General features: G+C 41.9%; 50 protein-coding genes, 2 tRNA genes and 3 pseudogenes (1 of these 55 running past the window's edge). 19 read left to right on the top strand and 36 right to left on the bottom strand.

Annotated elements, in window-relative coordinates; translation table 11 throughout:
• The 3 genes from AC07E5_RS09240 to tpiA form a co-directional block, all read right to left on the bottom strand.
• A tRNA-Leu gene (locus AC07E5_RS09240) sits at nucleotides 1-61 on the bottom strand; it reaches 24 nt to the left of the window's first position.
• A 53-nt stretch (nucleotides 62-114) separates the two neighbouring features.
• The gene (secG, locus tag AC07E5_RS09235) at nucleotides 115-444 is read right to left on the bottom strand and encodes a preprotein translocase subunit SecG (RefSeq protein WP_004975868.1); all 330 of its coding nucleotides are present in this window, start codon (nucleotides 442-444) and stop codon (nucleotides 115-117) included.
• 13 nt (nucleotides 445-457) lie between these two features.
• On the bottom strand, nucleotides 458-1,249 hold the full coding sequence (tpiA, locus tag AC07E5_RS09230; protein WP_498625295.1) for a triose-phosphate isomerase: 792 nt from the start codon (nucleotides 1,247-1,249) through the stop codon (nucleotides 458-460).
• Nucleotides 1,250-1,526: 277 nt separating this feature from the next.
• On the opposite strand from tpiA, the gene pilB reads away from it, so the two are divergent.
• From pilB to coaE, 4 genes are read left to right on the top strand one after another with little or no spacing between them, the layout of a single operon-like run.
• Entirely contained in the window at nucleotides 1,527-3,239 is a 1,713-nt protein-coding gene (gene pilB, locus AC07E5_RS09225; protein WP_180060576.1) for a type IV-A pilus assembly ATPase PilB, read from the top strand.
• A gap of 30 nt (nucleotides 3,240-3,269) precedes the next feature.
• Complete coding sequence (locus AC07E5_RS09220) at nucleotides 3,270-4,496, top strand: type II secretion system F family protein (protein WP_004975864.1); 1,227 nt, start codon at nucleotides 3,270-3,272, stop codon at nucleotides 4,494-4,496.
• Complete coding sequence (locus tag AC07E5_RS09215; protein WP_096901344.1) at nucleotides 4,496-5,356, top strand: prepilin peptidase; 861 nt, start codon at nucleotides 4,496-4,498, stop codon at nucleotides 5,354-5,356. Before AC07E5_RS09220 ends, AC07E5_RS09215 begins: the two co-directional genes overlap by 1 nt.
• Nucleotides 5,357-5,365: 9 nt before the next feature.
• On the top strand, nucleotides 5,366-5,965 hold the full coding sequence (gene coaE, locus AC07E5_RS09210; RefSeq protein ID WP_004975860.1) for a dephospho-CoA kinase: 600 nt from the start codon (nucleotides 5,366-5,368) through the stop codon (nucleotides 5,963-5,965).
• 5 nt (nucleotides 5,966-5,970) lie between these two features.
• Here the strand turns inward: coaE and AC07E5_RS09205 are convergent, their stop codons facing one another.
• The 3 genes from AC07E5_RS09205 to ppnP form a co-directional block, all read right to left on the bottom strand.
• Nucleotides 5,971-6,861, bottom strand: coding sequence for a DMT family transporter (locus tag AC07E5_RS09205; protein ID WP_416652797.1), 891 nt, complete (start codon nucleotides 6,859-6,861; stop codon nucleotides 5,971-5,973).
• An 82-nt stretch (nucleotides 6,862-6,943) separates the two neighbouring features.
• Nucleotides 6,944-7,693 (bottom strand): 23S rRNA (guanosine(2251)-2'-O)-methyltransferase RlmB, encoded by a 750-nt coding sequence (rlmB, locus tag AC07E5_RS09200; protein ID WP_004975856.1) that lies wholly within the window; start codon nucleotides 7,691-7,693, stop codon nucleotides 6,944-6,946.
• Between the two features lie 188 nt (nucleotides 7,694-7,881).
• Complete coding sequence (gene ppnP / locus AC07E5_RS09195) at nucleotides 7,882-8,205, bottom strand: pyrimidine/purine nucleoside phosphorylase (protein ID WP_004975854.1); 324 nt, start codon at nucleotides 8,203-8,205, stop codon at nucleotides 7,882-7,884.
• Between the two features lie 493 nt (nucleotides 8,206-8,698).
• On the opposite strand from ppnP, the gene recN reads away from it, so the two are divergent.
• On the top strand, nucleotides 8,699-10,360 hold the full coding sequence (recN, locus tag AC07E5_RS09190; protein ID WP_180111240.1) for a DNA repair protein RecN: 1,662 nt from the start codon (nucleotides 8,699-8,701) through the stop codon (nucleotides 10,358-10,360).
• Between the two features lie 61 nt (nucleotides 10,361-10,421).
• Here the strand turns inward: recN and AC07E5_RS09185 are convergent, their stop codons facing one another.
• The 4 genes from AC07E5_RS09185 to AC07E5_RS09170 are packed head-to-tail and all read right to left on the bottom strand — an operon-like array spanning nucleotide 10,422 to nucleotide 13,863.
• Nucleotides 10,422-11,408 carry a CsgG/HfaB family protein gene (locus AC07E5_RS09185; RefSeq protein WP_004975851.1) on the bottom strand — a complete coding sequence of 329 codons (987 nt, stop codon included), beginning with the start codon at nucleotides 11,406-11,408 and terminating at the stop codon, nucleotides 10,422-10,424.
• A gap of 56 nt (nucleotides 11,409-11,464) precedes the next feature.
• Nucleotides 11,465-12,067 carry a penicillin-binding protein activator LpoB gene (lpoB, locus tag AC07E5_RS09180; protein ID WP_004975849.1) on the bottom strand — a complete coding sequence of 201 codons (603 nt, stop codon included), beginning with the start codon at nucleotides 12,065-12,067 and terminating at the stop codon, nucleotides 11,465-11,467.
• Nucleotides 12,068-12,080: 13 nt separating this feature from the next.
• Complete coding sequence (locus tag AC07E5_RS09175) at nucleotides 12,081-12,482, bottom strand: DUF1425 domain-containing protein (protein ID WP_004975847.1); 402 nt, start codon at nucleotides 12,480-12,482, stop codon at nucleotides 12,081-12,083.
• Between the two features lie 16 nt (nucleotides 12,483-12,498).
• Entirely contained in the window at nucleotides 12,499-13,863 is a 1,365-nt protein-coding gene (locus tag AC07E5_RS09170; protein WP_154321119.1) for a COG3014 family protein, read from the bottom strand.
• 621 nt (nucleotides 13,864-14,484) lie between these two features.
• On the opposite strand from AC07E5_RS09170, the gene AC07E5_RS09165 reads away from it, so the two are divergent.
• The 3 genes from AC07E5_RS09165 (at nucleotide 14,485) to AC07E5_RS09155 (ending at nucleotide 16,410) form a co-directional block, all read left to right on the top strand.
• Nucleotides 14,485-15,039: a YqgE/AlgH family protein gene (locus AC07E5_RS09165; RefSeq protein ID WP_004975844.1), complete on the top strand. Its 555-nt coding sequence runs from the start codon at nucleotides 14,485-14,487 to the stop codon at nucleotides 15,037-15,039.
• On the top strand, nucleotides 15,032-15,475 hold the full coding sequence (gene ruvX / locus AC07E5_RS09160; RefSeq protein ID WP_104852952.1) for a Holliday junction resolvase RuvX: 444 nt from the start codon (nucleotides 15,032-15,034) through the stop codon (nucleotides 15,473-15,475). Before AC07E5_RS09165 ends, ruvX begins: the two co-directional genes overlap by 8 nt.
• A 152-nt stretch (nucleotides 15,476-15,627) precedes the next feature.
• Complete coding sequence (locus tag AC07E5_RS09155) at nucleotides 15,628-16,410, top strand: IclR family transcriptional regulator (protein WP_180060574.1); 783 nt, start codon at nucleotides 15,628-15,630, stop codon at nucleotides 16,408-16,410.
• A gap of 89 nt (nucleotides 16,411-16,499) precedes the next feature.
• On the opposite strand, the gene AC07E5_RS09150 is transcribed toward AC07E5_RS09155, so the two are convergent.
• The gene (locus AC07E5_RS09150; RefSeq protein ID WP_179989689.1) at nucleotides 16,500-17,117 is read right to left on the bottom strand and encodes an alpha-ketoglutarate-dependent dioxygenase AlkB family protein; all 618 of its coding nucleotides are present in this window, start codon (nucleotides 17,115-17,117) and stop codon (nucleotides 16,500-16,502) included.
• A 142-nt stretch (nucleotides 17,118-17,259) separates the two neighbouring features.
• On the opposite strand from AC07E5_RS09150, the pseudogene AC07E5_RS09145 reads away from it, so the two are divergent.
• A pseudogene (locus tag AC07E5_RS09145) lies at nucleotides 17,260-19,063 on the top strand (ABC transporter ATP-binding protein).
• A gap of 49 nt (nucleotides 19,064-19,112) precedes the next feature.
• Here AC07E5_RS09145 and pgsA read toward each other — a convergent pair.
• The 3 genes from pgsA to uvrC all read right to left on the bottom strand — a co-directional run bounded on the left by pgsA (nucleotide 19,113) and on the right by uvrC (nucleotide 22,624).
• The gene (pgsA, locus tag AC07E5_RS09140) at nucleotides 19,113-19,700 is read right to left on the bottom strand and encodes a CDP-diacylglycerol--glycerol-3-phosphate 3-phosphatidyltransferase (protein WP_004975835.1); all 588 of its coding nucleotides are present in this window, start codon (nucleotides 19,698-19,700) and stop codon (nucleotides 19,113-19,115) included.
• 105 nt (nucleotides 19,701-19,805) lie between these two features.
• The gene (locus tag AC07E5_RS09135; protein ID WP_096901351.1) at nucleotides 19,806-20,600 is read right to left on the bottom strand and encodes a thioesterase family protein; all 795 of its coding nucleotides are present in this window, start codon (nucleotides 20,598-20,600) and stop codon (nucleotides 19,806-19,808) included.
• Between the two features lie 224 nt (nucleotides 20,601-20,824).
• On the bottom strand, nucleotides 20,825-22,624 hold the full coding sequence (gene uvrC, locus AC07E5_RS09130; protein ID WP_498625289.1) for an excinuclease ABC subunit UvrC: 1,800 nt from the start codon (nucleotides 22,622-22,624) through the stop codon (nucleotides 20,825-20,827).
• A 185-nt stretch (nucleotides 22,625-22,809) separates the two neighbouring features.
• Here uvrC and AC07E5_RS09125 point away from each other — a divergent pair.
• A pseudogene (locus AC07E5_RS09125) lies at nucleotides 22,810-23,848 on the top strand (AAA family ATPase).
• Nucleotides 23,849-24,222: 374 nt separating this feature from the next.
• On the opposite strand, the gene AC07E5_RS09120 reads toward AC07E5_RS09125, so the two are convergent.
• Both AC07E5_RS09120 and lpxO read right to left on the bottom strand, forming a co-directional pair.
• Nucleotides 24,223-24,639: a PH domain-containing protein gene (locus AC07E5_RS09120; RefSeq protein WP_004975829.1), complete on the bottom strand. Its 417-nt coding sequence runs from the start codon at nucleotides 24,637-24,639 to the stop codon at nucleotides 24,223-24,225.
• 114 nt (nucleotides 24,640-24,753) lie between these two features.
• A pseudogene (gene lpxO, locus AC07E5_RS09115) lies at nucleotides 24,754-25,676 on the bottom strand (lipid A hydroxylase LpxO).
• Between the two features lie 485 nt (nucleotides 25,677-26,161).
• Here lpxO and fadB point away from each other — a divergent pair.
• Together fadB and fadA are read left to right on the top strand one after the other, a co-directional pair.
• Complete coding sequence (gene fadB, locus AC07E5_RS09110) at nucleotides 26,162-28,315, top strand: fatty acid oxidation complex subunit alpha FadB (protein WP_498625287.1); 2,154 nt, start codon at nucleotides 26,162-26,164, stop codon at nucleotides 28,313-28,315.
• Between the two features lie 12 nt (nucleotides 28,316-28,327).
• The gene (gene fadA, locus AC07E5_RS09105; RefSeq protein ID WP_004975824.1) at nucleotides 28,328-29,500 is read left to right on the top strand and encodes an acetyl-CoA C-acyltransferase FadA; all 1,173 of its coding nucleotides are present in this window, start codon (nucleotides 28,328-28,330) and stop codon (nucleotides 29,498-29,500) included.
• A 145-nt stretch (nucleotides 29,501-29,645) separates the two neighbouring features.
• On the opposite strand, the gene AC07E5_RS09100 is transcribed toward fadA, so the two are convergent.
• Both AC07E5_RS09100 and AC07E5_RS09095 read right to left on the bottom strand, forming a co-directional pair.
• A complete protein-coding gene (locus AC07E5_RS09100; RefSeq protein ID WP_004975814.1) occupies nucleotides 29,646-29,918 on the bottom strand; it encodes a hypothetical protein in 273 nt (90 codons plus the stop codon).
• Nucleotides 29,919-30,026: 108 nt separating this feature from the next.
• On the bottom strand, nucleotides 30,027-30,776 hold the full coding sequence (locus tag AC07E5_RS09095) for a hypothetical protein (protein ID WP_104852942.1): 750 nt from the start codon (nucleotides 30,774-30,776) through the stop codon (nucleotides 30,027-30,029).
• Nucleotides 30,777-31,029: 253 nt separating this feature from the next.
• On the opposite strand from AC07E5_RS09095, the gene AC07E5_RS09090 reads away from it, so the two are divergent.
• Nucleotides 31,030-31,731 (top strand): DsbA family oxidoreductase, encoded by a 702-nt coding sequence (locus tag AC07E5_RS09090; RefSeq protein WP_004975810.1) that lies wholly within the window; start codon nucleotides 31,030-31,032, stop codon nucleotides 31,729-31,731.
• Between the two features lie 171 nt (nucleotides 31,732-31,902).
• Here the strand turns inward: AC07E5_RS09090 and AC07E5_RS09085 are convergent, their stop codons facing one another.
• Nucleotides 31,903-32,103 carry a dodecin family protein gene (locus tag AC07E5_RS09085; RefSeq protein ID WP_004975809.1) on the bottom strand — a complete coding sequence of 67 codons (201 nt, stop codon included), beginning with the start codon at nucleotides 32,101-32,103 and terminating at the stop codon, nucleotides 31,903-31,905.
• A gap of 391 nt (nucleotides 32,104-32,494) precedes the next feature.
• Here AC07E5_RS09085 and AC07E5_RS09080 point away from each other — a divergent pair, with 391 nt between their 5' ends.
• The 4 genes from AC07E5_RS09080 (at nucleotide 32,495) to AC07E5_RS09065 (ending at nucleotide 35,937) form a co-directional block, all read left to right on the top strand.
• Nucleotides 32,495-32,659, top strand: a complete 165-nt coding sequence (locus AC07E5_RS09080) for a hypothetical protein (protein ID WP_019836107.1) — start codon at nucleotides 32,495-32,497, stop codon at nucleotides 32,657-32,659.
• Nucleotides 32,660-32,986: 327 nt separating this feature from the next.
• The gene (locus AC07E5_RS09075) at nucleotides 32,987-33,166 is read left to right on the top strand and encodes a hypothetical protein (protein WP_104852940.1); all 180 of its coding nucleotides are present in this window, start codon (nucleotides 32,987-32,989) and stop codon (nucleotides 33,164-33,166) included.
• Between the two features lie 10 nt (nucleotides 33,167-33,176).
• Nucleotides 33,177-34,697, top strand: a complete 1,521-nt coding sequence (locus AC07E5_RS09070) for a hypothetical protein (RefSeq protein WP_498625283.1) — start codon at nucleotides 33,177-33,179, stop codon at nucleotides 34,695-34,697.
• A gap of 94 nt (nucleotides 34,698-34,791) precedes the next feature.
• A complete protein-coding gene (locus AC07E5_RS09065; protein ID WP_104852938.1) occupies nucleotides 34,792-35,937 on the top strand; it encodes a hypothetical protein in 1,146 nt (381 codons plus the stop codon).
• A 140-nt stretch (nucleotides 35,938-36,077) separates the two neighbouring features.
• On the opposite strand, the gene htpG is transcribed toward AC07E5_RS09065, so the two are convergent.
• The 5 genes from htpG to AC07E5_RS09040 form a co-directional block, all read right to left on the bottom strand.
• A complete protein-coding gene (htpG, locus tag AC07E5_RS09060; RefSeq protein ID WP_004975801.1) occupies nucleotides 36,078-37,994 on the bottom strand; it encodes a molecular chaperone HtpG in 1,917 nt (638 codons plus the stop codon).
• Nucleotides 37,995-38,088: 94 nt separating this feature from the next.
• Nucleotides 38,089-38,433: a lysozyme inhibitor LprI family protein gene (locus AC07E5_RS09055; protein ID WP_178865975.1), complete on the bottom strand. Its 345-nt coding sequence runs from the start codon at nucleotides 38,431-38,433 to the stop codon at nucleotides 38,089-38,091.
• Between the two features lie 172 nt (nucleotides 38,434-38,605).
• On the bottom strand, nucleotides 38,606-39,208 hold the full coding sequence (locus AC07E5_RS09050) for an OmpW/AlkL family protein (protein ID WP_096902325.1): 603 nt from the start codon (nucleotides 39,206-39,208) through the stop codon (nucleotides 38,606-38,608).
• A 572-nt stretch (nucleotides 39,209-39,780) separates the two neighbouring features.
• The gene (locus AC07E5_RS09045; protein WP_278517289.1) at nucleotides 39,781-41,157 is read right to left on the bottom strand and encodes a Na+/H+ antiporter family protein; all 1,377 of its coding nucleotides are present in this window, start codon (nucleotides 41,155-41,157) and stop codon (nucleotides 39,781-39,783) included.
• Nucleotides 41,158-41,264: 107 nt separating this feature from the next.
• Nucleotides 41,265-42,140, bottom strand: coding sequence for an alpha/beta fold hydrolase (locus tag AC07E5_RS09040; protein WP_498625280.1), 876 nt, complete (start codon nucleotides 42,138-42,140; stop codon nucleotides 41,265-41,267).
• 121 nt (nucleotides 42,141-42,261) lie between these two features.
• Here AC07E5_RS09040 and AC07E5_RS09035 point away from each other — a divergent pair, with 121 nt between their 5' ends.
• Nucleotides 42,262-42,747 carry a DUF4442 domain-containing protein gene (locus AC07E5_RS09035; protein ID WP_131260963.1) on the top strand — a complete coding sequence of 162 codons (486 nt, stop codon included), beginning with the start codon at nucleotides 42,262-42,264 and terminating at the stop codon, nucleotides 42,745-42,747.
• A gap of 208 nt (nucleotides 42,748-42,955) precedes the next feature.
• Nucleotides 42,956-43,807: an alpha/beta hydrolase gene (locus tag AC07E5_RS09030; RefSeq protein WP_096902328.1), complete on the top strand. Its 852-nt coding sequence runs from the start codon at nucleotides 42,956-42,958 to the stop codon at nucleotides 43,805-43,807.
• Nucleotides 43,808-43,909: 102 nt separating this feature from the next.
• On the opposite strand, the gene AC07E5_RS09025 is transcribed toward AC07E5_RS09030, so the two are convergent.
• The 12 genes from AC07E5_RS09025 to AC07E5_RS08970 all read right to left on the bottom strand — a co-directional run.
• On the bottom strand, nucleotides 43,910-44,266 hold the full coding sequence (locus tag AC07E5_RS09025; RefSeq protein ID WP_004975789.1) for a YMGG-like glycine zipper-containing protein: 357 nt from the start codon (nucleotides 44,264-44,266) through the stop codon (nucleotides 43,910-43,912).
• A 111-nt stretch (nucleotides 44,267-44,377) separates the two neighbouring features.
• Nucleotides 44,378-44,938: a hypothetical protein gene (locus AC07E5_RS09020; protein WP_096902330.1), complete on the bottom strand. Its 561-nt coding sequence runs from the start codon at nucleotides 44,936-44,938 to the stop codon at nucleotides 44,378-44,380.
• Nucleotides 44,939-45,089: 151 nt separating this feature from the next.
• Entirely contained in the window at nucleotides 45,090-49,289 is a 4,200-nt protein-coding gene (gene rpoC, locus AC07E5_RS09015) for a DNA-directed RNA polymerase subunit beta' (protein ID WP_096902331.1), read from the bottom strand.
• A 157-nt stretch (nucleotides 49,290-49,446) separates the two neighbouring features.
• Nucleotides 49,447-53,535 carry a DNA-directed RNA polymerase subunit beta gene (gene rpoB, locus AC07E5_RS09010; RefSeq protein ID WP_131260966.1) on the bottom strand — a complete coding sequence of 1,363 codons (4,089 nt, stop codon included), beginning with the start codon at nucleotides 53,533-53,535 and terminating at the stop codon, nucleotides 49,447-49,449.
• A 307-nt stretch (nucleotides 53,536-53,842) separates the two neighbouring features.
• Complete coding sequence (gene rplL, locus AC07E5_RS09005) at nucleotides 53,843-54,214, bottom strand: 50S ribosomal protein L7/L12 (RefSeq protein ID WP_004975779.1); 372 nt, start codon at nucleotides 54,212-54,214, stop codon at nucleotides 53,843-53,845.
• Between the two features lie 48 nt (nucleotides 54,215-54,262).
• Nucleotides 54,263-54,769: a 50S ribosomal protein L10 gene (gene rplJ / locus AC07E5_RS09000; RefSeq protein ID WP_096902333.1), complete on the bottom strand. Its 507-nt coding sequence runs from the start codon at nucleotides 54,767-54,769 to the stop codon at nucleotides 54,263-54,265.
• 321 nt (nucleotides 54,770-55,090) lie between these two features.
• A complete protein-coding gene (gene rplA, locus AC07E5_RS08995; RefSeq protein ID WP_004975774.1) occupies nucleotides 55,091-55,786 on the bottom strand; it encodes a 50S ribosomal protein L1 in 696 nt (231 codons plus the stop codon).
• A 3-nt stretch (nucleotides 55,787-55,789) separates the two neighbouring features.
• Nucleotides 55,790-56,218: a 50S ribosomal protein L11 gene (gene rplK, locus AC07E5_RS08990; protein WP_004975771.1), complete on the bottom strand. Its 429-nt coding sequence runs from the start codon at nucleotides 56,216-56,218 to the stop codon at nucleotides 55,790-55,792.
• A 116-nt stretch (nucleotides 56,219-56,334) separates the two neighbouring features.
• Nucleotides 56,335-56,868 carry a transcription termination/antitermination protein NusG gene (gene nusG / locus AC07E5_RS08985; protein ID WP_004975770.1) on the bottom strand — a complete coding sequence of 178 codons (534 nt, stop codon included), beginning with the start codon at nucleotides 56,866-56,868 and terminating at the stop codon, nucleotides 56,335-56,337.
• Between the two features lie 7 nt (nucleotides 56,869-56,875).
• Entirely contained in the window at nucleotides 56,876-57,316 is a 441-nt protein-coding gene (secE, locus tag AC07E5_RS08980) for a preprotein translocase subunit SecE (protein WP_004975769.1), read from the bottom strand.
• A gap of 73 nt (nucleotides 57,317-57,389) precedes the next feature.
• A tRNA-Trp gene (locus AC07E5_RS08975) sits at nucleotides 57,390-57,465 on the bottom strand.
• Nucleotides 57,466-57,516: 51 nt separating this feature from the next.
• A partial coding sequence (locus AC07E5_RS08970) for an EF-Tu C-terminal domain-related protein (protein WP_447270508.1) occupies nucleotides 57,517-57,671 on the bottom strand: 155 nt, incomplete at its 5' end.

Raw genomic sequence — 57,671 nt, 5'->3', positions numbered from 1 at the left:
CCCCACGCCCGAAAGCACTACCACCTCAAGGTAGCGTGTCTACCAATTCCACCACCACCGCAGCTGTGACGCATTCTAGTCGCATCATGCGAAAAAAGAAAGTGCTAAATAAAATTATTCAGCGCTTTTAGGCGCAGTTGGTGAAGTTTCAGGCGATACTGGCTGTGCAGGTGCAGTCGTTTGTACAGTCTGCAAACTATATGCACCTGTGGTTTGTTTCTTGGCAAACACCGCTAAAGTTAAACTGGTTGCAAAAAACAATGCTGTTAAAATTGCCGTTAAACGGGTTAAAAAGTTACCTGAGCCTGACGCACCAAATACGGTTGCCGCACCACCGCCACCAAAAGAAGCGCCTGCATCTGCACCTTTACCATGCTGAACCAAAATTAGTCCAATCATTAAAATGGCTAAGATAATATGTACTACCAGCACAAATGTTTGCATGCTGAACTCCTCATTATTGTGTATTTGCAAAGGCTTGCGCAATTTGATGGAACGATGCCGCATTTAAAGATGCACCACCGACCAAAGCACCATTAATGTCTGGGCAGGCTGCTAACTCTACGGCATTTTCTGGTTTTACACTACCACCATATAAAATCGGTAGAGTCACAGCATAAGCGGTGATTTGGCTTAAACCTTCACGGATTTTTGCATGCATGCTTTGCGCATCTTCAGGTGATGCGGTCTTGCCTGTGCCAATTGCCCAAATAGGTTCATAGGCAATCACAATCTGTTGCCATTGCTCAGCCTCAACCACGGCAGCAATATCACAAATTTGTTGCAAAACAACTTGCTCTGCCTGACCACTTTCACGTTGTTGCAGACTTTCACCCACACAATAAATAACTGTCAAACCTGCCTGCAAGGCATTTTTAACTTTTTCTTTCAAAATGCTTGGTGTGTCTGCAAAAAGTTCACGACGTTCTGAATGCCCAACCAATACATAATCAATTTGACTGTCTTTTAGCAATTCTGCACTGACTTCGCCTGTATATGCACCCAAACCCGCAATACGGGAAAGGTCTTGTGCAACGGTATAGACAGGACGTACTGCTTCGCTCAATGCAGCTTGAATTTGAGTTAAAGCCAAAGTGACAGGTGCAATCCCCAAATGACACTTTTCAGCCTCTACAGGGCTGTCTTGTAATAATGTTTTAAATTCAGAAATAAGTTGCTGAGCATCGGCATGTATTGGATTCATCTTCCAATTGCCAACCACCCAAGGCTTAATCGTCGTAGCCGACATAGAATAACCTGCAAAAACAATTCATTTAATCGCGCACATTCTACACGCAAATCACATTTCTGCTGAGTTTTTTGTACAAGCTTTGCATCAAACTGCTGCATGAAGTATCTTTTCATGGCAGGACTTACAATTTTTTTAGCAGATTAATGTAACTGGTTCATGCTTTTAGGCGATACTTAGGTGGTGACAGCACTTTCAGATATGGTATTTTTGTGCAACAAAAGTATAATTTTAAGATACCAATTATAAACAATCTTGATTTTGAGGACGTTGGGGAATGTCAGTACAACAAGCTACACCTAGATTTACAGGTTTTATTCGACGCTTGGTCGAAGATGGGCTCGTTTCTGCTGAAAATATGCAAACCGCCATTATGGCTGCTCATAAAGAAAAAGTAGATATTGTTCCCTACCTGATTCAACAGCATAAGATTGCCCCTGCACAAATTGCAGAGAAAATTTCCAGCGAATTTGGCGAACCTATTTTTGATTTAAGCGTATATGACTCTGCGCTCATCGTGCGTGAAGGCATTGATGAAAAGCTTTTCAGCAAATATAACCTTTTACCTATTTTTAAGCGTAATCACCTGCTTTACGTTGCGACCAGTAACCCGACCAATATCGAAGCAATGGATGCCATTCGTTTCAACAGTAAAATGAATATTGAAGCCATTGTGGTCGAACACGATAAATTGGTAAAACTGATTGAACAAAACTTTGCGAGTGAGTCTGCTTTTGAATTTGAAGATGATGACTTCGATCTCAACTTTGAAGATGGTAACAGCGAACCAGAACAAGCTGCAGAAGATGAACCGCAGGGTGATGAATCCCCAATTGTTAAATACATCAACAAATTACTGATTGATGCAATTCGCATGGGTGCTTCGGACTTACACTTTGAACCGTATGAAAAAACCTATCGAGTGCGTTACCGTGTCGATGGTGTATTACGTCAAATTGCCACCCCACCCTTACAGTTAGCTAACCGCTTGGCATCACGTTTAAAAGTGATGTCCCAAATGGACATTTCTGAAAAGCGTGTCCCGCAAGATGGTCGTATTAAATTAAAACTATCTAAAAATAAATCCATCGACTTCCGTGTGAACTCGTTGCCAACATTGTTCGGTGAAAAAATCGTACTGCGTATTCTTGACCCATCTAGCGCGATGCTTGGGATTGACGCTTTGGGCTATGAACCAGAACAAAAAGAATTGTTCATGGAAGCCTTAGAAAAACCGCAAGGCATGTTACTGATTACAGGTCCAACGGGTTCGGGTAAAACGGTATCGCTATATACAGGCTTAAATATCTTAAACAGAGAAGATACCAACATTTCCACTGCCGAAGACCCTGTGGAAATTAACTTAGAAGGCATCAACCAGGTTAACGTCAACAATAAAGTGGGCTTAACCTTCGCTGCCGCTCTGAAATCTTTCTTACGTCAAGACCCTGATATTGTCATGGTGGGTGAGATTCGTGACCTTGAAACTGCAGAAATTGCAATTAAAGCAGCCCAAACAGGTCACATGGTTTTATCTACCCTCCACACCAACAGTGCGCCAGAAACTTTAACGCGTTTACGCAATATGGGCGTTCCTTCCTTTAACATCGCAACTTCGGTAAACCTCGTCATTGCACAGCGTTTGGCACGACGCCTATGCCCGCATTGCAAAGCTCCTTCCGATATTCCAAAACAAAGCTTATTGGAAATGGGCTTTACTGAAGCCGATTTGAGCAATCCAGAATTTCAGGTCTATCAACCTGTAGGCTGTTCTGAATGCCGTGAAGGTTATAAAGGACGTGTTGGTGTTTATGAAGTGATGAAAGTCACACCAGAAATTTCTAGAATTATTATGGAGGATGGTAATGCCATCCAAATTGCTGATGCGTCAGCAAAATCGGGGTTTAACAATCTGCGTCGTTCGGGGTTACTTAAGGTCATGCAGGGGGTGACTTCATTGCAAGAAGTCAATCGTGTGACCAGTGAATAGTTGTAAAATTTAAAATAAGGATAAATACGCATGGCTGTCAAAAAAGCACAGATGATGCCCACCTTCGTTTATGAAGGGATTGACCGCAAAGGGGCTAAGTTAAAAGGGGAAATTCCAGCGCGTAATATGGCCTTGGCAAAGGTCACATTGCGTAAACAAGGGATTACCATCAAGACGATTCGCCAAAAGAAAAAGAATATTCTTGAAGGCTTAATGAAAAAACGGGTGTCGACCTTAGACATCACTATTTTCACGCGTCAGCTTGCCACTATGATGAAAGCAGGTGTGCCTTTGGTACAAAGCTTTGAGATTGTTGCCGAAGGTCTTGAAAACCCCGCCATGCGTGAAGTGGTTTTAGGCATTAAAGGTGAAGTGGAAGGCGGGAATACCTTTGCTGGCGCATTGCGTAAATATCCTCAATATTTTGACAACCTATTTTGTTCTTTGGTCGAATCTGGTGAACAATCGGGTGCCCTAGAAACCATGCTAGATCGTGTCGCGATCTATAAAGAAAAGAGTGAGTTACTCAAACAAAAAATTAAAAAAGCCATGAAATACCCTGCAACGGTCATTGTGGTGGCCGTGATTGTGACCATTATTTTGATGGTGAAAGTCGTACCTGTGTTTGAAGAGTTGTTTAGCTCTTTTGGTGCGGACTTGCCTGCCTTCACTAAAATGGTGGTGAACATGTCACAATGGATGCAGAAATACTGGTTTATTCTGATTATTGTGATTGGGGTCATCATTGCAGGTTTCTTGGAAACTAAAAAACGCAGTAAAAAATTCCGTGACTTCTTAGACAAAGCGGCACTGAAAGCGCCTATTTTTGGTGACTTGGTCTATAAAGCGATTATTGCACGTTATAGCCGTACTTTAGCCACTACTTTTGCTGCTGGTGTACCCTTAATTGATGCCTTGGAATCTACCGCTGGGGCAACCAATAATGTGGTCTATGAAGAAGCCGTGATGAAAATTCGTGATGATGTTGCGACAGGTCAACAGCTACAATTCGCCATGCGTGTCACCAATAAATTCCCGTCTATGGCAGTGCAAATGGTAGCCATTGGTGAAGAATCAGGTGCGCTAGATGCCATGCTAGATAAAGTCGCAACCCACTATGAAAACGAAGTCGACAACGCAGTAGATGGCTTAACCTCAATGATGGAGCCGTTGATTATGTCTGTCTTGGGTATTTTAGTGGGTGGTTTAGTTGTCGCCATGTACCTTCCAATCTTCCAAATGGGTTCTGTGGTTTAATGCAAGAATTAATCGCGTACTTTATCCAAAATCCAACTGCGCTCTATATCGCAGTTGGACTTTTTAGTTTATGTATTGGCAGTTTTTTGAATGTGGTGATTTACCGCACCCCAAAAATGATGGAACAGGAGTGGCGTAATGACTGCCAAATGTTATTACATCCTGAACAAGCCATTATTGATGAAAGTAAAATCACCCTGAGCAAACCTGCATCGACCTGCCCCAAATGTCACAACCCAATTCGTTGGTATCAAAATATTCCTGTGCTGAGTTGGTTGGTATTACGCGGTAAATGTGGCAACTGCCAAAACCTGATCAGCGTACGTTATCCAATGATTGAAGTATTAACCGCTGTTTGCGCCCTGATTGTGCTTGCGGTATTTGGCCCAACTGTACAAATGCTGTTTGGTTTGCTGCTCACTTATACCTTGATTGCACTGACCTTCATTGATTTTGATACACAACTCTTGCCAGACCGTTACACCCTGCCTTTGGCTGCACTGGGTTTGGCAGTCAACAGCTATGCCATCTATACCTCACCGACATCGGCAATTTGGGGTTATGTAATTGGCTTCCTATGTCTATGGGTGGTGTATTACCTGTTTAAAATCGTCACAGGCAAAGAAGGCATGGGCTATGGTGACTTCAAGCTCCTTGCCGCTTTAGGTGCATGGATGGGGCCGATGATGTTACCCCTGATTGTGCTGCTATCGTCCTTAGTTGGGGCTATTATTGGCATTATTCTGTTAAAAGTGCGTAAAGAAAACCAACCCTTTGCATTTGGTCCGTATATCGCCATTGCGGGCTGGATTGCCTTTTTATGGGGCGAGCAAATCATGAAAGTATATTTGGGACAATAAGGACAGCACATGCGTTTTGTTTTGGGTCTAACAGGAGGAATTGGCAGTGGCAAGTCTGCAGCCAGTGCGTGGTTCGAGACCCAAGGCATTGTTGTGGTCGATGCGGATGTTGTTGCACGTGAAGTAGTTGAAAAAGGACAGCCTACCTTAAAGCAAATTCAACAACACTTTGGCGATTGGGTTTTACTTGAAAATGGCGAACTAGATCGTCGCGCATTACGTGAACACATTTTCAAAGAACCAAGTGCACGACAAGCACTTGAAAAAATCACCCACCCTGCAATTCGTGAATCGATTATTCAACAATTAGATACTGCCGACAGTCCCTATGTGGTTTTGGTTTCACCACTCTTGTTTGAAACCAATCAACATCAATTGACCCGACATACATTATTGATTGATGCTACTGAAGCCCTACAAATTCACCGTGCTTCACAACGTGATGGTCAAACGGTTGAGCAAATTCATAAAATTATTCAAGCACAAATGCCACGTGCTGAAAAACAACGCCTAGCCGATGACATTGTGCTAAATGATGGGCATTTAGATCATTTGTATAGCAAACTTGAAGTATTGCATCAGCAGTATTTAAAGCGAGCGATGCAGTAAGCAAATTAATCTGACTGTTGTTTTTGCTGTTCAAGTTGAGCTTTTAAGCTGTCAGGTCGGGCCCACCAACGCCAAGGTTGCAAAGCACCAATCCCCATACCCACCAAGCCACATAAAATTGCTAAACTCAAAGGTTCACCCAATAAAGGGACAGCAAGAATCGCAGCGATAAACGGCGCCAAGGTCACAATACTGCCAGTTTTGAATGCTCCCAAACGCTTAATTGCCTCGACATAGCTAAGTGTTGCGATGATCACCACAAACACTCCATGAAAAATAGTTTGCAGCAATAAATGAATCGGTTCAGGTGTGCTGAGTTGTTTCGGGAAAAACAGTACGTAAATCGGGACATAGACGATTGCCGACCAAATTGCGACACCCGCCATAGCATGCCAAGCGGAAAGCTTCCATTGTCTTAATAAAACCGTAAACACACCCCACCAAATAGCGCTGATAAAAAACAGTCCATCCCCAAGTCCAAAGGCAACACCTGTTTCTTGATACATCAGCGCACTCATACCCGCAATGGCGGTCAGCATAATTACAATACTGATCCATGTATGGCGGTCAAAAGGCACTCGAAATAACATCCAAGCAGCAATGGCGGTACAAACAGGAATACAGCCATTCAAAAAAATGGCAGCATGCGCAGCAGGTACATAATGAAAAGCACTATACGCAGTCAGGCAATAGCCCACTCCACCAATCATTGCCAAAATAAAAGGCTCTTTTTTCCATAAAAATGCCGTATCTTTTTTCCAGATAAGAATCGGCATTAAAATACAAAAAGCCAAAGCAAAGCGTAAGGCGGTAATATCCCAAGCACTGATCTGCCATTGTGCATTCAGCCGAGCAGTTAGGGTAAAACCACCCCAAATGCACATGGTAACAAGCATCAAAGCATAACCTTGCTTTTGGGGAGATAGACGAATCACGGTGTTGAAAGCATCAATAAAATAGCAAATACAAAATCAGCAATTAAGCCTGACGCTGACGACAAGCTTCATACAAGGCCATACCTGTTGCAACACTGACATTCAGACTTTGCAGATTTCCTGCCATTGGAATAAATACGGTTTGATCACATTGTGACTGGGTAATTGGGCGTAAACCTGTATCTTCTGCGCCCATCACCACGCATACTGCTGTGCCTGTAAAGTCAAATTGCTGAATTGGCAAAGCTTTTTCATCCAGCATCGTACCCACCACGCGCACATTAAACTCTTGTTTCAAATGCGCCAAAGTACGTGCCAAATTGGTCACTTGGATAAATTTGACTTTTTCTGCACCACCTGCAGCTACTTTGCGTGCAGTTGGGGTCAAACTTGCTGAACGATCACGCGGCACAATCACGGCAGTAACCCCCATCGCAGCGGCAGTACGGATACACGCACCCAAGTTATGCGGGTCGGTGACTTGGTCGAGCGCCAAAAGTAAAGGCTTGCTATCAGCCTGCAACAAGGCATCCAAGTCTTTTTCATTCAGAGTTGGATGTGGGCGTACTGCAGCCACCACTCCTTGGTGAAAAGGCAAACCTGCCAGTTTTTCCAAGCTGTCACGGCTGGCTTTTTGCACACTAATGCCAAATGGTTCGGCAAGTTCTAAAATCTTTTGTAAACGCTGATCATCACGCCCTTTTAAGGTAAAAAGAGTTAAGACGCGCTCTGGCTCAAGCTCCAATAATGACTCCACCGAGTGAACGCCATAATAATATTCAGGTTTTGCCATGAACGACCTCTAATTAATGCACCAATAAACCAGCGAAAACGAAAAATCCTGCAAAGCTGACTTTACAGGATTTCAATAAGATCTAGTTTAACCGATTCGGGTGAAAATTTCTTGATTCAATTCCGCTTGATTGGGTGCTCAAGCAGGAGAAAAATGAAATCTTAATTCAATACCCTATTATCGGCTGATTAGCCTTCTAAGTGGCACACGTAATCGAGCACTTCATCGGTTTCGATGCTGAAACGGCTATTGCCAGGCACATAGAACGATTGACCCGCGCGGAATAATTCACTTTCTTCGCTATCGGCAATTTTGACACGACATTCACCTGAAATAATTTCCATACGTTCAGGTACATGCGTTTCGAAAGTCAAGGCTTGTTCAGTCGGTAAAATTACCCCTAAGGTTTTTTTGGTACCGTCTTCAAATTGCACCGTGTGACTGATGCATTGCCCACCAAAATAGACATTCGACTTTTTCACAACTGATACATGATCAAACTGAGCTGACATGCGTATTCTCCAGGTAACGCGTTTTTATATTTTTGACTGATGTAGTTTAATTCTGTCCTCAGAACTAATCAATCTGTGTTTACAGTGGGCTTTGCGTAAATTGAACAATGTTTCAATACGCAGCATGCAACACGCTGACAGCACAGTCTAAGCCAATGCCAGAGGCATGCAAAGTACTCTGCTCTAGATTCTTCCCCACTAAAGTGCTAAATCTGAATGTGAAACAGATCACAAATAGTATGTGTATCATTTAAGTTTCACCCGATCAGGCAGCACCTAAAAACTTCCTAAGCGAATATACTGCAATTTGATGACTATCAAATGAAATGGTCAACGAGTCTTGCGTTTTATATAGGATGCTTATCGGGTACATTTTTTGTTGTTTGTGCTGCAATTTAAGCTAGAATTAAACAGACGAAAATAACAGCCTTGTTATGGCATTTCCAAAACTTAACTCTCTTTCACTGACACTTTTCGCAGCTTGGATGCGTTTATGCTGACTCATTTAACACTGATTAACTTTGCCCTTGCCGACCACTTAGCACTGGATATTGAAACAGGTTTTAACGTTCTAACAGGGGAAACAGGTGCCGGTAAATCCTTACTATTAGATGCACTCTCTGCCTGTTTAGGTGAACGTACCGATACCAATTATGTGCGTTTTGGCTCAGATAAAGCCGATGTGACTGCGAGTTTCAGTTATCAGAACAATAGCCCTGAAGCACAATGGCTAAAAGAACATGAATTAGATGATGAGTCTGGTGAAATCCATTTACGTCGGGTAATTTTTGCCACAGGACGCAGCAAGGCATGGATTAATGGACGCCCAAGCAGTTTGTCAGAGCTGAAAGAAATTGGACGCTTGCTAGTACAGCTATATAGCCAGCACAGCCAACAACAATTGTTGGAACCGCCTTATCCAAAGCACTGGCTTGATCGTTATTATAATTTTTATACCCCTGCCCAAGCAGTACGTGATGCTTATAGTACCTGGCAAAAAAATATCCGACAGCATCAGGCGGCGCTGGATGCACAGGCAACTCGCAAGCAGCGCATCGAAACTCTAAACTTACAGCTCGAAGAACTCGAAGAACTGGTACAAATCGATTATAAGGAGATTGAACAAGAGTTTGATCGCCTAAGCCATCATGAACATATCATGCAGGACTGCAGTTATAGCTTAAATGCCTTGGACGAAGCCGAGCAAAACATCACTCAGGAAATTGCTTCGATTATTCGCCGCTTGGAATCGCATGCGGGACGAAGTGAACAATTATCAGAAATTTATAACTCATTGTTAAATGCGCAAAGTGAATTAGATGATGCGACAGCCAATTTACGTCAGTTTATTGATCGTCAAAGCTTTGACCCTGAACGCATGGAAGAACTGAATCAAAAATTAGAAGTCTTTCATCGTTTAGCGCGTAAATACCGCACACAACCTGAATTATTAAAACAAGAATTTGATACTTGGCAAGCCGAACTCACGGCTTTACATGAACTGGAAGATCCTGAAACTTTGGCAGAACAAGTCGAAGTGGCACATCAGGACTTCTTAGCCAAAGCACAACATTTAGATGATATCCGTCGTGAAGCAGCTGCACCGCTCGCTAAACAACTAACCGAGCAAGTTAAACAATTGGCACTGCCTGAGGCACATTTTGAATTTAAGTTTGAACCTTTAGAGCAGGTTTCTGCGGAGGGGTTAAGTTTTATTCAACTACTGTTTACTGCCAACAAAGGTATTCCTGCTCAGCCATTAGCACGTGTGGCTTCTGGTGGCGAATTATCGCGGATTGCCTTGGTCATGCAAGTCATGAATGCCGAAAAAACCGAAGCTGAAGTTTTGGTTTTTGATGAAATTGATGTCGGGATTAGTGGTGGTACTGCTGAAATTGTGGGGCGTTTGCTCGCAGGTTTGGCGCAACACGTTCAAATTTTATGTATTACCCACCAAGCACAAGTAGCTGCACAGTCTGATCAGCACCTTTTGGTGAAAAAGCGTCAGACCGATCCTGCCAGCAGTACCATTGTTGAATTAGAAGAAGATGCGCGTATTTTAGAATTGGCACGCATGACAGGCGGTGTTGAAATTAATGACACTACCTTGCAACACGCCAAACAATTACGCCAATTGAAGTTTCAACAGGCTTAAAAAATAAATCCCCTGATTTTCAGGGGGATTTATTTAGGTCTAAAACAAGCTTAATCATTATTTACCATTTCACAGGTTGGTCACTTGAACCAGGTGTCATTTCATAACCTGGAGAGGTATCATAAAATTGACTGCTAGAAGATTGCACAGGTTGTAGTTTAAGACCCTGTAAAATTTCAGGATTTAAACTTTGGGCAATCTTATCTGCAGTACTATCATTTAAACTATTATTTAAAAGATTCTGTGTCATCAAGTTCGATAAGGTACGATTAAAAGTCCCTGCCGCAACTACCTTACTGGTATTCGCTTCAATCACTCGCCACGTTAAACGCACCTGCTCTGCACCAGCATTTAACCCATACATTTGTTGACCGCTAGCAACTGACAAATCGTTAATACGCCCCACGAGTAAATAATCAGCACCTACTTTTTGACCAATACGCGCTAACTCATGCGGTGCACCATCCCAATACAGGAAGTCATTTTCAAATTGCATTTCATCTATGTAATGACGATCAACAACACTTAACTGCCCTGACTGTGCCAAATAAGTACCTAAAGTATCTGATAATTCTTGACTAAACTCAGAAGCAGAAGCACCGCTGGCTAAGCGGTTATTTTTTTCTGCCATTTGAAATGGCAAGACTGCAATACGGCGCATGTGTTGATCTTGTACAGTAGATTCAAACTTCACCACATGTGCGCGAACTTTAGCGCGATAATTATTTTTAGCACCAGAAACACTCAAGACCTGAAACTTGGTGACAGAACCCGAACCTTGATTGGCTACACTAAATACAGGTGAAACTTTACCCGTATATGTCCAGCCCTGATTATTTACAGATAAAGAAACTGTTTCTTCATAATTCATTTGTGACGATACCGAAGCACCATTCACCGATTGAACTGCAATCAATAATGCTTCAGAAATAGCTTGGTGTTGTGTTGGACCACTACCCGTTGCCTCTTTAATCACTTCTTTAATCGCAGCAAAAGCAGGACTGCACAGTAATCCAGATAATAAGCCTGCAAATAATATTTTTTTCATGTTCTATTCTTCAACAGCAACTGCGCTTACCACAGCGCAGTTGCTTTCAGATTAAATTAAAGACCAAAAGTTGAGCGCTTTGCTGCCTTACGGATTTCTTTTTCGCCTGTCCACTCTACAATGCCAGTTTGTAAGTTCTGCAATTTAAATGTGAACTTGTAATACACATCGCTCTTACCACCTGCATTTTTTACAATACTAGATAGATTGCCATTGAGCATATATTCAGCACCGATATGTCCACCAGTACGCACTGCAGTCGCTTGATTGACCATGCCGCTTTGCTTTTGATAGGCAAGTTGCTGCGCCATCGCATTGACAGATTTCATATCTACAAAACGAAACTTCCCTGAATTAATTAATTTGTTCTGAATCGTATCTGTAATAGATTCTGTATCGATATGTTCTTGTGTCTTGTTATGAATACGATCAAGCACAATGACTGGACGACGAGTTTGCGTCATTTGCACCACAGGTGGGAAGGTCAGCATATCATCCACCATCTTTGCAGCAATCATTTGTAGATCTGTCGATCCAAAATCTTTCGTTAAAGTTTCTACAGCTTGAGCATCACCATAACTCACTGCACTACCCGTTGTTGCACAACCTGTTGCCAAAACAGAAGTTGCTACCACAGCCATGATTAACTTTGCATTCATTGCTCTATCTCGCTTATTTCTTTAAATACACAACAACATCTACAGCCGATGGATTTGGTGCTAAAGATTGCACGCCCTTCACCTCTCGACCCGTTAACTGAATTGGTTTCCAAATCGCACCTTCAGGGTTCACTTCTGCCCCATGTGCATCGACCCATACGATTTTGTAGCTAAAATCTTTGTTATTGAAACGGCGGTTTTTAATGGCAATTGATGCCTTTTTTAAGTCGCCTGCCATAGACATTCCCACACGCTCAACAAATACCTCAGTGGTTAAGACTGGGTTATTGGTAATGGTGCGAATACTTACTTCGTTATTCGCATCTGTCTGTGTAGACAAAGCATTAGGGGCTGTACATCCAACCATCGCCGCAGCACTAAGACCGAGTAATGCGAGTTTTAACTGATTTTTCATAAAGTTCTCTTCAAAATTATTGGCGTGGAATACTACTTACACTTGCTGTAATTTTGTCATTTACATGATGTGCATAAACAAATACTGTCTCATTGGCTTTTACATCTAACTTCACAGAGGAGCTTGACAAATTACCTGACGATAACTGTAAGTTGTGTATCCCTGGCGTTAAGTTCAGACGTGCAATTTGCGTATTACTTGGCAAAGTTGTCCAAGCTCGTAAATCTGCTCGCTCGGTTGCCATATTGAGCACGTTACCTGCCAATTGCCCTAAAACACCAAATTGGTTACCAAGCTCTTTTTGAGCAGCATATTTGGCTGTGGCACGAATCACTTGGGTTGTTAAAGTTCCAACGACTTTTTCTTTTAAGTCTTTAACAGCCAATGCACCAATATCACTAATCACATAACTGTCTTGCAAAACTCGGTTATTCAGCTTCACTTTCAGGCTTTTGGGTGCAACATAAGTGCTAGGTTCATAAGTCGCAAAAGCAATGTTGATAATGCCGCCTGGAGTCGGAATATCTAACTTATTTTCAATTTTCTGTGGAACGATACCTTGTTCAATAAATACAATAACAGGCACACTACTATTACTTTGTTTTGCAACCAATTGATCTAAACGCTTTACATCTTTAGCAATCTGCTCATCAGGCTGTAACTCATAAGCTTTTTTGTAATCCACCAAAGCATCGTTGTATTCGCCTAAGGTTTCCCACAAGTTAGCTGCCATATAAAAAGCATAAGCATTTTGATAAGTATTCTTAATCTTGCCCGCAATTGGATCTAAGCCAACAAATGCCTCATCTAAAACATGCAATGCGGCATTTGAAGATGTATTTGCTTTTGTATTTTTCTCTTTTTTCTTTTCAAACTCAGCCTGATGTGCCAGTTCAATTTCACGCTGAATGCCCTGTGCAACACGCATTTCTACTGCAGCAGCCTCAAGATTTTTTAAAAAAATATAATTTTTCGCTTGAGAAATATGCGCCAATACCTGTTCATGAGGTGGCACCAAATAAGGTACCACCGAATCATTACTCACCATAGAAAGTGCTTTAAATCCGACCCGACTCAGACTAATTTTTGCACGACTTTTTTGTTTATCTAGAAATTCAAAAGCCTGCTTATAATGATTCAAACTTTCTTCATACTGATGATTGACTTGTAATAAACGTGCCTGCTCCAGTAAATATAGTACGCCGTCTTTTGAATCTACTTTATCTTTAAATTTAGCAACTAAATCTTCAGATAAATGATTATTCAAATGACTGCGAAACAAATTACCTTCATCATTATAAGTTCCAAAAATTGCTGCTTGAGAAAAAACTGAAGCTGAAAAAACAGCAGCAAACAAACTTCCCTTTATTAAATAATTCATATTAAACCATCAAAAAAAGCTATAAAAGATGAAAATTTCACCATCTTACAAACAATCATTTTTTGTTTCAATATGTATTTTATGTATATTTATTGAAACATATCAAGCTATAAAAAACACAAATTTTACACTAAAGTACAAAACTTACAAAAGAGATAAACAAACTTATAGATTTTTTATATTAAAAAACCACTACTCATTAGACAAACTTAATATTTAATAAAAGAGAATCTAAATGTAGTAAAACCGCCTATTTTGCAATTAAAAAACAGAAATCACATTAGTTAAAATTAAAAAAGTAGATTAAAAAATATACACTGAAACATTTAACAAACCCACCTCACAAAGATAATAAAGCAATCAATTATTATGTTCCTATATCTTCAACTTTGTAACTAAATAGATAAATTTAATGACATCATTTTTTCTAAATTTTAAATTTATTCTTTTATTTATCCTTTGTCTCACTTTTACCAAAGCAAAGTTGTCATCACAGTGGTTTTATGGGATAAGTACAGCTAAGAAATGTATATTTGCATGATTTGGCTGTAACTCGTTTACGTTTCCAAGTCGGTTTACAGTTCTGTTTGCCACCACCTCAGATTAAGGAGAATTGCTTAGGTGACTAAACAATATCTGACGCATCGCTGTCTCATAGCCCCGCCCGATATGAATGATGAGTTTTTTGCAAACACCGTCATCTATTTGGCACGTCATGATGAAGACGGTGCGCAAGGCATTATTATCAACCGTCCATCGGGTATCCAAATCAAAGAATTACTCAATGATTTAGATATAGACGCAGATAATGTGCATCCTCACGAAGTTCTACAAGGTGGTCCATTACGACCTGAGGCAGGTTTTGTTTTACACACAGGGCAGCCAACTTGGCATTCATCTATCGCTGTTGGTGAAAATGTCTGTATCACCACCTCTAAAGATATTTTAGATGCGATTGCCCACAACGAAGGCGTTGGACGTTACCAAATTGCCTTGGGCTATGCCAGTTGGGGCAAACAGCAACTGGAACAAGAAATTGCCCGTGGCGATTGGCTCATTTGTGAATCGGACATGGACTTGATTTTCAATTTACCTTATGACGACCGTTGGGATGCCGCTTATCGTAAAATGGGCGTAGATCCAACATGGTTATCTTCAGAGATTGGTCATGCCTGAAACAACACAAGCCCAAACTATCATGGCATTTGACTTCGGTACGCAAAAAATGGGCATGGCTGTGGGGCAGGCACTAATTGAAAGTGCGACCCCACTCGCCCTCTTCCCCATGAAAGATGGCATTCCACAATGGGAAAACTTGCTGAAAATCATCAAGCAACATCAGCCACAATTATTTCTAGTGGGCTTACCTTTAAATATGGATGATAGCGAGTCGGAACTGTCTACCCGTGCACGTAAGTTTGCCAGACGCTTACGCCATCAAAGCAATATCAACACCCTAATGGTCGATGAGCGCCTAACCACACGTGAAGCACGTGATGAGCTTGATCATTATCAAGCCCAAGGGCGTGGCAAAAAGCTCGCAGCCGACAGTCTTGCCGCAGCACTATTGATTGAAAGCTGGTATCGTGAGCCTCACGGCATTCAGCCTTAAATCCTATTTCTGAATAGATAACATCGACAAATGCAAAAGAATTGGGACATTGATCGTTAGAATGCCTAAGACCATCTGTAAAAAGTCTATTGGTCTGGCGATTTTTTGATATAAAGTGACACCATCCTTTTGGTGTGAATGGGTAAATCCGCATGGCACTGTCTAGCTTTGGCAAGATTCTCACAGTCTTAGACTTATTTTCAACCGCACGTCCTGTCATTAATGTAGATACCATTAGTGAGGAACTCGGTTTATCTAAGCCCACCAGTTACCGCTATTTAAAAGAGTTGGTTTCGGCAGAGTTGTTGCAGCGCATGAGTGGCACATCGGGAGATTACACCCTAGGGCCAAAAATTGCAGTATTGGATTTTATCTCTCGCACGACCGATCCATTGGTCACCATCAGTATTCCGTTTATGAAAAAAATTGCGGAACGTACTGAATTTTGCTGTTTGCTGACCCAACTCAATCAAGATTCCTGCATTGATGTGCATCACGAAATCTTTAAAGATACGCCTTTGCTGTCTTATGGTCGCGGCTGCCCACGTCCTGTTTATGTCGGCTCATCGCCAAAAATTATTATGGCACATCTGCCTAAAGCTAAAATTTTAGACTATTACCAACGTTTTTCTAACGAATTGGCACAAGTCAATTTTGCACAAGATGAAGATGACTTTTTGCAGCAAATGCGCAAAATCAAAAAACAAGGCTATTATTTTTCTAACGGCGAACTTGATGCAGAAATTGCAGGTTTATCTGTACCGATTCGTTTTTCATCGAAAGATGCGCCTTATGCCTTGACGCTGTTGGCATCTAAAAACCGTTTTGAATTTGTCAATTTGCAAAAGCTGATTGAAATTTTGCAGGACAATGCAGAGCAAATTGAAAAACAGGTGGAAGTACTGAATACCAGTTTTAATATAGAGCTCTCTTAAATTTTTAGGTTATCGACACATTAAAGCACTGAATTTAAATACAATTAAAATTTATTTCTGAATAAGGATTTAGAGTGCTAAATCAAGTCTTATTCAGTAGCCGCGTGAAAATAGCGAAAGGTCAGATTAATTCTGGGTTGTATAATTTTATTGGACTTCATTAAGGCATGTTTCCAATGGTGTTGCGTCGTGCCACGCATGACCAACAACTGACCGCTGTGCAACAGTAGCTCAACCTTGTTGGCGCGGTGTTTATGCTGAAAACAAAATTTACGGGTTGCCCCCAAACTCAAAGATGCAATGACAGCGTGTCTGCCTAAATTCGGCTCATCATCACTGTGCCAACCCAAGCCCTGCGTACCATCTTGATATAAATTGGCCAAACATGAATTAAAGGGATGCCCGACCCATTGTTCAATTTGCTGTTTCAATCGCCACAAAGCAGGCTGCCATAGCAGTGCCTGCTTAACTGCTCCCGAATAACGATATTGATACTGCTCATCGCCATACCATGCCACTTGGCGCTGTGTCCGATAATACTGACCAAAGAGCAGACCTTCATCAGGCTGCCATGCCAAATGTTGCAGAAAATACCGTAAATAACGCTCACTATGCTCCGCACTCAGCACCAAACCATAGTCCTGCGCAATGCCGTCATAAGGCAGTACGTTGTCACAACGCTCAGGTGCAAACAATTCTAGATTCATGGTCATTCCTATGCTGAATAGCTTATTGTTTAATCTAAAACAAGGATCAGGACTGCTCACAAAATGACACAGCTTTTTGGCTTGTGAGTCGTGAAGTTCATCCTTAGACTTAAAATCATCGTTCTTATAACAATAATAGCTTATGAATTTATGGCATTTATTTCAAAAATTGCGTCCCTTCGTTCGACCTTATCAGCTCTTGGTGATTGCTACCTTAGTTTTAACGCTCATCGGCTCATTAACAGCTCAAGTCAATGCACTAACTTTACAATACGCTGTTGACCGTATTAACGCCTTAATTGAGGTAGGACAAGGTCTGTCTGCAGGCTGGCACATTTTAATCACCATTTCAGCCATTTTGCTGGGTAAAGAAATCATCAATGCCTTTGTGCAGTTTGGACAGAAGTTTTATGGTGAAAAACTACGCATTTTTGTGTCACAAGATTTGGCACAGGGCATTATTGAGAAATTTTTGCGTTATCGACTGGCCTTTTTTAATCAGGACAACAACCAAGCAGGTAAATTACAAACACGTATAGATCGTGGCATTGGTTCGCTCACCCGCTTAGTGCAAATTTTCTTTATTGATATTTTGCCACTCTTTACCAGTGCAATTGTGGCTTTGGGCTTAATGTATTATGCCAATTTTTATGTGGGCTTGGTCGCGACACTCATTGTGCCTATTTATTTTTGGCTGACCTATCAGCAGGCACAAAAACTAGGAAGCTGGCGACGTAATTTAGGTGATGGACGTGAGAAAAAAAGCCAAGGGATTCTCAGCATCATCAACTCAATTACCGTGATTAAATCATTTAACAGAGAAAGCATTGAAGCAGAAAAACAACTCACCCTGCAGAAAAAACTAACCCACAATCAAATGCAGACTCGCCAAACCAGTTTTTTATTTGATGGTTTAAAAAGCTTTATTGAACAAATTGGCGTGGTGCTGATTATTATTTTAACTGCTTATTTTGTGTTAGATGGACAAATGAGCATCGGCATGATCATGTATCACGTGTTACTGTTTGGCAATGTTTCTGCCCCAATTCGCTCATTGCATCGTATTTATGATGAAGTCAATGATGCAATGATCTATTCAGAAAGCTTCTTTCAAATTTTGGAAGCCGAGCATGAAATTGAGCCAAGTGGTACGCTTAAACCAGTTATTCGAGGGCAGTTTGATCTGCAACAGGTAAACTTTTTTTATCCGAATGGACATCATGCACTCAAAGACATTCAAATGCAGATTCAGCCCAATAAAATTACCGCATTGGTGGGATTGTCGGGAGCAGGAAAATCTACCCTGATCAGTTTATTAGATAAATTCTATGAACCACAACAGGGAACAATTCAGCTCGATGGGATTGATATTAACCACATCGACACTCAATATTTGCGTGACCATATCGGCTTGGTTTTGCAAAAAAATCATATTTTCCAAGGCTCTATTTTTGAAAAATATTCGTTATGGCAAAACTGATGCAAGCTTGGAAGATGTGATTCTGGCAGCCCAAAAAGCCTCTATTCACGAACAAATTTTGCAATTGCCTCAGGCTTATGACGCAGATGCCCTCATGCTTTCAGGCGGTCAACAACAACGGATTGCCCTTGCACGTATGTTCCTGAAAAATCCACCTATTATTTTTTTAGATGAACCGACTGCTAGTCTGGATGCCATTGCAACCGAACAAATCAAACAAAGCCTCGATGAAATTAAACAAGGGCGTACGGTCATCATCATTTCACATAGCTTATCGCAAATTATTGATGCCGATTACACCTATGTCATGAAAGATGGCAGGATTGCGGAACATGGCGAACATGATGCGCTTTATCATCAAAATGGGGTTTATAAAGAAATTTTTGATGCGATGGCAAAAAGTTTAAATATTGAAAAAATTGCCAAAACTTATGAGGATGATGCCGAGGAAGAAACCCATAGTTAATCAAAAAGTGCTTCAATCAGAAGCACTTTTTAATGAAGAATCACGATATTTAAGGTTGTTTCAAATATGGCCATGCCGCTTTTAAATAAATAAACATCGACCAAAGCGTTAGAATTACAGCAGTATAGAGCAACAAATAAGCCACCATTTCCAATGGTTGCCAGTTCAATAAGAACACTGAAATCGCAATCATTTGGAATGCTGTTTTATATTTCCCCACTGTAGACACCGCCACACTGGTACGTGCGCCGAGTTCAGCCATCCACTCTCGTAAGGCAGATACGGTAATTTCACGGGAAATAATTACAATCGCGGCAAAAGCCATAGAAATAGTCGGTTGCCATTGCACTAAAACAATCAATGCCGCAGCGACCATAAGTTTATCGGCCACAGGGTCTAAAAAGCGCCCAAATGCAGAGGTCTGATTCAAAGTACGTGCCAAATAGCCATCAAACCAGTCGGTCACAGCAGCAATCACAAAAATAGACGTCAAAATAATATGACGCGTCATGCCACCATCATAACCATTTACGCCCATTGCAGGCGGCCAATACGCCACCAACAAAAAAACAGGAATCAAGGCGATTCGAGCCAAAGTTAATATATTTGGAATGTTCAGGATACGACCTGTTGTCATAGACACCGCCAATGTTTCCCCTCTTTACGCTGCATATTCACAAGTTTTTTGAGGATTTGTCATCGTGAATAGGCTTCACTTTATACGAAATGCTAGTAGGTGTCACTAGGCAAACACGGTGATGGTCTGTCGGGCAATCGCTATTAGCCGATCCTGATCATCCCATAAGTGCGCATATTCTGTGGCATAACCACCGCTAGCATGATCGGTAAAAACTTTATATTTCATCCAATCTTGCAGCTGATTTTGCAAAGGATTGACATAGGTCACATGCCAAGTCAGTGAACTGGCAGGAGCGAGCTGCTCAAACATCGGCAGTACTCCAGGCGGCCACATATCAAAAGCAACCATCAAATCGGCAATGGTCATGGCACGATTCGTATGCTGTTTTGGGTTAAAACGCATCCAGCCTGCAAAATCAGGTTTATGACTAGCAGTAAACGGATATTGTCCTTCAGACCAAACCAAATCCATCTGCTGAAAACATTCAGGTGCTAAAGGATGATGCTGTGTAACAGGCAATTCCGTTGCAGGTGGAAAATTGGGCGCAGTACGTTCTTGTTGCACCACAATGCTGGATTCACGTGCCGCACCAAAACTGGCAATTAAAATGCTTTGTACTGCATCATCCTGCCATAAACGAACTTCGACACTGGTCACAGATTTGCCTTCACGCAGAATTTCCGCCGTGAGCCGTGCCCGACCTTGTTGCACAGGTCCGACAAACGTGACACTGCTGCTTAGCAAGCGCTTTTTCGGATCGGCAATACAAAGCTGGGCTTTTTGCATCATCAAACCTGCCACCAATCCACCATAAATAGTGCGCCCCTGTAACCACCCAAGCGGGATGTCTATCCATTCTTGCTCGGCAATGGCTTGATAGGTCTGTAGCAACGACATAGCTTTTCCTTAAACAATGTTGTGGTTGATATTACAGGGTTTCGATCTGATGTGAATGTTCAATGACGACAGAGTCAATGCACTTTTTTGCTATTTACCTTTGTAGAAAATACTGCTTTTTATGCAGTAAATAGGGTCTGTTGACAATTCGTCTATGTTTGCGACGTGAGAGATATATCTCGCAAGATTTTTAGCTAATATAAGGCATGAGGCAGGAAATTTAGTCATTCATGCAGCACTTTATAAATCGTACGCGCCATTACTTCACCCAGTCCGGGTACTAAAGTCAACTCTTTTTCAGAAGCTTTCAGGACACCTTGTATGCCACCAAAATGGGTGAGTAAATCACGACGACGTTTTGGCCCTAAGCCCGGAATCACTTCAAGTATTGATGAGCCACGTTTTTTATCGCGCTTGGCACGGTGCTTGGTAATTGCAAATCGGTGTGCTTCATCACGTACCTGCTGAATCAAATGCAGCGCCTTATGATCTTCAGGCAGCTGAATTTTGCTGCCATCGGTAAAATGTAGCGTTTCTAGACCAGGTTTGCGTCCTTCGCCTTTGGACACCCCAATCATAAAGGCATCCAATCCTAACTCCTGCATGACCTCCATCGCCATATTCAACTGCCCTTTACCGCCATCAATCAGCAATAAATCGGGCAGCATGGCTTTTTTATAACGGCGCGTTAAAGCTTGGCGCATGGCAGCATAGTCATCTCCAGCCTGAATATCCTGAATTGAAAATTGTCGATAATCACGTTTGCGAATACCACCACTGTCAAATACCACGCAAGACGCCACAGTGTCTTCGCCCATGGTGTGCGAAATATCAAAACATTCAATTCGATCAATGGGGCGTCCAACCACTTGTTCTAACTGATGAAAACGCTCATTTAATTCAAAGTGATTAGCGAGTTTACCTTTAATAGCATGCTGCACATTCATTTGTGCCAATTCTTGCCACTCGGCACGGGTTTCACGCACTTTATGTTTAATTTGAATTTTTTTATCGAAGTGTTGCTGTAAGGCTTGTTCCAACTCTTTGCAATCTGCCACTTCCACATTAACAATCAATTCCGCTGGAATTTCATCGGCCACCTGAAAGTAAAAGTTGGCAATAAAATCGGCCAACATTTGCCCCAAATCATCGCCCAACATATCAGGAAAATAGCTTTTACCGCCCAGCATTTTGCCATTGCGCACATGCATAATTTGCACACAGGTCACACCTGCCTGATGTGCAATGGCAATAATATCGGCCTCACCTTTGAGCTTATAAATGGCTTGCTGTGCCTGCACATCACGCAACAAAGCCATACGGTCACGGTAAAAGACTGCTTTTTCAAATTCCAACGCTTCGGCTGCAGCTTCCATTTTAGCAATCAATTGCTGATTCAGTTCTTTACTATCGCCCTGTAAAAATCGAATCGAATTATTAACATCTTCTTTATATTCTTCGGGCGAAATCAATCCTACACACGGTGCCGAACAGCGTTTGATCTGATATTGCAAACACGGACGCTGCCGTTGAGCAAAATAACTGTTTTCACACTGCCGCACATTAAACAGTTTTTGTAACACCACCAAAGTATCGCGGGCATTGTACGCACTCGGATAAGGCCCAAAAAACTTGCCTATCTGATGCTTGCCTTTGCCGCGTCCACTGGCAATACGCGGATAAGGCTGATCTGCCGACACAAAAATATAAACATAGGACTTATCATCGCGCAGCATAATATTGTACGGTGGACGATGCAGCTTAATCAGATTTTGTTCAAGCAATAACGCTTCAGTTTCGGAACGCACCACCAAAGTTTCAATATCATAAATACGCGCCACTAAAGCCTGCGTTTTAGGATGCTCGATGGTTTTGACAAAATAACTCGACACTCGGTTTTTTAAATTTTTGGCTTTGCCGACATATAACAACTCCCCGTCTTTACCCAACATACGGTAAACCCCTGGCAATTGGGTCATATTTGCCAAAATTTTCTCGATATGCTCACCTGCGTTTGGGTTCACGAGTCATCCTATTCTTGCTACATTCTTTACATGATGTGCTGCTTTATCTGATTTTTTCAAGCTTTATCCTGTGGCATAGCGCATGATCTATCCACTAAAACGATCAGCTCAGTGCTAAAAACGATCAGTCGGCAACACAAGATTTGCTATGCTCAGGCATCTTGTCAGCAGAAGGAAAGTGCAGGATGACGACCGCACCACACGGCATACCGACCATTCAATCCGCAACGTCCCAGCCGATCAGTACACATCAGTATGTATCCGCCAAAGACCGTTTGATTGGCAAGCCGCGCTTTCATTTTGAACCTACACAAGTCATGCAATTGTTACGTCAACGGATTATTGGACAAGATGCAGCGCTGAATGAAATCGAAAAAATGCTGTATGTGGTCAAGGCCGATTTCTCCAGCACAGAGCGACCACTTTCAGTGACTTTAATGCTTGGCCCGACAGGTGTTGGCAAGACCGAAACGGTGCGCCTGATTGCCGAAGCCATTTATGGTCGCCCCGATGCCTTCTGCCGCATTGATATGAATACCTTGGCGCAGGAACACTATGCGGCTGCACTCACAGGCGCGCCTCCTGGCTATGTCGGCTCTAAAGAAGGCCATAGTTTATTTGATGAAACTGCGATTGCAGGTTCGCACACCCGCCCAGGCATTATGTTATTTGATGAACTGGAAAAAGCCTCAAGCGAAGTGATACGTGGCTTAATGAATGTGCTAGATACAGGCAAACTGACCCTGACTGCAGGCACCAAAACCATCGACTTTCGCAATTGCATGATTTTTATGACCAGCAATGTGGGGGCTCAAGCCGCACAACAATACTTAGATAAATTGAATCTGTTGCCGCAAAAAGTACAACAACTGTGCTTAAAACACATGCCCACACAACCAATCATTGAAAATTCATGCATTGTAAATTTGACCCTGAATTTTTAAATCGGATTGGCCGTAGTTTGCATTATTAAGCGGTATCTGCTAATGCGATGCCACAATAAGTAAAAATTGAATTAGAAAAGTTAAACCATCGCCTGAAGCATCAACAGCGCAAGTTCAACTCACTGCAGGAGCTAAAGCCTATTTTATCAGGGACATGATATTCATTACGGCGTGCGGCATTTGGGGCTTAAAATCCATACCGCACTTGAGCCATTTTAGCCTTGTATTTTTAAGTCATCCTGAAAAATCAGAAATGTTTTTTTATTACAGTACAGATTAATTACACCGAAAAATAGAATAAGCCGGCGACTTATGCTGCGTGGATCTTGAGGATGCTGCCCTGCTCATCTTCAAGATTGTGTTCTTTCACTTTAAAAGCCTAGGGTCTGTTGACAATTCGTCTATGTTTGCGACGATGCATATTTTTTAGCTGATATAAGGCATGAGGCAGGAAATTTAGTCATTCTAAATGACTGACTCATAACGCAATAGCAGCAAAAAATATGCTCGTCCTGAAAGGCTGTGGCTAAAACTTTCTCAGATTGCGTTATGAAACTTGGCAATAGTCTCGCTATTCCCTGCGTTTCATGCCTGATCTGCTCAGTTTTAGCCTACAGCGCAAGCCATTTATGAAATGTCAACAGACCCTAGGGATTAGTCGGTAATTTCCATTCCCAAGGCCTGACTAAATTTGGTCTGATCTTTAGGTGAAACCAATACAAATTTTGGCTGTCCCGCTTGAAGATAATCAATTTTTAAACGCTTCAGTGACAAAGCTGGTGACGCGACCGAATTATTGGTTTTAGATATTTTTTGAATACTGTCGCGTGGAATATCCCATTTTAAAAACATACAACGGATCTGTAAGCGTTCTGCATCGACCTGATAGCGCGTATTGAACACAGGCCACCACAACACAAAAATGGTGATGAAATACACTCCTGTGTGCACAGGAAATGCTGGCATCGTGCCTTTGGCGTACATGGTCAGCAATAACTGAATCAATAGACCAGACATACAAATCACAAAAGCCAAAACCCACCAATCTTTTTTAGAACGAAACGTTTGCATAAAAATTCCCCTATTTACTTCATTCTATACATAAAAGTAGGTCTGGATTAAAGCTCGTTGCTGAAATTGCTCAAAAATGTCATAAAAAAACGCCCCGAAAGGCGTTGTGATACTCTAAAACACATAAGGGCGAATAAAAATTAAGAAGAAAATCCCGAGCATTAAAAACCATTTTAAGAAATAGTACACACGACTATTTTTAGCTTTTAAAGCCTTGGCTTTTAAACGCACTTGATAGACATAGCCAAAGACTTTATTTAAGCCACCCGTCTGATCGCCTGCTTCATTCGGAGAGCTTGCTGCGGTCATCACATTTTTGCCAAACCAGTGATTAAACTTTTGCATCCAGCGAGATTTTAACGGACGCTCGACATCGGCAAAGAAAATAATACGGTTTTGAGAAGTGCCATTTTCAGCATAGTGAATATAGGTTTCATCAAACACCACACTTTCACCATCACGCCATGAATACCGCTCACCATCGACATCAATAAATCAATAAAACAACGGTCATCATTTGGTGTCATCAATCCCAAGTGGTAACGCAATGAACCTGCATACGGGTCGCGATGACGCACTAAACGACTGTCGGGCGCTAATTCAGTAAACATCGCCGCCTTAATGCTAGGCAAAGTTTTTAATAATGCTGTGGTTTTTGGACATAATTCTGCTGCTGATGGATGCGCGGAGTCATACCATTTTAAGTAAAAGCGCTTCCAGCCTGTTTTAAAGAATGAGTTAAAACCCAAATCATCGTAAGTACTTGAAGCTTTAATACCACCCTGTTCATATAAAGCTTTGGCTTCATCACGAATCATTTCCCAATTGTCATCCAAAACCTTTAAATCTTGAAAGTGCTGGGTGTCGATATACGGTTGATTTGGTACTTTAGAGAACAAATACATTAAATAGTTGATCGGTGCGAGGATGGTAGAATGGTCAAAAAACTGACGATAAAAACTATGACGCACCTTGCCGCGCTGTTGAATATACAGCGCTGAAGCGATAAAAATCGCCAAAATAATCCACTTCAACATAGAACAACCTAAATTGCTGAAAACAGCTAAAATTCAAAATGTCGCATATTCTACTCAATTTCAGCGCATGAGGTCATAGCAGAAAATAGAACACAGCATTGCAAATCGCTATCCCCCCTATCCAGCTTCACGCTTTAAAACATCACCATCCAAACGATGGATTTACTTTTCTGTCAAAAACAACCCACTGATAACATCTATTTATCAAGCTTTTCTAAATCGAAAATGCAATACAACCTGATTAAAAATAAAAGAGAAAACAATCACTTTCATCTTTCTTTAAACATAGGATTTTAAAATCGGGTCAAAAAGCAATTCCGCGCTATGAGAAAAATCATGACCCTTGCGTCACGGCTTGATACAACTTGCTATATTTTTTTTCGATATAGTTATCGTAAGATTAGCGAGGCATATATGTGTGCAGGACTATCGCACACGCTTCATAACATCAACTTAGAAGTCCTCCAAAATAAAGGAGATCAGGCATGATCCACGCTGGCAATGCCATTACCGTCCAAATGCTTTCGGACGGAATTGCAGAATTCCGCTTTGACTTACAAGGTGAGTCGGTCAACAAATTTAACCGTGCAACGATTGAAGACTTTAAAGCTGCGATTGAGGCTGTTAAAGCAAACAATGAAGTGAAAGGTTTAATCGTCACTTCTGCGAAATCAACCTTTATCGTGGGTGCAGACATCACCGAATTTGGTGCAAACTTCGCTCAAGGTGAACAAGCCATTGTGGATTGGGCATTGCCTGTTCACGACATCTTCAATGCTTTTGAAGATTTAGACATTCCTAAAGTTGCTGCAATCAATGGTATGGCATTGGGCGGTGGCTTTGAAATGTGTTTGGTATGTGACTACCGTGTGATGTCAGATCAGGCACAGGTGGGCTTACCAGAAATCAAACTGGGTATTTTCCCAGGCTTTGGTGGTACGGTTCGTTTAAGCCGCGTTATTGGTATCGACAATGCGGTTGAATGGATGGCAATGGCCAACCCTAAACGTCCTGATGCTGCACTCAAAGATGGCGCTGTAGATGCCGTAGTTGCTGCAGACAAATTGCAAGATGCTGCGCTGGACTTGGTTAAACAAGCCATTGCAGGCCGTTTGGACTGGAAAGCAAAACGTCAGGAAAAGTTAGACCCTGTTAAATTGAACCCACTTGAACAAATGATGGCGTTCAACACAGCAAAAGGTGCGGTACTAGCAAAAGCAAACCCTGCACAATACCCTGCGCCAAAACTCATGCTTGATTCTTTACAAGCAGGTGCAAGCTTGTCACGTAATGAAGCACTTCAAGCTGAAGCGGCTGGTTTTGCAAAAGCTGCAGTAACGCCACAAGCAGGTGCGTTGATTGGTTTATTCATCAACGACCAAGTGGTGAAGAAAACTTCTAAGAAATATGAAAAAGGTGCACACCCTGTCAACCAAGCGGCTGTTCTAGGCGCAGGTATCATGGGTGGTGGTATTGCTTACCAAGCGGCAAGCAAAGGCACACCAATCATCATGAAAGACATTGGTAATCCGCAACTTGCTTTGGGTATGAAAGAAGCCAATGGCTTATTGACCAAACAAGTTGAACGCAAAAAGTTAACCCCTGCGAAAATGGGTGAAACTTTGGCACGCATCCGCCCAACTTTAAGCTACGACGAGTTTAAAGAAGTGGATATCGTGATTGAAGCCGTGACGGAAAATCCAAAAATCAAAGGTATCGTACTGAAAGAAACTGAATCTAAAGTACGTGAAAACACGATTATTGCATCGAATACATCGACCATTTCAATCACGCGTTTGGCAGAAAACCTACAACGTCCAGAAAACTTTGTCGGCATGCACTTCTTTAACCCAGTGCACATGATGCCATTGGTGGAAGTGATTCGTGGTGAAAAAACTTCACCTGAAGCAATTGCGACCACTGTGGTGCTTGCTCAGAAAATGGGTAAAACACCAATCGTAGTGAACGACTGCCCAGGCTTCTTGGTGAACCGCGTATTGTTCCCTTACTTTGGTGCATTTGACCTTCTATTGAAAGACGGTGCTGACTTCCAACAAGTCGACAAAGTCATGGAAAAATTCGGCTGGCCTATGGGTCCTGCTTACCTAATCGACGTTGTTGGTATCGACACGGGCGTTCACGGTGCAGAAGTCATGGCAGAAGGTTTCCCAGACCGCATGAAGCCAGACTATAAAGGCTCAATCCAAGTCATGTACGAAAACAAACGTCTTGGTCAAAAGAATGACGTAGGTTTCTACAAATATGAATTGGATCGTAAAGGCAAGAAAGCCAAAGTGGTCGACCCAACTGCGTATGAGCTTGTAGCATCTGTCGCAACATCTGAAAAGCGCGAATTTGATGCACAAGAAATCATTGACCGTATGATGTTGGCTTTCTGTAATGAAACAGTACGTTGCTTAGAAGACAACATCGTGGCGACACCATCTGAAGCAGATATGGCGATGATTATGGGTGTAGGTTTCCCTCCATTCCGTGGTGGCCCATGCCGTTATATCGACCAAACAGGTGTTGCTGAATACGTTGCGCTTTGCGACAAATATGCACACTTAGGAAAAGCTTATGAAGCGCCACAAATGTTGCGTGACATGGCTGCTAACAACAAAAAATTCTACGGTTAAGGAGCAACGTGAATGGCTACTTTAAATCCACGTGACGTTGTCATCGTTGATGGCGTACGTTCTGCAATGGGTAAAACCAAAAACGGTATGTTCCGCAATGTACGTGCTGACAGTCTATCGGCTGAATTGGTTCGTGCTTTAGTTGCTCGTAACCAGTTTGATGTCAACGAAGTTGAAGATGTGATCTGGGGCTGTGTTAACCAAACCCTAGAACAAGGTATGAACATTGGTCGTAATATTGCTTTATTGGCTGATCTTCCAAAAACAGTAGCGGGTCAAACTGTGAACCGTCTGTGTGGTTCTTCAATGCAAGCGATCCACACCGCTGCGGCACAAATTGCAACCAATCAGGGTGATATTTTCATCATTGGTGGTGTAGAGCACATGGGCCATGTGGGCATGATGCACGGTATCGACATCAACCCTGCTGCATCGAAGCACTATGCCAAAGCCTCAAACATGATGGGCTTAACTGCTGAAATGTTGGGTCGCATGAACGGTATTTCTCGTGAAGAGCAAGATGCCTTTGGTGTGGAATCACACCGTCGTGCATGGGCTGCAACGCAAGAAGGCCGTTTTAAAAACGAAATCATTGGCATTGAAGGTCATGATGCAAACGGCTTTAAACAACTATGCGACATCGACGAAGTGATTCGTCCAGATGCTAACCTTGAAGCATTCCAAGCTTTACGTCCTGTATTTGATCCGAAAGGCGGTACCGTAACTGCGGCGACATCTTCAGCATTGTCTGATGGTGCTTCTGCGATGTTGCTTATGTCTGCTGAACGTGCACAAGCATTAGGTTTGAAACCACGTGCGGTGATTCGCTCTATGGCCGTTGCAGGCTGTGATGCAGCAATCATGGGTTATGGCCCAGTACCTGCAACGCAAAAAGCACTTAAACGTGCGGGCTTGTCAATTGCAGACATTCAAACCTTTGAATTAAACGAAGCGTTTGCTGCACAAGGTCTATCTGTTCTAAAAGGCTTAGGCATTTATGATCAGCAAGATCGTGTGAACTTGAACGGTGGTGCAATTGCACTCGGTCACCCATTGGGTTGTTCAGGTGCGCGTATCACCACCACGTTATTGAACGTGATGGAACAACAAGACACGCAAATTGGTCTTGCGACCATGTGTATCGGTCTTGGTCAAGGTATCGCGACAATTATTGAGCGTGTGTAAAAAGTCTTCGTAATAAAAAAATCCTCGCATCATGCGGGGATTTTTTATTTTGTTGTTTTGAGCTGTTCTAATTTTTAAATTTTATTCTTTTGCATTGTTATCTTGAAGACTAGATGGCTGATCAGTTGTGATTTACCTGCACGGCTTAAACCAACAACTCCCCCATCAACCATGTCATATAGCGTTCTTTATCCATAAAGTCTGGGGCGCTGCCTGTATCCAAGCAATAATATTGTTGATTAAATTCAATCACAATTTGTTCAGTCTGATGCCAATCTTCAACCAAACGAAAGTGCTGATTAAAGAAGTAACGGTTCTTGCCCCAATTATTTAAATTTTCGAGTTTCGGGTAGTTTTTATTTTCTAAGAATTGCAAATACAGTTGTTGAATATCATCAAAGACTTGAATGCTGTTCATATTGGACCTGCCTAGCTGAGCAATTAAATCAACAGGCACAGTTTAGGCAAGAGATTTGAACGGCAGATGACATTCTTTTGACAATTTGATGTAAGGATTTGCCAGACCTTACAACTTGCTTTCCAGTGCCCGCTGATGCTGCTGAGTGATCTCTTGCATTTGCGTATTGAGCTGCACCATCTCTTGATATACCGCATTAAATTCTTTCAAGGCTGCATCTTCATAGAACATGAAGGTATTGTTTTTGAGCTCCCATTTATTGTTTTTTAAAATTGCAAACAACACATACGCCTTACCCAAATTTTTCTTTTCCAATTCAAATAATGCGTGTCCTTGGTCATTATGGCGGCTTTCTAGCAAAGATTCTGCTAAATGACGGCGCAAATTATGATTGATTTCAAGATTCTCAATCTGCTCCAAAGCCATCGCTTCATGCTGTTCTAAATGTTCCTGATACAGCTCTACCATGGCACGTACTTGCACCAACATGGCTTCGGTATCGGCATAGTCTTGTTTTTTATCTGCAGCAAGTCGTTGAGGATCTAAAAACTGATCCCAATTCAAGGCTTTTAATTCACGTAAATAGCTATTGCGCGCTTCGGCACTTTGCACCATGTGACTCAAGACAAAACTCGCCATAATTTGATAGTCGCCATCTAAACGATTATCTTTTAAGTCAATTTGAATCGGCTTAGACCAATCCTGTGCCTGTACAAAAATTTGTTCGGCTTTTTCATAAATCACATTTTGATAAGCATGCAATTGAGTGACTTGTTTTTGCTGCTGTTGATATTGATAAAACATCCCGCCAAAAATCAGCAGCGTTGCACATCCTATAATTAGCACTATACGTCGCATGCGTGCCCTCTTATTTTTTAGTATTTGCAATATCTTAGCGTGAAGCCTGTCACATTTGTATAGCATTTTATGCTTATTTTCTAATGCAGCCATTAGAATATAGTGAAATAAATCAATTCATTTATACCTTTATATGATTCTGTATCCATGACGCTATTTGACCAGATGCTCAAAAATAAGTTTAGCATCGCTTTATGCTTTAAATTTTATGTAACATCCCCATCTTAGTAAAAAACAGAATTTGAGATTGTTCATGCGCGTTGATATTTGGTCAGATATTGTTTGCCCGTTTTGCTATATCGGCAAAAAACGTTTAGAGGCTGCTGCTGAAGAAGCAGGTGTAGAATTAGAAGTGCATTGGCACAGTTTTGAACTCGATCCAGATGCGCCACCGCGTCAGGAAGTGTCCAATTCAGAGCGTTTGGCACAAAAATATGGGCGCAGCCTTGCCGAAGTAGAAGACATGCAGCGTAATATTGCCGAAATGGCAAAAGCTGAAGGCATTGACTTTCAATGGGAAAATGCCAATTCAGGCAATACCTTTAATGCCCATCGTTTGGTGCATTTGGCGCAAAGTAAAGGCTTGGGCAGCGAAGCCAAAGAAGCTTTTTTCTATAGCTATATGACTCAAGGTTTGGCAATTGGCGAGCGTGAAACACTAGAAGATGTTGCATCACGTATTGGGCTGAACCCTGTAGAAGTGGATGATGTTTTGGATTCTGACGAATATGCCGACTTTGTAAAATTTGACCAAGAAGTTGCACGTGAACAATTAAACGTCACTGGCGTACCGTTCTTCGTATTTGATCAGCGTATTGCTTTAGCAGGTGCGCAGCCACGTGAAGTCTTTGTGCAAGTTCTGCAAAAAGCCCTTGAAACAGCAAGCGAGCTAGAGCTTGAAGATGCAGCAAGCTGCGATGCAGAACAATGCGATGTGTCTGAACCCAAAGCTTAAGATTGAAATACAGACAAGGCTGAATAGTGTTCTTCCGGCTGATTAGACGCACAAAAAAATCCCATTGCGGGATTTTTTGTGCTTTTAAAATGGGTCAAAGTTCCAGCTTTGCCCCGCAACCATGCTTCGGTTAGTTGTCATCTTACTATGCTTCGTTAATGAAGCGAGGTGTTATTCAACCAAGAAGCTGATTTTTAAATTGACCCGATACTCCGTGATTTGATTGTCTTTAACCACCACTTTTTGTTCGTTAATCCACGCCCCTTGGACATTTTTAATTGTTTCTGTCACTTTAGCGATTCCAGTCTGAATCGCGTCTTCAAAACTTTTTGTACTGCTTGAATTAACTTCAACTACTTTTGCAATTGCCATGATTTTCTCACTGGCCTTTATCGTTATTGGAATTCCATCATAGATTAAACTCCATCATAGATTAAAAAAACCGCATTTTTAGACTGTTTAACCAATCACAGCCAAAACATTACATGATTTCACACTGTCAAAAACTGTCACCATTCACCCGCATTTCAGACTTATCTAAATACAAATTTTGCAGACATCTCAACCATTTAAGCCTACACAAAAAACTAGAGCTAAAACTCTAATATATTGTTTTATATTGCTATTTTTAAAATAATTGCCGAAATGATCATTTTGTAAATTTTAAACTTTGTTATGATTCATGTGAATTTTTTATTTCGTTTGATCTCCCTACGATGTCTATTCTTCTGCCTAGACATTAACACTTTGGATGGATATTCCCATGAATATGTTTAAATCTGTTTTGATGGTTTCACTTTTAGCAATTGCTGCAAATGTATCTGCTCAAATTGTGCATGTACCTGATTTTCCAACTCAAAAAGTGAATACAGAATCGGCTGCATCTGAAGCTGTTGTAAATGAACCAACTTCGCAAAAGGCAGCTTAAGTTACGCGTTTTATCCACTAATTTTAGCTGTATTAATCTCTCCCATTTCTCTCCCCAAACAGCAGTCTAAAGCAGGCTGCTGTTTGTTTTTCTAATGCTAAATTTGCTTTAAATCGTCCATGCAACATCTAAAAACTGTGTTCTACCCAATTGCTAATACTTTTTTGGCACTGCGATTTAAATTTTTTTGATTATTTTTCATATAAAAAGCGCATTTTTTGTCAATAATGTCTAAAAAAGCACAAAAGCTGACAATTTTTAGCATGTATTTTTTAATTAAATCCATATAATTAAAGTGATTTTTTTTCATTGCTATAGCAGATGCCTATGCAACAACTTCAAGCACTTATACAAAGAAAAATTCCACCTCAAGCGATTGAGGTCAACCATTTAATAGAATTAGCCAAACACTATCCTCAACCACAATCGGCAGAATATAAATTGATTGAATTGGCTCTGAATATTGTCTTGGCAGATTATTTGGAAAAAGCACAACAACATATTTAAGTATGCATCAATGAATACACTAGAAAAATCACTGTTGATTAAAGAATTACACGACTTGATTGATGCTTTAACGCATAAAAGACTCAGTCTGTATGAAACAGCCAAAGCCAAAGCACGCATTAAAGAAATTTTTATGCTGTACGATGAACCGATTTTTCAAAAACAGTTGCTCACATTTAAAGCCGCACAAAATCCAATTCAAACTGCGGTAACTTTTGCAGAACAAAGTTTATATGCACAATCTTTTCGTGGTGTATTTACACAACTTGAAGCACTTGAAACAGCACTTTATCAACAACCTGAAGCAGGCTGGGCGATCTTGTATCAACCGAGAGCAGGTTGGCAAATTTGGTTAATTCCTGCTGCAGACCGCACTGCTTTACTAAGTGAATTTCAAGATTTAGAGCAGGTCTATCGCTGGATGTTGGAACAGCAGCAACAGTATCACTGTCTTCAAACCGATGCAGAACTCAAGCAATCTGCTGTGCTAGAAGCTGCTCAAACTGTAACGATAGAAGCAGCACAAACTCAACCAATTTTTGCCACTGTAGACCCAGAAGAAAATAAAGCTGCAGATCCGCCAATTCAATTTGACTTTATTACAGACCACATCGCTACAGAAGAAGTTGCCTCGTCTGATACTCAAGTTTTGGACGTGGCTAAAGATGAACTTACAATTGAACCGACAGCAGACCAAACGATCATTTCCAATGCAACATTGGATATAACTCAGCCTGATGCAACGACAATAGATACTGCCCAGATGACGGCCGGCACGCAAAAACCAAGCGTCAACCCAGCTTATAATCTATTGTTAAGCCAATATAGTTGCCCCATTTCTGCGCTCAATCTTAGCCAAAATGAGTCAGCACAGTTGTATCGGGTCTTTTTGCCTGAAGCGCCAGAAGTCACGCAATATGCCGATGTATTGGTGCATTTGTCTGATCCCGAAGAAGATCAGCAACAGGTGTTGGCGCGTGCGGTATATTTGGCAGAACAAACCAATACGCAAGGACGCTTTATTAAATATGTGGTACTGCTTGGCGCATTAGATCAAATGCAAGCGATTCGTTTGACTCAAAACTTTTGCCAACAGTTTGAACATGAAATTGCAGCAATACGTGAAATTTCTTGGGAAAAATTACAAGAACATTTATTTGATTTCGATCAGCTTTTTCAATGCTATAGTCATGATGCTCAAATCGTGTGGCAGCAAGAGCATTATTTTCCTTTCATTCCGATACAGCACATTCAAACTACTAAGTTTATTCAGTTTGAAGAAAGTGAAGCACAGAGTCATACCCCTTTGATTTTACTGAAAGAACGACAAAAAATTCGTGTGATTCATGGTCAAAAGCGCTTACAACTGTCCCGTACTGAACAAGCTATACCGCACATTTTATTAGATCGACAACAAGGTATTAGTTGGCAAATGATTCAAAAAGTCATCTCCCAATTACAGCAACCGATTGATGCTTTGCAGTTATGCCAAGCACTTCAAATGTATCAAGAAAAAGAGGTTTCTGCCTAAAAACTGCCGTTTATATTATGATTTTGTAGCCAAGTCTTGCTTTTATCTCATAGATTTTCAACACTAACAAAAATGGCTTAAAGATCAGTAAATAATGTCAAGAATAAAGCACACATCGCCTTTTATATTAAGCTGTCTCTTAAGTGGGGTCGCAGGCATCACTTTTGCACAAGAATCAACTCAAGCAGTGGATCAAGCCCATACGTCACTGCCACCTTATGAATTGCCTGTCGCTCCGCCAAGTGCAGTAGATAAAAGCAGTTTTTATTACACGATTCCACGTTGGATTGATGCTACACCGACGGTGTTACCCGAACAATCCAATGAACCCATTGTACCTGCCACCGCAGAAACGGAACATTTAACTTGGTTCGATCAACGTCAAAAAAATATTCGCAACTGGGCAGATAAAACAGCACATAAACTGGATAACTGGTTTGGTGAACCAAGTCCTGAACAGCCTGCCTCAGCCACTTTGCGGGTTTTGGTCGATAGCAGTTGGGATAAGCATAATGAATATGAAGTCAAACCTCGTATTCGCGGGAAAATCAAACTGCCTACGCTTGAAAATAAACTCAGTGTGGTCTTTGGTGATGACTCGCTCGATAACGAATTGCAAAATAACGTCGCCATTACCAACGAAAACCCAGCGCATGATGCAGACAAAACTGTAGACAGCAAACGTAGCCGTGAAGACAACAGTTCTCTGGCATTACGTTGGTCGAACTTTGCCGAGCGTCTACCTTTTGAAACAGATGTCGATTTAGGGGTACGTTCTGGCGATGATATTTATCTGCGTTTAAAAGCCTCTAAAGACTGGACTTTGGAAAATGATTTCTCTTTTCATGCCGAACAAATTTATCGTTATGGCATCGACAGTGAAAATTATCTCAGAACCAACTTGGAGCTCACGCACGCACGCCCCAATCAGGCTTTCTTGTCCAATCAATTTAGCCTGACCTATGCCGATGAACAAGATGATGATTTGGTTTGGGACAACTACACCTTTAGACAACATCAATTCTTTGCAGGCAACCGCTTTAACTATGGCATTTATACAGGCGGTTATTATCACGATGATGACTTACGTTTAAATCGTTGGGGGCCATTTGTCTCTTGGCGTCAACCATTTTTACGTGAATGGTTCTTTATTCAGGGCGATGTCAATTATTTAAATGATGATCGCGCAGATCGTAATCATTATCTCGGTGCTTTAGTGCGTTTAGAAGCCATTTTCTAAACAGGTAACATCTACAATCAAGCCAAATTAAAAAACCAAGTCTTGCGAACAGGACTTGGTTTTTTTGCAAGATGATCTTGCAAGATGACGATGCATTATTTGTACAACGCATCATCGATCATGTTCATGCGAAAGCAGACTTACTTTAACAGTAAGCTATTAATACGTTTCACATATTCCGCTGGGTCTTCAGGCAAGCCACCTTCAGCAATCACAGCTTGATCAAAAATCACATGCGCCAAATCATCAAATTGATTAGAGTCCTGTAATTTTTTCACCAAAGGATGCTCTGGGTTGATTTCCAAAATTGGCTTCATATCAGGTACAGCTTGCCCTGCATCCTTCAACATACGAATCAATTGTGGTGACAGTTCACCTTCACCTGTTACCAAACAAGCAGGGGAATCAACCAAACGTGTAGTCACACGCACTTCTTTGGTTTTACCGCTTAAAGATGCAGACAATTGCTCAACCACAGGTTTAAATTGTTCTGCAGCCGCGTCTAAAGCTTTCTTCTCTTCAGCATCTTGTAGATCGCCTAAATCAACCGCACCTTTAGATACGTTTTGCATTGGCGTGCCATCAAACTCCTGCACAAAGTTCATCGCCCACTCGTCTACGCGTTCTGCCATCAACAACACTTCAATGCCTTTTTTCTTAAACAACTCCAACTGTGGAGAATGCTTTGCTGCGTTCAAGTTGTCTGCCGTAACGTAGTAAATGGCTTTCTGACCTTCTTTCATTCGCGCTTTATAGTCCGCCAATGAGGTACTGATGTCATCATTACTTGAAGTAGCGTAGCGTAATAATTTCAGGATACGTTCACGGTTGCCAAAGTCTTCGCCTAAGCCTTCTTTTAAAACTGAACCAAATTCTTGATAGAATTGCTTAAATTTTTCTTGGTCTTTTTCATCTTCAGACTTGGCTAAATTGTCCAACATGGTCAACACACGACGGGTATTGCCTTCGCGGATGGTTTTCACATCACGGCTTTCTTGCAATAACTCACGGCTCACGTTCAATGGCAAATCGGCGCTGTCCACCACACCTTGTACAAAACGTAGATAGTTCGGGATCAGGTTGTCTGCCTCATCCATAATAAATACGCGCTTCACATACAATTTAATCCCCGCTTTGGCTTCACGAGTAAAAATGTTGTGCGGTGCTTTACTTGGCACATACAACAACTGAGTGTATTCAGTACTGCCTTCAACACGGTTATGCGCCCATGCCAATGGTGCGTCAAAATCGTGGCTGAGGTTTTTATAAAACTCAATGTACTGTTCTGCACTAATTTCGTTTTTATTGCGCGTCCACAACGCACTGGCCGAGTTAATTGCTTCCCACTCATCAGTTTTCACATACTGACCTGCTTTCGGTGTTTCACCTTCAGCTGCTTCTTCTTGCTGCCATACTTCTTTCTGCATTTGAATTGGCAAACTGATGTGATCAGAGTATTTATTGATGATCTGCTTAACTTTGTAGCTTTCTAAATAATCCAGCGCATCTTCACGCAAGTGCAGAATAATATCGGTACCCCGTTCTGCTTTGTGAATTTGCTCGACATCAAACTCGCCAGTACCCGCACTGCTCCAACGCACGGCTTCATCTGCAGCCAATCCTGCACGGCGTGATTCCACAGTAATTTTATCTGCCACGATAAAACCTGAATAGAAACCCACACCAAATTGACCAATCAATTGCGCATCGGCTTTTTGATCGCCCGTCAATTTTGACATAAAGTCTTTGGTGCCCGATTTGGCAATGGTACCCAAATGCTCAATCGCATCCTGCTGACTTAAACCAATGCCATTGTCTGAAATGGTCAGGGTTTTCTTGTCTTGATCTAAGCGGATACGCACACGTAAATCTGGATCATTTTCATAATATTCAGGATGGTTGATGCCTTCAAAACGTAATTTGTCGCAGGCATCCGATGCGTTAGAAATCAGTTCACGCAAGAAAATTTCAGGGTTGGAATAAAGAGAATGGGTCACCAAATGTAATAACTGCGCCACTTCGGCTTGGAAACTGTGTTTTTGGCTGTGCTCGCTCATTCATCACTCCTTAAATTCATAAACATGGTTATTGTTGGATGTGTTTATGAATTGGAGTGATTGCCTAATTTTTCAAGCCTAAACCCAGAAAAATTTAAAAAGGTGCACGTTGATAGACCTGATTTAAATGATCCTCTAATTTCTGCTGACGCAAATTATACACTTGGGTTAAACAATCGACGGAAGCGCCACAACGATCACGCAATTCTAACCAACGAAATTGTTCATCACGAATTTGTGAACGCGTCCCCATAGCGACCAAACGGCTAACAATACGATAGGTGGTTGCCATTTTCACATCGGCATCATTGACCGCACGATGTTCACAAATGGCATGTTCTGTTGGTGTTCTAGCTTTCTCACAAGAAAAACTCGCCGCATGCCCCGCGACACTCAGCATTAAACCAACACATATAGGCCAACCGTATTTTATCAACATGAATTAATTCCTTCTTTATCGTTCTTTACTTTATCTTTCAGACTGTAAATGAACATGGCACATGCACTCAATTTTTTCATTCGATACATTTGTTATTTTTTGCGATAAAAAACCCCATCATAAAGATGGGGTTGCGCTGATTTTTATTATTATAAAGAGCTACTTTTTATAATTAAAATTTGTAGCTATAACCGATGGTGTACACCATTGGGTCGATGTCTAAATCGAATTTAATAGGTGTTCCTTCAACACTTACTTCTGGACTAAGCTGTGCATAGCGAGCATCAAAGAATACGCCCCAGTTTTTAGCATCCGCTGGCTGGAAGTTAAAACCGATTTGACCTGCAAAACCAAAATCTTCTTTAACTTTTACTTTCAAGGCAGCTAAATCACCTGATGTTTTTTCATCCCATGCTACAAATGCAGTACCACCGACACCAATGTATGGCGTGAAACGGGTTGAATTTTTAAAGTGATATTTAGCCGTTAACGTTGGCGGTAAATGCTTAATTTTAACAGCATTCTCGCCCTCGTAAGCTACATCATGGCTGATTGGTGTCGCCAACAATAATTCTGCAGAGATATTGTCATTAAAGAAATATTCTACAGATGGTGTAAATGCATATTCATGGTCAGCTTCAAAATGGCCAACGTTTGGTACTGTAGTATCTTGAGTTGGAGAAATTACAGAACCACCAACTTTAACTTGCCATTGACCTGCCATAGCAGAAGCAGACATTCCCATTAATGCAATTAGAGCAACATGCTTTAACATTTCAAAACCACCTTTAGAATAAAAATCTTAACGCTTAATTAATATTAAACACGACCACTATTAATATGCAACACATATTAAACATAATATTTTAATTATTTTATAAACTATTCATTATTATATAAATTTATTTTAAATAGACCAAATTACTTGGTTTTAAAACCCGAGTTAATTAATAAAGTTTATATTATTATTTCCCGACTATATTACTCAATTTTACTTAAAAAATATATTAAAAGGTTTATTTGAAATACATCTTATATTTATTTAAAAATTAAAACAAATTTATTTTAAATTGATTAATTCACTCAGGTTTTATATTTTTAAATCACAGGAAATTAATAAAAATTATTAAAATTAAATAAAGAGAATTAAAATCACCTTCATTCTAATATATGAAGCTGAAAACAATGAAAACAGACTATTTTGTTTAGAGATTTAAAATCGTGTATTGAGATGCAATCGGCAGATGTGAGGATGAAATTGAAGTATATTTTTTTGTTGTTTTAACACTGTGCTGCAACGTGCCCAGCCTATTCTGAACACGTGCGCTTACGCATTTTGGTGATGATTTACAGCACCATCGCTGCAATCCAACCAAAAATGATCAATGGGATATTAAAGTGAATAAAAGTCGGTACCACACTGTCCTTCATGTGGTCGTGTTGCCCATCCATATTTAAGCCGGAAGTTGGCCCTAATGTTGAATCCGATGCTGGAGAACCCGCATCTCCTAAGGCTGCTGCTGTACCAATAATTGCAATGGTCGCGGCAGGACTAAAACCGAACTGCAGACATAAAGGCACATAAATAATTGCTAAAATAGGTACGGTAGAGAAAGACGAGCCAATCCCCAAGGTGATTAACAAACCAATCAGCAACATTAAAAATGCTGCTAAGCCTTTGCTGTCACCGATCCACTGTACCGAAGCTTCCACCAATGCAGGTACTTGATTGGTGGCTTCAATCACTGCTGCGAAACCTTGTGCAGCAATCATAATAAAGCCGATGAGTGCCATCATCCGCATACCGGTAATAATCACATCATCCGCTTCTTTCCATTTGAAAATTCCTGCACAGCTTAAAATGGCAACACCCACCAAACCTGCCAGAATCATCGAATCTGAATACAATTGCACTGCTAAGGTTGCAATAATCGCAAACACTGCCATCCACAGCGTAAATTTAGCAATTTGTGGTGCTTGTAAGCTTGCCCCTGTTGTGTCTGCATTGAGTTCACTCGAAATGCTTTGAGTACGTTCTAGCTGCACATCTAGATAGTGTCGTGGGTTGCGATAACTTACAAATAACGCGATCAATAGCCCAATAAACATCCCAAACACAGGAATAAACATGGCAGCAGGAATATCTTCATTTTGAATGGCAAAACCATACGGAGCACCAAAGGTGTTGATATTGTGCGCCAAAATATCATTCAGAAAGATTGCACCGAAACCCACAGGAACAAACATATAGGTGGCAACCAAACCAAAAGTCAGCAAACAAACCACTGCACGACGGTCTAGGTTTAAATGATTGAAAACACTTAATAAAGGTGGAATCAATACAGGAATAAATGCAATATGTACAGGGATTAAGTTTTGTGAGAAGACCGCTGCCAAAGCCACAGTAAAATAAATCAGATATTTAACGCGGTTCTGTACCTTAGTATTACTGCTACCTGTTAAAGTGCGAATCAGTTTGTAGGCCAATAAGTCAGGCAAACCTGAACGTGCCAAAGCCAAAGCAAATGCACCTAAAATACCGTAAGCAAGGGCAATTTTTGCACCACCACCTAAGCCATTATTAAACGCATCTAAAGTGCCTTGTAAGCCTAAACCAGCCAGTAAACCACCTGAAACTGCACCAATAACCAAGGCAAAAACCACAGGCACACGAGCCAACGACAATCCGAACATGATTGCAATGGCAGCAAGAATTGCGAACATAAGAGATGAAAATTCAAAAAAGAAGCTATTTTATCAGAGATTATGCAGATTGGAGTTGACCAAACATTCAACTCCGACAAATGAATCTAAGTATGATCAAGCAAAAATCACTGATTTTCATGCTTATAAGCAAAGTCACGGATAGCTGTAGCAACAGCTTGTGGCTGACTAAGAATTGCCCAATGATTGGCAGCCAACTCCACACGTTGAAAATCATCTACCCAATGCGACATTTCATCAATCAATTCAGCACCCACAAATTGATCATATTTCAAGACAATAGCTTGCACAGGACAAATTGCATAACGTTGACGCGGCTTTAATAAACGTGGGATAAAATTGGCACGATATAAATTGACGCCATAGCGCCCATCTTTGCGGATATTAGGATTGATCGCAATATCTTGATCGCGTTCTAAGCGCATCACTACCTGACGCCATTGTTCAGGTTGAAAGAACTGCCAAACTGTAGGCGCAAGTGCAGGAAGTTGAAAGGCAGCAATATACCAAGATTTACGCATTTGTTTGAAAAATTTAATTTTATTTTCAGAAAACTGCTTACGCATCCAGAACGCTGCATGATCCAAACATGGGCCTGAAATACTGCTGTACGATAAAATTCGTCCCTTTAATTCTGGATCCGTCACTGCTTCCCAAGACTGAATTGAACCCCAGTCATGAGCTGCCAAGTGAAATGCACGCTGCCCCAAAACGGCATTAGCAACAGCCATTAAATCTGCAGCCAATTGAGCCAAGCTATAGGCACGAATGGATTTAGGAATGGAGGATTGTCCCGCACCGCGCACATCATAACTCACCACATAAAAATCTTGCACCAACACGGCAATCACCCGTTCCCAGACTTCTTGGTTATCTGGATAGCCATGCACCAAAATCAGTGCAGGTGCTTTTTTTTCGCCCCAAGTTTTGACATAGAGCTGTTGTCGATCAGAGGTTTCAATCCATTGCGTTTGCGCTTGCATAAACATCCTGTTGGTTTTTATTGACACGATTGCTGTTGAGAATAACAAAATATGCCATAGGTTTGCTTAAATTTCATACTAATATAAAAGACAATCTGCTCTAGGCTCTATGAAATATCACATGAATCTCATCAAAAAATTACAGCAACTTCCTATCGTTTCTAAATACTTTTTAAATCGGTACCCACCCTATCGGGGTGCAGGCATTGAAATCGATCAAATCGATTTAGCCAACCACCATGTCCGTGTCAAAATGCCACTGACCCGCAAAAATCAAAACATTGTCGGGGTGCATTTTGGCGGCAGTCTCTATTCCATGGTCGATCCCTTTTATATGTTAATTCTGATGCATCACTTGGGTTCAACATATATTGTTTGGGATAAAGCGGCAACGATTCATTTCCTCGCCCCAGGACGCAGTACGGTGTATGCCGATATTCGCCTGAGTGCCGCTGAAGTCGAGGAAATCAAACAGATCGCAGAAGACTATGCTCCTCTGACACGTCAATATACGCTCAATATTATCGATGAATCAGGTGTACGAATTGCAGAAGTGCATAAAACGTTATATATCCGACGTAAAAAGCCCAAAGCCGTAGCAACGTAATTTTTAGCTCACATAAAAACGCAGAATCTAATGATTCTGCGTTGTTGGTAATATTATTTTAATCAAAAGACAAAAAGATCAATGTCACCGACAAACTTCTCTACTCTTTTTGAGCAGGTATGAATTAATTAACGTATTACTGTTGATACATCAGTGGATCATAAAAATTATAAACATTGATAGTATTTAAAATTAAAGGATCATTAAAATGAAAAAAAATCTTGTGCCAATCTTTTCCCTACTTTGTTTCTATTCATCGACATCCCTCCATGCTTTGGTGCCGAATACATTTACCAAAGTCCAGACTTTGAAAAATGTGGCTTATGGATCTCATCCTCAACAAGTGATGGATGTCTATTTCCCTGCCAAAGTACTCACAGATCAAACACCAGCCCCGCTCATGATGATGGTCCATGGCGGTGCTTGGAAAATGGGTGATAAAAATCATGCTGCTGTGGTCAAAAATAAGCTGAGTTACTGGACCAAGCAAAACTGGATTTTTGTGTCTATCAACTATAGATTAGTTCCGGATGTGACCGTACAGCAGCAAACTCAGGATATCGCCCAAGCGCTTATTTATATCCAAAATCAGGCACCGCATTGGCATGCTGACTCAAAACGCTTGGTGCTGATGGGACATTCTGCGGGCGCACACCTGGTAAGTCTATTAACCGTTCGCCCCCATTGGCTGGCACCCCAGCCACAGCCTTGGCGTGCTACAGTTGCTTTAGATAGCGCGGCTTATGATATAGAAAAGATAATGCAAACACGTCATGCACGTTTTTATGATCAAGCCTTTGGTGATCAACCTTCCAACTGGAAAGCCCTTTCTCCGATAGCTCAGCTACATCAAGCTTTACCTGCATTTCTCGCGGTGTGCTCAACCATCCGTGCAGATCAACCCTGTACTCAAGCTCGACAATTTATTCAACAAGCACAGAAATTCGGAACTCAAACCCAGTTATTGCCTGTCCGACTTTCACATGCTGAAATCAACAAGTCATTGGGACAAAATAATGCTTATACTCAAGCAGTCAATCAATTTATCCAAACGCATTAATTTTTCAGCTAGCGCATAAAAAACGCAGAATCATAAGACTCTGCGTTGGATGTACTGAAATATAAATACTTCAGTAGGATGGCATGGCTGTTCGTATTCAGATTAACGCTTTTGCTCGATGGCTGCACCAGCACCACCACCAACAGCACCACCGATTGCAGCGCCTGCATTACCACCTATCACTTCTTTACCTAAAATTGAACCAATCGCACCGCCAATTCCACTATAGGTTGCGTTACGGTTAGAACCATCTTGGGTTTTACTTCCAACTGCTGCACCTGCACCTGCGCCTGCTGCTGCACCAACACTACCACCTACGCTGTTACCCGCTGCGCCACCAACGGCACCGCCTAATGCTGCAGCACCAATACGTTGGTCATTAGAACTCATGCTTTCACAACCCGCCATAAGCATGGTCGATACTGTGGCAATTGCCAATACACTCAATACTTTTTTCATGGTGATCACTCCCCCTCGGTCTATTCGCTCTCAGCTTAGTGCATATTGCGGTAACAACTTTGAAAAAACTGTTACCAAGCACAGCAAGATGAAGGTATTTCTGTAAAATGCTTAAGGCATCATAAAGGATTCTGTACCCTCTTCTTCAAGTACCACCACATCACGTGTGGTTTTACCATCTTCAGTAAACACAGCATGAGAAACTGTTTCTTTGCTTTCAGGCGTTTTGACCCGATCCAGTTTTAATGTGCGATGAATTGGCGCCTGCCCCTGCTTATATTCCATGCCTTCTGCATCAATCGTTTTCACTTCAGAAATGACTTTACCATCCTGCTTTAGGGTTTTATTCAACTCAATTTTTGAGGTTGGTACAATCACCCCACCTTTTTGAATCACAGGAATACCCAATTGTTTCTCTGAAAACTGTGCTTGATCATCATCAAAAACAACTTCCTTTGCCACAATATCTTTACCCTGATTGCTCACTTCAAAAATCGTGGCTTCTACATGGCGTATAGGCTTTTCACCTGTCACTGTACGAATCACTTCAGTTTTTAGAATAGGCACAATGGCTTTGTCTTTCACCACAATGCTGTTTGGCATTGGTGCAGCCGAAACAGACACACTCAGTAGCATTGTCGATAAACACAGTGTCAGTCCTCTAAATTGCATAAGCTATCCCCTTAGTTTTCTTGATATTTTTAAATTGTTCTTAATTCACTATATGCAATATTGCGGCTTTATTAAAGCAAAATATGCAACTAAAACGTTGGCAAAAAAAAGACGCCTCGAAAGGCGTCTTTAAATGATGCTTTAAAACGAATTAGAGATCGTTAAATTCATCGCTAAATGCTTGGCTTAATGCTTGATCTACATCAGAGAAATCATTCACTAATGCCAATTCAGCAGCTTCAGCTTCTTGACGACGACGCTCTAAGTGGTAAGCAAGACCCGTACCTGCTGGGATCAAACGACCCACAACAACGTTCTCTTTCAAGCCACGTAAATCATCTTCTTTACCTGTTACAGCCGCTTCAGTTAACACACGTGTAGTTTCCTGGAACGATGCAGCAGAAATGAACGAGTCTGTTGAAAGCGATGCTTTGGTGATACCCATCAATTGACGTTCAAACTTCGCTGGGAACTTGTTTTGTGCAAGTACAGCTTGGTTTTCTTGTACCACGCGAATGTAATCCACTTGTTCGCCTTTGATGAAGCTCGTATCGCCACCATCGGTGATTTCAACTTTACGCAACATTTGACGCACGATGACTTCAATGTGCTTATCGTTAATTTTTACACCTTGTAAGCGGTAAACGTCTTGAACTTCGTTCACGATGTAGTTGGTTAATGCCACTTCACCTTTCAAGCGTAAGATGTCATGTGGGTTTTGTGGACCATCAGAAATGGTTTCACCACGGTTCACATGCTCACCTTCAAACACGTTGATGTTACGCCATTTTGGAATCAACTCTTCGTAAATCTCAGAGCCATCATCTGGTGTAATCACTAAACGGTTCTTACCTTTGGTTTCTTTACCAAAGCTCACGATACCTGACACTTCTGCAAGAATCGCATGCTCTTTTGGTTTACGTGCTTCAAATAAGTCTGCAACGCGTGGTAAACCACCGGTAATATCACGAGTACGTGAAGATTCTTGTGGTACACGACCAATAACGTCACCCACACCGATATTTTCGCCATCACGGACAGAAAGAATCGTGTTCTGTGGCAAGAAGTAGAACTGTTCGCCACCATCCACAGTGTCTAATACCACAGCAGGACGTAAGTCTTTACCTGACGCAGGACGTGAAGTCACTGGCAAGATTTCAACTGTGGTCATACCTGTTGCATCATCAGTTTTCGAGGTTGCAGTCACGCCATCAGCAATTTGGCTGAAACGGATTTTACCCGCAACTTCGGTCACAAGTGGATGCGTGTGTGGATCCCAAGTCGCCACAATACCGCCAGCTTCTACCGCTTCGCCATCTTTGAGCAAGATTGACGCACCGTATGGCAGTTTATAACGCTCACGCTCACGACCTAACTCATCGGCAATACCAATTTCACCTGAACGTGAAACAGATACCAAGTGACCTTTAGCGTGTTGTACAGTTTTCACGTTATGGAAACGTACTGAACCTTTGTTACGCACTTGTACGCTATTGGCTGCAGAAGTTCGGCTTGCCGCACCACCCACGTGGAATGTACGCATGGTTAACTGTGTACCTGGCTCACCAATCGATTGAGCAGCCATTACACCCACAGATTCACCTGGATTCACCAAGTGACCACGTGCTAGGTCACGACCATAACACTTCGCACATACACCAAAGGTCGATTCACAAGATACCACTGAACGTACTTTTACTTCATCGACACCTTGCTCTTCTAAGAAGTTAGCAAGTTTTTCATCAATGAGTGTGTTACGTGGCAGAATAACTTCGTCTGAACCCGCTTTCTTCACATCTTCTGCAGTTACACGACCTAATACACGCGTACCAAGGTTTTCAATGACATCACCACCTTGAATGAATGGTGTCATCACTAAACCGCCATAAGTACCGCAATCTGGCTCAGTAATTACCAAGTCTTGTGCAACGTCAACCAAACGACGTGTCAAGTAACCTGAGTTCGCTGTTTTCAATGCGGTATCGGCCAAACCTTTACGCGCACCGTGAGTTGAAATGAAGTACTGAAGTACCGTCAAACCTTCACGGAAGTTCGCTTTAATTGGCGTTTCAATGATCGAACCATCTGGTTTCGCCATCAAACCACGCATACCCGCCAACTGACGAATCTGTGCCGCACTACCACGCGCACCTGAATCCGACATCATGTAGATCGAGTTGAATGATTTTTGCTTCTCGTCTTCACCCTGTTTGTTTTTCACAGTTGTGAATGACAAGTTGTCCATCATCGCTTTAGCAACTTGGTCGTTGGTACGTGCCCAAATATCGACCACTTTGTTATAACGCTCACCCGCAGTTACGAAGCCTTGCTCGAACTGTTGTTCAATTTCACGAACTTCAGTTTCTGCTTTTTCAATAATTGCTTGTTTTTGTGGTGGAATGACCATGTCTTCCATACCCACAGAAACACCTGAACGTGTCGCTTGACGGAAGCCCAAGTACATCAATTGGTCTGCAAAAATAACCGTGTCTTTTAGACCTAATTTACGGTAGCAAGAGTTGATTAACTTTGAGATGTTCTTTTTGTTCATCTCTAGGTTAATTTGCTCGAAGCTTAAACCTTCAGGCACAACTTCCCAAAGCAAGCAGCGACCTGGTGTCGTATCTACAACAATAGTTTGTTGCTCACGCTCACCATTTTCATTGATTACGGTTTGGTGTACACGTGCTTTTACGCGAGCGTGTAAGTCAACTTGACCCGTTGCAAGTGCACGGTTTACTTCGTGCGTATCTGCAAACACCATGCCTTCACCTTTGGCATTGATTGCATCACGCGTGATGTAATACAAGCCCAAGACAACGTCCTGAGATGGTACGATAATTGGTTCACCGTTCGCAGGAGACAAGATGTTGTTGGTCGACATCATTAACGCACGCGCTTCTAATTGCGCTTCAAGTGTTAATGGTACGTGTACCGCCATTTGGTCACCGTCGAAGTCAGCGTTGAACGCAGCACAAACGAGTGGGTGTAAACGGATGGCTTTACCTTCAATCAGGATCGGTTCAAATGCTTGAAGACCTAAACGGTGAAGTGTAGGCGCACGGTTCAACATCACTGGGTGTTGACGAATTACAGATGCAAGTACATCCCAAACTTCTGGGGTTTCGCGCTCAACCATTTTCTTCGCAGCTTTAATGGTGGTTGCTTGACCTGAAGCTTGTAATTTTGCAAAGATGAATGGCTTGAACAGTTCAAGTGCCATTTTCTTCGGAAGACCACACTGGTGTAAACGTAGGTTTGGACCAACGGTAATCACTGAACGACCTGAATAGTCAACACGCTTACCAAGTAAGTTTTGACGGAAACGACCTTGCTTACCTTTGATCATATCTGCCAAAGATTTAAGCGGACGCTTGTTTGAACCTGTGATTGCACGACCACGACGACCGTTATCTAACAAGGCATCAACAGACTCTTGTAACATACGTTTTTCGTTACGTACGATGATGTCTGGCGCTGCAAGGTCAAGAAGACGCTTCAAACGGTTGTTACGGTTAATCACACGACGATAAAGATCGTTCAAGTCAGAAGTCGCAAAACGACCACCTTCAAGTGGAACCAACGGGCGAAGATCTGGTGGAAGTACAGGCAGTACATTCATCACCATCCATTCAGGCTTGTTGTTCGACTCTTTGAACGCTTCCATCAACTTCAAACGCTTAGAGGCTTTTTTCAGCTTAGTTTCTGAAGTTGTTTGTGGAATTTCTTCACGTAAACGAGCAATTTCAGCTTCAAGATCGATGTCTTTTAACAAGTCTTGAACTGCTTCAGCACCCATTTTCGCAGTGAATTCATCACCATGCTCTTCTAGAGCATTGAAGTATTCTTCGTCATTGAGAAGTTGATATTTCTCAAATGGCGTCATACCTGGGTCAGTAACCACATAAGATTCGAAATACAATACGCGCTCGATATCACGTAAAGTCATATCAAGTAATAAACCAATACGGCTTGGTAATGATTTCAAGAACCAAATGTGTGCAACTGGAGAAGCGAGTTCGATGTGACCCATACGCTCACGACGAACTTTTGCAGTCGTTACTTCAACGCCACATTTTTCACAAATGACGCCTTTGTATTTCATACGCTTGTATTTACCACACAAGCATTCGTAATCTTTTACTGGACCAAAAATTTTGGCACAGAATAAACCATCACGTTCAGGCTTAAACGTACGATAGTTAATGGTTTCTGGCTTTTTAACTTCACCGTGAGACCATGACTTAATCATTTCTGGTGACGCAAGACCAATACGGATGCGGTCAAACTCTACTGGAGCATGACCGTCTGAATCCGTCTTTTTGCGCATGATATCGAGCAAGTCTTTCAATTTTTTTCTCCGTGTGCTGGGAGGCTGTTTTCACATCCCAACTGGGTCACAAATATTGTTTTTTAACTGAGTTTTAATCCCCCTTAATCCCCCTTTTTCAAAGGGGGAAAAGTCCCTCTTTTATAAAGAGGGATTTAGGGAGATTTAATGGAGATGCTTAGTCACCATTTTTCAGTTCAATGTTGATACCTAAAGAACGGATCTCTTTGGTCAATACGTTAAACGATTCAGGCATACCTGGGTCCATATAATGGTTACCATCTACAATGTTCTTATAGATACGGGTACGACCTTCAACGTCATCCGACTTCACAGTGAGCATTTCTTGAAGCGTGTATGCAGCACCGTATGCTTCAAGTGCCCAGACTTCCATCTCACCGAAACGCTGACCACCGAATTGTGCCTTACCACCCAACGGCTGTTGCGTTACAAGTGAGTAAGAACCTGTAGAACGTGCGTGCATCTTGTCATCCACCAAGTGGTTGAGTTTGAGCATGTACATATAACCTACAGTCACTGGACGGTCAAATTTCTCGCCTGTACGACCATCGTACAACACGGTTTGACCAGAACGTGGTAATTCAGCCAGTTCAAGTAATTCTTTAATTTGACCTTCTTCTGCACCATCAAATACAGGAGTAGCCAACGGAACACCTGCACGTAAGTTGCCAGCCAATACCAAGATTTCATCATCAGTTAAGCTGTCAAGATCTTCTTGCTCGCCACCAACTTTGTTATAAATCTTGTCTAGGAACTCACGTAGTTCAGCAATTTCACGTTGTTGTTTGAGCATTTTATCAATTTGCTCACCCAAACCTTTGGCTGCCATACCCAAGTGTGTTTCAAGAATCTGACCCACGTTCATACGCGATGGTACGCCTAGTGGGTTCAATACGATATCTACTGGTACACCGTTAGCATCGTGCGGCATGTCTTCTACAGGCAAGATGTTTGATACAACACCTTTGTTACCGTGACGACCCGCCATCTTGTCACCCGGTTGGATGCGACGCTTAACAGCAAGATAAACTTTAACAACTTTCAACACGCCCGTAGTGAGTTCATCGCCTGTAGAAAGCTTACGTTTCTTCTCAGCGAATTTCTCATCAATTTCAAAGCTCTTCTCTTTCAAGAAAGTTTGAATTTGAGTTAAACGCTCAGCAATTGCTTCATCACTTGGTTGAATTTCAAGTAGATCAACTAACTCTAAACCAGACAACACATCTTCAGAAAGTTTGTCGCCACGTTTAGTTGTACCGCCACCGTTAGATTCTTGACCTTTTAATAAGCGGATAATACGTTCACGCGCTGCTTCTTCAAAGATTTTGTATTCTTCTTTCAAGTCTTTGCGGTATGCATCAAGTTGTGCTTTTTCAATCGCTTGTGCACGTTCGTCTTTTTCTAGACCATCACGGGTAAAGACTTGAACGTCAATCACAGTACCTTTAGTACCTGATGGAACGCGCAATGATGAATCTTTCACATCTGCTGCTTTTTCACCGAAGATTGCACGAAGCAATTTTTCTTCAGGCGTTAACTGAGTTTCACCCTTAGGCGTTACTTTACCAACAAGAATGTCGCCTGCAGTCACTTCAGCACCAATGTAAACGATACCAGACTCGTCTAGTTTAGACAGTGCAGCTTCGCCCACGTTTGGAATATCAGCTGTGATTTCTTCCGCACCCAATTTGGTATCACGTGCAACACATGACAATTCTTGAATGTGAATCGAAGTTAAACGGTCTTCTTGAAGTACACGCTCAGAAAGCAAGATCGAGTCTTCGTAGTTATAGCCATTCCAAGTCATGAACGCGACACGCATGTTCTGACCGAGTGCAAGCTCACCGCCATCTGTAGATGGACCGTCAGCCAATACATCACCACGACCTACTTTATCACCCATCTTCACCAAAACTTTTTGGTTAATACAAGTGTTTTGGTTTGAACGTGTGTATTTGATCAGGTTGTAGATATCTACACCTGCTTCACCCGCGATCATTTCTTCTTCGTTCACACGAATGACTACACGTGAAGCATCGACATATTCAATACGACCACCACGGTTTGCAATCACACATACACCTGAGTCATGTGCTACGTTCGCTTCCATCCCTGTACCAACAAGTGGTTTATCAGCGATAAGCGTCGGAACAGCCTGACGTTGCATGTTCGATCCCATCAAGGCACGGTTGGCGTCATCGTGCTCAAGGAATGGAATCAGTGATGCTGCTACAGATACAACCTGCTGTGCAGAAACGTCCATGTGCGTCACGCGCTCTGGCGGCATACGCACGAAGTCACCTTGGTGACGTACAGATACGAATTCTTCTGTTAAATTGCCATCTTGGTCTACGCTTGAGTCCGCTTGCGCAATGATCGTGCCCACTTCTTCAATTGCAGATAAATACTCAACCTCATCGGTTACACGACCATCAACCACTTTACGGTATGGCGTTTCCAAGAAGCCAAAATTATTACATTTTGCATAAACAGAAAGCGAGTTGATCAAACCAATGTTTGGACCTTCAGGCGTTTCAATTGGACACACACGACCATAGTGAGTTTGGTGTACGTCACGTACCTCAAAGCCTGCACGTTCACGTGTCAAACCACCTGGACCAAGCGCAGATACGCGACGCTTGTGGGTAATTTCAGACAACGGGTTGTTTTGGTCCATGAACTGAGACAATTGGCTTGAACCAAAGAATTCTTTGATTGCAGCAGCCACTGGCTTCGCATTGATTAAATCTTGCGGAGACAGGTTGTCTGTTTCAGCTTGTGACAAACGCTCTTTTACAGCACGCTCAACACGTACCAAACCAACACGGAATTGGTTTTCAGTCATCTCGCCCACTGAACGTACGCGACGGTTACCCAAGTGGTCGATATCGTCGACTTCACCTTTACCGTTACGGATTTCGATCAATGTTTTAAGTACATCGGTAATGTCTTCGTTAGACAAAATACCTTCAACTTCACGTGATTTCTGATCTGTACCCACTTCGTAAGGACGACCCAAACGACGGTTGAACTTCATACGACCTACTGGCGATAAATCATAACGCTCAGAAGAGAAGAACAAGTTATTGAACAGATTTTCAGCGGCTTCTTTCGTCGGTGGCTCACCTGGACGCATCACTTTGTAGATTTCTACCAAAGCATCTTCACGACCAACAGTTGTATCTGCACGTAAGGTGTCCGCAATGAACGAACCACGGTCGATGTCATTGGTGAATAGGATGTTAAATTGTTTAACACCACCTTCTGCAAGTTTCACCATGATTTCATGGCTTAACAAGGTGTTTGCAGCAATCACATCGCCATCTTTTAGCTGGATGTCTTCTGCAGTAATACGTTCGTACAAGTACTCATCAGGAACTGAAAGCTTCTCAAGACCAGCTGCTTCCATTTGACGTACGTGACGCGCATTAATGCGTTTACCTTGCTCAACAATCACTTTGCCGTCAGTATCAGTGATGTCAAATTGTGCCATTTCGCCACGTAAGCGTTCTGGGACAAGGTCAATTTGGTAGCTACCCATGTCTAAATAGACAGGTACTTTCTCAAAGAACAAGTCTAGGATTTGTTCATTGCTATAGCCCAATGCACGCAACACTACAGTCGCAAGCAATTTACGACGACGGTCAATACGCACATAAACGAGGTCTTTGGCATCGAATTCAAAGTCTAACCATGAGCCACGGTAAGGAATAATGCGTGCTGAATACAACACTTTACCGCTCGAGTGGGTCTTACCTTTATCGTGGTCAAAGAACACGCCTGGTGAACGGTGTAATTGAGAAACAATTACACGCTCAGTACCGTTAATCACAAAGGTACCGTTATCCGTCATCAATGGCATTTCTCCCATGTAGACTTCTTGCTCACGCACATCTTTGATTGATTTCGTTTCACGATCTTTAATGATCAAACGAATTTTTACGCGCATTGGTGCCGCATAAGTTGAGCCGCGAAGAATACACTCACGTACATCAAACTCAGGCTTACCAAGACTATACTCAACAAATTCTAAAGCAGCATTGCCAGAATAACTTTCTATAGGAAAAACTGAACGAAATGCGGCTTGGAGACCGATATCTTCGCGGCTTTTTGGAGTTTTGCCATCTTGAAGGAAAGTACGGTACGAGTCGACTTGAATCGAAAGCAAGTACGGTGCATCCATTACTTGGGGCAATTTACCAAAATTCTTACGGATCCGTTTCTTTTCGGTATATGAGTATGCCATCTGGAGTCCTCGGAAAGTAAACTAAACCCGCCTGCAGAACGGGTTTAGAAGGAATTACGCAGGCCGATATGGCCACCACTCTTTACAAATGCTGCAATTTTTAGTGGTATTAAAACGCTTAACAATATTTTTAAATGTGGAAAAATATTGGTAAGCGTTTGATTTTATTGATTTATATTGTTTTCGATGGTTTTCCCATCATTCAAACAAAAATCGAGCCGATAATTGTAACGCAAAAAGGCTGATGACCCAAGAGCCATCAGCCATTTTTTGGAGTCGATTATAAAAAAATCGACTCCCCTTAAGATTACTTAAGTGTAACTGTAGCACCAGCTTCTTCAAGTTTCTTCTTAAGCTCTTCACCTTCTTCTTTAGAAACAGCTTCTTTGATCACTGAAGGAGCGCCTTCAACGATGTCTTTAGCTTCTTTAAGACCAAGGCCAGTAGCTTCACGAACTGCTTTAATTACAGCAACTTTGTTCGCACCGAAAGAAGTCAACTCAACGTTGAATTCAGATTGCTCTTCTGCAGCAGCAGCGCCAGCGCCTGGAGCAGCAGCAACAGCAACAGCAGCAGCTGATACATTGAATTTCTCTTCAAAAGCAGAGATAAGTTCAACAAGTTCAAGAACAGTTTTTTCAGCAACTGCGTTTAAGATTTCTTCGTTAGTTAAAGCCATGAGAATAACTCCAAATGGAAATTGAATGGTGTGGAAATAAATTTAAGCTTATGCAGCTTCTGACTCGTTTTTCTCTTTGAGCGCAGTAATAAGGCGACCCAATTTCGAAATAGGAGCTTGAAGAACGTTTGCAAGCATAGTAAGCGCTTTTTCTTGGTTCGGAAGATTCGCAATTACGCTAACTTCAGCACCTTGATAAAGTTTGCCGTCAAATGCAGCAGCTTTAAGTTCAAATGCTTTATTCGTTTTAGCGAATTCTTCGAACAAGCGTGCAGCTGCACCCATGTCGTCTTCAGAAGTTGAGAAAGCTAAAATTGTTGGGCCAACAAGGTTGTCGTTCAAGATCGTGAATTGCGTATCTTGAAAAGCACGTTTAGCCAAAGTATTACGTACAACACGTGTAGTAACACCTAATTTACGCGCTTCAACACGTAGAGCCGTTAATTGCTCAACGCTCATACCTTGATAGTCAGCAACAACAGCAGAGAACGCTTTAGAAGCAACTTCGTTAACTTCTGCTACGATCTGTTTTTTGTCTTCGATAAGAAGAGCCATTGTAAAACCTCCTAACGGTGATTTATGTGCTTACGTGAAGCACACTCCCAATTCGTAAATTCATTGCTGAACTTACACGCGGAGGAGGAATAAATCACACCACCGCGTCTACCCAGGCTGGAAGATTAAGAAAGCAGCATAAAACTACTCTCGCCTGAGGTCTTTGACGCTGATAAATTCTCATTTACCAATTCAAAGTCCGCCTGAATGTCCCCCTCTCCTGCTAGGAGAGGGTTAGGGAGAGGTTTAACCCTCATCCCGACCTTCTCCCAGAGGGAGAAGGAGACTTTTCAGGACTTTAAAATTCTTTCTAAGTCAGACTTAGTTAGAAACGTTCTGTACATCAATAACAAGACCAGGACCCATAGTAGAGCTCAAAGTGATCTTTTTGATGTATACGCCTTTAGAAGTTGCAGGCTTTAACTTTTTCAAGTCAGCAACTAAGGTTTCAACGTTTGAACGAACTGCTTCAGCAGTAAAGCCAACTTGACCAATCGCAGCGTGGATAATACCCGCTTTGTCTACACGGTAACGCGCTTGACCTGCTTTTGCATTTTTAACTGCAGTCGCAACGTCAGGAGTTACAGTACCCACTTTAGGGTTTGGCATTAAGCCACGTGGACCAAGAATCGTACCCAACTTACCTACTACGCGCATTGCATCCGGAGCTGCAATCACAACGTCAAAGTCAAGGTTACCCGCTTGAATGCTTTCAGCTAAGTCGTCGAAACCAACTACGTCTGCGCCTTCAGCTTTAGCAGCTTCTGCAGCAGCACCTTGAGCGAAAACAGCTACACGTACAGTTTTACCAGTACCTGCAGGAAGTGTAGTCGCACCACGAACAACCTGATCAGATTTACGTGGGTCAACACCTAGGTTTACCGCAACATCCAAAGATTCTTTGAATTTAGCAGCAGGAAGGTTGTTTAGAACTTCAACTGCTTCTTCCAAAGTGTAAACTTTGTTTGCTTCTACAGCAGCAGCAATGGCTTTTTGACGTTTAGTTAACTTTGCCATGTCTTATAGCTCCACATCCAAGCCCATAGAACGTGCAGAACCAGCAATGGTACGCACACGTGCTTCTAAATCAGCACCAGTTAAATCTGGTTCTTTAGTAGTCGCGATTTCTTCTAATTGAGCACGAGTCAACTTACCAACTTTGTTTTTGTTAGGTACAGCTGAACCCTTTTGAATGCCTGCAGCTTTCTTAAGAAGAATTGCAGCAGGAGGAGTTTTCATGATGAATGTGAACGACTTGTCGTTGTACACAGTGATCACTACAGGAATTGGCAAACCTGGTTCAACTTTTTGTGTAGCAGCATTGAATTCTTTACAGAATGCCATGATGTTAACACCACGTTGACCTAATGCAGGACCAATTGGTGGAGATGGATTCGCTTTACCAGCTGGAACTTGCAGCTTGATATAGCCGTCAATCTTCTTAGCCATTTCAAATTACCTCTGGGTACAAACGCCGCTAGGCTCCCCAATATTTTAAGTAACGATACCGTTACAACAACAATGCCCGATTCATCATAAATCGGGCGTTTTCCAACCACTCAAACTTAAACGGATTTTTCGACTTGACGAAATTCCAGCTCAACCTGAGTAGGTCGATTAAATACATTAATTGTCAACGTTAAACGTGACTTCTCGTATTGAACTTCTTCCACCACGCCTTTAAAGTCGGTGAATGGACCATCAATCACAAGTAATTCTTCGCCTGGCTCAAACATCGTCTTCGGACGAGGTGCTTCACCAGTATTGCGTACACGTGCAAGAATCGCATCAGCTTCTTTTTGCGTAATTGGGGCAGGCTTTTCTGCTGTACCACCAATAAAACCTAAAACTTTTGGACATTCTTTAACAATGTGCCAAGTTTCATCGTTCATTTCCATTTCAACCAATACATAGCCTGGAAAGAACTTACGCTCTGACTTACGTTTCTTACCATCCTTCATTTCTACCACTTCTTCGGTAGGAACAAGGACTTCACCAAAGCTATCGGCAACAGCGCTACGCTGGATTCGATCATTAAGCGAACGCATCACTTGTTTTTCATAACCTGAGTAGGCATGAATAATGTACCAACGTTTCATAGCTCTTTTACCCGATAATTAACTTGATTGCCCAGCCTAACAAATAGTCAAAACACCACAATACAATTGAAGTGACTACAACAACAATCAATACATGCCATGACGTTGTTACAGTTTCCTGTTTAGTAGGCCAAGTGACTCGACGTAACTCAATACGTGAATCTTTAAGCAAACGAACAAAGCCTTTGCCTTGATGGGTGGCGTATAATAAACCTAAAGCCACAACGATACAAGCCAAAATTACCCCAACACGCACCCAAATATCATTGGCTGGTGCCCAATACGCAGGAAGATGCTGATTCACCATCATCGAAGCGATGAATAAAATCAAAGCGATACCCCACAACACGTAGTCTAATGGAGAACTCGATTGAACAACTTCAGCAGAATTATTTCTTTGAGGGATTGGCGCGTCGCTTAATGCGTCACGCGATTTATCATTCGACATTTTTGTACTCGTCGTAGAATTCGCGACTTATTATATGACTAGATTAGCCGACATCAAGCTTTTTTAAAAAAAGTGGCAGGCCAGGAGGGACTCGAACCCCCAACATTCGGTTTTGGAGACCGACGCTCTACCAATTGAACTACTGACCTACAAAACAGAACGAGAGCCAAAGCTCTCGACCTGTTTAACACATTCTATAATTATGCTGTTACTTTAGCAACAACACCCGCACCTACAGTACGACCACCTTCACGGATCGCAAAACGTAGACCTGGGTCCATTGCGATTGGGTGGATTAATTCTACTGACATTTCAACGTTGTCACCTGGCATTACCATTTCAACGCCTTCTTTCA

The organism is Acinetobacter seohaensis (assembly GCF_056431365.1).
Note: the sequence above shows the minus strand (reverse complement) of the source record. Positions and strands in the feature narration are given on the sequence as shown.

What these genes read in the sequence shown, in the direction of transcription:
- rplK (WP_004975771.1), bottom strand. Translation starts at nt 56,218, where the DNA reads ATGGCTAAGAAGATTGACGGCTATATCAAGCTGCAAGTTCCAGCTGGT.
- AC07E5_RS09065 (WP_104852938.1), top strand. Translation starts at nt 34,792, where the DNA reads ATGTCAAGAATAAAGCACACATCGCCTTTTATATTAAGCTGTCTCTTA.
- secG (WP_004975868.1), bottom strand. Translation starts at nt 444, where the DNA reads ATGCAAACATTTGTGCTGGTAGTACATATTATCTTAGCCATTTTAATG.
- AC07E5_RS09150 (WP_179989689.1), bottom strand. Translation starts at nt 17,117, where the DNA reads ATGAATCTAGAATTGTTTGCACCTGAGCGTTGTGACAACGTACTGCCT.
- ppnP (WP_004975854.1), bottom strand. Translation starts at nt 8,205, where the DNA reads ATGTCAGCTCAGTTTGATCATGTATCAGTTGTGAAAAAGTCGAATGTC.
- AC07E5_RS09170 (WP_154321119.1), bottom strand. Translation starts at nt 13,863, where the DNA reads ATGAATTATTTAATAAAGGGAAGTTTGTTTGCTGCTGTTTTTTCAGCT.
- AC07E5_RS09205 (WP_416652797.1), bottom strand. Translation starts at nt 6,861, where the DNA reads ATGCTTGTTACCATGTGCATTTGGGGTGGTTTTACCCTAACTGCTCGG.
- AC07E5_RS09155 (WP_180060574.1), top strand. Translation starts at nt 15,628, where the DNA reads ATGGCACTGTCTAGCTTTGGCAAGATTCTCACAGTCTTAGACTTATTT.
- AC07E5_RS09020 (WP_096902330.1), bottom strand. Translation starts at nt 44,938, where the DNA reads ATGCAATTTAGAGGACTGACACTGTGTTTATCGACAATGCTACTGAGT.
- AC07E5_RS09025 (WP_004975789.1), bottom strand. Translation starts at nt 44,266, where the DNA reads ATGAAAAAAGTATTGAGTGTATTGGCAATTGCCACAGTATCGACCATG.
- AC07E5_RS09035 (WP_131260963.1), top strand. Translation starts at nt 42,262, where the DNA reads ATGAATCTCATCAAAAAATTACAGCAACTTCCTATCGTTTCTAAATAC.
- recN (WP_180111240.1), top strand. Translation starts at nt 8,699, where the DNA reads ATGCTGACTCATTTAACACTGATTAACTTTGCCCTTGCCGACCACTTA.
- AC07E5_RS09175 (WP_004975847.1), bottom strand. Translation starts at nt 12,482, where the DNA reads ATGAAAAATCAGTTAAAACTCGCATTACTCGGTCTTAGTGCTGCGGCG.
- rplJ (WP_096902333.1), bottom strand. Translation starts at nt 54,769, where the DNA reads ATGGCTCTTCTTATCGAAGACAAAAAACAGATCGTAGCAGAAGTTAAC.
- AC07E5_RS09095 (WP_104852942.1), bottom strand. Translation starts at nt 30,776, where the DNA reads ATGCGACGTATAGTGCTAATTATAGGATGTGCAACGCTGCTGATTTTT.
- AC07E5_RS09220 (WP_004975864.1), top strand. Translation starts at nt 3,270, where the DNA reads ATGGCTGTCAAAAAAGCACAGATGATGCCCACCTTCGTTTATGAAGGG.
- pgsA (WP_004975835.1), bottom strand. Translation starts at nt 19,700, where the DNA reads ATGACAACAGGTCGTATCCTGAACATTCCAAATATATTAACTTTGGCT.
- AC07E5_RS09040 (WP_498625280.1), bottom strand. Translation starts at nt 42,140, where the DNA reads ATGCAAGCGCAAACGCAATGGATTGAAACCTCTGATCGACAACAGCTC.
- rlmB (WP_004975856.1), bottom strand. Translation starts at nt 7,693, where the DNA reads ATGGCAAAACCTGAATATTATTATGGCGTTCACTCGGTGGAGTCATTA.
- AC07E5_RS09100 (WP_004975814.1), bottom strand. Translation starts at nt 29,918, where the DNA reads ATGAACAGCATTCAAGTCTTTGATGATATTCAACAACTGTATTTGCAA.
- ruvX (WP_104852952.1), top strand. Translation starts at nt 15,032, where the DNA reads ATGCCTGAAACAACACAAGCCCAAACTATCATGGCATTTGACTTCGGT.
- AC07E5_RS09045 (WP_278517289.1), bottom strand. Translation starts at nt 41,157, where the DNA reads ATGTTCGCAATTCTTGCTGCCATTGCAATCATGTTCGGATTGTCGTTG.
- fadB (WP_498625287.1), top strand. Translation starts at nt 26,162, where the DNA reads ATGATCCACGCTGGCAATGCCATTACCGTCCAAATGCTTTCGGACGGA.
- AC07E5_RS09070 (WP_498625283.1), top strand. Translation starts at nt 33,177, where the DNA reads ATGAATACACTAGAAAAATCACTGTTGATTAAAGAATTACACGACTTG.
- AC07E5_RS09185 (WP_004975851.1), bottom strand. Translation starts at nt 11,408, where the DNA reads ATGAAAAAAATATTATTTGCAGGCTTATTATCTGGATTACTGTGCAGT.
- lpoB (WP_004975849.1), bottom strand. Translation starts at nt 12,067, where the DNA reads ATGAATGCAAAGTTAATCATGGCTGTGGTAGCAACTTCTGTTTTGGCA.
- AC07E5_RS09050 (WP_096902325.1), bottom strand. Translation starts at nt 39,208, where the DNA reads ATGTTAAAGCATGTTGCTCTAATTGCATTAATGGGAATGTCTGCTTCT.
- rplL (WP_004975779.1), bottom strand. Translation starts at nt 54,214, where the DNA reads ATGGCTTTAACTAACGAAGAAATCTTAAACGCAGTTGCTGAAAAAACT.
- rplA (WP_004975774.1), bottom strand. Translation starts at nt 55,786, where the DNA reads ATGGCAAAGTTAACTAAACGTCAAAAAGCCATTGCTGCTGCTGTAGAA.
- AC07E5_RS09120 (WP_004975829.1), bottom strand. Translation starts at nt 24,639, where the DNA reads ATGCAAACGTTTCGTTCTAAAAAAGATTGGTGGGTTTTGGCTTTTGTG.
- AC07E5_RS09215 (WP_096901344.1), top strand. Translation starts at nt 4,496, where the DNA reads ATGCAAGAATTAATCGCGTACTTTATCCAAAATCCAACTGCGCTCTAT.
- pilB (WP_180060576.1), top strand. Translation starts at nt 1,527, where the DNA reads ATGTCAGTACAACAAGCTACACCTAGATTTACAGGTTTTATTCGACGC.
- fadA (WP_004975824.1), top strand. Translation starts at nt 28,328, where the DNA reads ATGGCTACTTTAAATCCACGTGACGTTGTCATCGTTGATGGCGTACGT.
- rpoB (WP_131260966.1), bottom strand. Translation starts at nt 53,535, where the DNA reads ATGGCATACTCATATACCGAAAAGAAACGGATCCGTAAGAATTTTGGT.
- AC07E5_RS09085 (WP_004975809.1), bottom strand. Translation starts at nt 32,103, where the DNA reads ATGGCAATTGCAAAAGTAGTTGAAGTTAATTCAAGCAGTACAAAAAGT.
- AC07E5_RS09090 (WP_004975810.1), top strand. Translation starts at nt 31,030, where the DNA reads ATGCGCGTTGATATTTGGTCAGATATTGTTTGCCCGTTTTGCTATATC.
- coaE (WP_004975860.1), top strand. Translation starts at nt 5,366, where the DNA reads ATGCGTTTTGTTTTGGGTCTAACAGGAGGAATTGGCAGTGGCAAGTCT.
- secE (WP_004975769.1), bottom strand. Translation starts at nt 57,316, where the DNA reads ATGTCGAATGATAAATCGCGTGACGCATTAAGCGACGCGCCAATCCCT.
- nusG (WP_004975770.1), bottom strand. Translation starts at nt 56,868, where the DNA reads ATGAAACGTTGGTACATTATTCATGCCTACTCAGGTTATGAAAAACAA.
- AC07E5_RS09080 (WP_019836107.1), top strand. Translation starts at nt 32,495, where the DNA reads ATGAATATGTTTAAATCTGTTTTGATGGTTTCACTTTTAGCAATTGCT.
- htpG (WP_004975801.1), bottom strand. Translation starts at nt 37,994, where the DNA reads ATGAGCGAGCACAGCCAAAAACACAGTTTCCAAGCCGAAGTGGCGCAG.
- AC07E5_RS09075 (WP_104852940.1), top strand. Translation starts at nt 32,987, where the DNA reads ATGCAACAACTTCAAGCACTTATACAAAGAAAAATTCCACCTCAAGCG.
- AC07E5_RS09135 (WP_096901351.1), bottom strand. Translation starts at nt 20,600, where the DNA reads ATGTCGTTGCTACAGACCTATCAAGCCATTGCCGAGCAAGAATGGATA.
- AC07E5_RS09055 (WP_178865975.1), bottom strand. Translation starts at nt 38,433, where the DNA reads ATGTTGATAAAATACGGTTGGCCTATATGTGTTGGTTTAATGCTGAGT.
- AC07E5_RS09030 (WP_096902328.1), top strand. Translation starts at nt 42,956, where the DNA reads ATGAAAAAAAATCTTGTGCCAATCTTTTCCCTACTTTGTTTCTATTCA.
- tpiA (WP_498625295.1), bottom strand. Translation starts at nt 1,249, where the DNA reads ATGTCGGCTACGACGATTAAGCCTTGGGTGGTTGGCAATTGGAAGATG.